Annotated in this window: 42 protein-coding genes; 9 read left to right on the top strand and 33 right to left on the bottom strand. The window is 63.2% G+C overall.

What is annotated here, in order from left to right; all coding sequences use genetic code 11:
- Positions 1–93: 93 nt before the first annotated feature.
- Together ACN6NG_RS28395 and ACN6NG_RS28400 are read right to left on the bottom strand one after the other, a co-directional pair.
- Positions 94–963, bottom strand: coding sequence for a LysR family transcriptional regulator (locus ACN6NG_RS28395; RefSeq protein ID WP_063423274.1), 870 nt, complete (start codon positions 961–963; stop codon positions 94–96).
- Between the two features lie 9 nt (positions 964–972).
- Positions 973–3,225, bottom strand: coding sequence for a heavy metal translocating P-type ATPase (locus ACN6NG_RS28400; RefSeq protein WP_353456606.1), 2,253 nt, complete (start codon positions 3,223–3,225; stop codon positions 973–975).
- A gap of 83 nt (positions 3,226–3,308) precedes the next feature.
- Here ACN6NG_RS28400 and cadR point away from each other — a divergent pair, with 83 nt between their 5' ends.
- Positions 3,309–3,752, top strand: coding sequence for a cadmium resistance transcriptional regulator CadR (cadR, locus tag ACN6NG_RS28405; protein WP_474317355.1), 444 nt, complete (start codon positions 3,309–3,311; stop codon positions 3,750–3,752).
- A gap of 123 nt (positions 3,753–3,875) precedes the next feature.
- On the opposite strand, the gene ACN6NG_RS28410 is transcribed toward cadR, so the two are convergent.
- Genes ACN6NG_RS28410 through ACN6NG_RS28420 form a run of 3 tightly spaced genes read right to left on the bottom strand, consistent with a single transcriptional unit; the run spans position 3,876 to position 6,504 of the window.
- Positions 3,876–4,847, bottom strand: coding sequence for a thymidylate synthase (locus ACN6NG_RS28410; RefSeq protein WP_353456604.1), 972 nt, complete (start codon positions 4,845–4,847; stop codon positions 3,876–3,878).
- Positions 4,848–4,895: 48 nt separating this feature from the next.
- Positions 4,896–5,705 carry a prolipoprotein diacylglyceryl transferase gene (gene lgt / locus ACN6NG_RS28415; protein WP_016502103.1) on the bottom strand — a complete coding sequence of 270 codons (810 nt, stop codon included), beginning with the start codon at positions 5,703–5,705 and terminating at the stop codon, positions 4,896–4,898.
- A 16-nt stretch (positions 5,706–5,721) separates the two neighbouring features.
- Positions 5,722–6,504, bottom strand: coding sequence for a sulfite exporter TauE/SafE family protein (locus ACN6NG_RS28420; RefSeq protein ID WP_016502104.1), 783 nt, complete (start codon positions 6,502–6,504; stop codon positions 5,722–5,724).
- A gap of 129 nt (positions 6,505–6,633) precedes the next feature.
- On the opposite strand from ACN6NG_RS28420, the gene ACN6NG_RS28425 reads away from it, so the two are divergent.
- The gene (locus ACN6NG_RS28425; RefSeq protein WP_353456603.1) at positions 6,634–7,380 is read left to right on the top strand and encodes an NRDE family protein; all 747 of its coding nucleotides are present in this window, start codon (positions 6,634–6,636) and stop codon (positions 7,378–7,380) included.
- Between the two features lie 115 nt (positions 7,381–7,495).
- Here the strand turns inward: ACN6NG_RS28425 and ptsP are convergent, their stop codons facing one another.
- Both ptsP and ACN6NG_RS28435 read right to left on the bottom strand, forming a co-directional pair.
- Positions 7,496–9,775, bottom strand: coding sequence for a phosphoenolpyruvate--protein phosphotransferase (ptsP, locus tag ACN6NG_RS28430; RefSeq protein WP_063423271.1), 2,280 nt, complete (start codon positions 9,773–9,775; stop codon positions 7,496–7,498).
- 22 nt (positions 9,776–9,797) lie between these two features.
- Positions 9,798–10,277 carry an RNA pyrophosphohydrolase gene (locus tag ACN6NG_RS28435; protein ID WP_003249017.1) on the bottom strand — a complete coding sequence of 160 codons (480 nt, stop codon included), beginning with the start codon at positions 10,275–10,277 and terminating at the stop codon, positions 9,798–9,800.
- Between the two features lie 140 nt (positions 10,278–10,417).
- Between ACN6NG_RS28435 and ACN6NG_RS28440 the strand changes: the two genes are divergently transcribed.
- Positions 10,418–11,074, top strand: a complete 657-nt coding sequence (locus ACN6NG_RS28440) for a histidinol-phosphatase (RefSeq protein WP_353456602.1) — start codon at positions 10,418–10,420, stop codon at positions 11,072–11,074.
- Between the two features lie 129 nt (positions 11,075–11,203).
- Here ACN6NG_RS28440 and ACN6NG_RS28445 read toward each other — a convergent pair whose 3' ends face one another.
- Both ACN6NG_RS28445 and ilvA read right to left on the bottom strand, forming a co-directional pair.
- Positions 11,204–11,629, bottom strand: coding sequence for a DUF2269 domain-containing protein (locus ACN6NG_RS28445; protein ID WP_063423269.1), 426 nt, complete (start codon positions 11,627–11,629; stop codon positions 11,204–11,206).
- A gap of 149 nt (positions 11,630–11,778) precedes the next feature.
- Positions 11,779–13,293 (bottom strand): threonine ammonia-lyase, biosynthetic, encoded by a 1,515-nt coding sequence (gene ilvA / locus ACN6NG_RS28450; RefSeq protein ID WP_474317360.1) that lies wholly within the window; start codon positions 13,291–13,293, stop codon positions 11,779–11,781.
- A gap of 135 nt (positions 13,294–13,428) precedes the next feature.
- Here ilvA and rpiA point away from each other — a divergent pair, with 135 nt between their 5' ends.
- The gene (gene rpiA / locus ACN6NG_RS28455) at positions 13,429–14,103 is read left to right on the top strand and encodes a ribose-5-phosphate isomerase RpiA (protein ID WP_353456601.1); all 675 of its coding nucleotides are present in this window, start codon (positions 13,429–13,431) and stop codon (positions 14,101–14,103) included.
- A 104-nt stretch (positions 14,104–14,207) separates the two neighbouring features.
- Here the strand turns inward: rpiA and ACN6NG_RS28460 are convergent, their stop codons facing one another.
- The 4 genes from ACN6NG_RS28460 to ACN6NG_RS28475 form a co-directional block, all read right to left on the bottom strand.
- On the bottom strand, positions 14,208–15,110 hold the full coding sequence (locus ACN6NG_RS28460; RefSeq protein WP_474317363.1) for an SdiA-regulated domain-containing protein: 903 nt from the start codon (positions 15,108–15,110) through the stop codon (positions 14,208–14,210).
- 89 nt (positions 15,111–15,199) lie between these two features.
- A complete protein-coding gene (locus tag ACN6NG_RS28465) occupies positions 15,200–16,120 on the bottom strand; it encodes an SdiA-regulated domain-containing protein (protein WP_063423265.1) in 921 nt (306 codons plus the stop codon).
- Positions 16,121–16,301: 181 nt separating this feature from the next.
- Positions 16,302–16,967: a fumarylacetoacetate hydrolase family protein gene (locus ACN6NG_RS28470; RefSeq protein WP_063423264.1), complete on the bottom strand. Its 666-nt coding sequence runs from the start codon at positions 16,965–16,967 to the stop codon at positions 16,302–16,304.
- 25 nt (positions 16,968–16,992) lie between these two features.
- Complete coding sequence (locus ACN6NG_RS28475; protein WP_063423263.1) at positions 16,993–18,390, bottom strand: FAD-binding oxidoreductase; 1,398 nt, start codon at positions 18,388–18,390, stop codon at positions 16,993–16,995.
- 171 nt (positions 18,391–18,561) lie between these two features.
- Between ACN6NG_RS28475 and serA the strand changes: the two genes are divergently transcribed.
- Positions 18,562–19,791, top strand: coding sequence for a phosphoglycerate dehydrogenase (gene serA / locus ACN6NG_RS28480; protein WP_016489694.1), 1,230 nt, complete (start codon positions 18,562–18,564; stop codon positions 19,789–19,791).
- Between the two features lie 47 nt (positions 19,792–19,838).
- On the opposite strand, the gene ACN6NG_RS28485 is transcribed toward serA, so the two are convergent.
- The gene (locus ACN6NG_RS28485) at positions 19,839–20,315 is read right to left on the bottom strand and encodes a DUF4399 domain-containing protein (RefSeq protein WP_063423262.1); all 477 of its coding nucleotides are present in this window, start codon (positions 20,313–20,315) and stop codon (positions 19,839–19,841) included.
- 223 nt (positions 20,316–20,538) lie between these two features.
- Here ACN6NG_RS28485 and ACN6NG_RS28490 point away from each other — a divergent pair, with 223 nt between their 5' ends.
- Positions 20,539–21,027, top strand: a complete 489-nt coding sequence (locus ACN6NG_RS28490; protein ID WP_016502117.1) for a transporter substrate-binding domain-containing protein — start codon at positions 20,539–20,541, stop codon at positions 21,025–21,027.
- 105 nt (positions 21,028–21,132) lie between these two features.
- Here ACN6NG_RS28490 and ACN6NG_RS28495 read toward each other — a convergent pair whose 3' ends face one another.
- Both ACN6NG_RS28495 and ACN6NG_RS28500 read right to left on the bottom strand, forming a co-directional pair.
- Positions 21,133–21,624 (bottom strand): 2-thiouracil desulfurase family protein, encoded by a 492-nt coding sequence (locus ACN6NG_RS28495; protein WP_197864822.1) that lies wholly within the window; start codon positions 21,622–21,624, stop codon positions 21,133–21,135.
- Positions 21,611–22,246: a 2OG-Fe(II) oxygenase gene (locus tag ACN6NG_RS28500; protein ID WP_080889153.1), complete on the bottom strand. Its 636-nt coding sequence runs from the start codon at positions 22,244–22,246 to the stop codon at positions 21,611–21,613. The genes ACN6NG_RS28495 and ACN6NG_RS28500 overlap by 14 nt, the downstream gene beginning before the upstream one ends.
- 110 nt (positions 22,247–22,356) lie before the next feature.
- Here ACN6NG_RS28500 and ACN6NG_RS28505 point away from each other — a divergent pair, with 110 nt between their 5' ends.
- Entirely contained in the window at positions 22,357–23,109 is a 753-nt protein-coding gene (locus ACN6NG_RS28505) for a DUF2059 domain-containing protein (protein ID WP_016502120.1), read from the top strand.
- Here the strand turns inward: ACN6NG_RS28505 and bipL are convergent, their stop codons facing one another.
- Complete coding sequence (gene bipL / locus ACN6NG_RS28510; protein ID WP_197864821.1) at positions 23,110–24,036, bottom strand: phospholipase BipL; 927 nt, start codon at positions 24,034–24,036, stop codon at positions 23,110–23,112.
- A gap of 98 nt (positions 24,037–24,134) precedes the next feature.
- Between bipL and ACN6NG_RS28515 the strand changes: the two genes are divergently transcribed.
- Positions 24,135–24,704 carry a DUF6436 domain-containing protein gene (locus ACN6NG_RS28515; protein ID WP_063423259.1) on the top strand — a complete coding sequence of 190 codons (570 nt, stop codon included), beginning with the start codon at positions 24,135–24,137 and terminating at the stop codon, positions 24,702–24,704.
- On the opposite strand, the gene ACN6NG_RS28520 is transcribed toward ACN6NG_RS28515, so the two are convergent.
- Entirely contained in the window at positions 24,683–25,249 is a 567-nt protein-coding gene (locus tag ACN6NG_RS28520) for a sugar O-acetyltransferase (protein WP_016502123.1), read from the bottom strand. The genes ACN6NG_RS28515 and ACN6NG_RS28520 overlap by 22 nt on opposite strands.
- A gap of 86 nt (positions 25,250–25,335) precedes the next feature.
- On the opposite strand from ACN6NG_RS28520, the gene ACN6NG_RS28525 reads away from it, so the two are divergent.
- The gene (locus ACN6NG_RS28525) at positions 25,336–27,699 is read left to right on the top strand and encodes a penicillin acylase family protein (RefSeq protein WP_353456599.1); all 2,364 of its coding nucleotides are present in this window, start codon (positions 25,336–25,338) and stop codon (positions 27,697–27,699) included.
- Between the two features lie 133 nt (positions 27,700–27,832).
- On the opposite strand, the gene ACN6NG_RS28530 is transcribed toward ACN6NG_RS28525, so the two are convergent.
- From ACN6NG_RS28530 to oscA, 15 genes are all read right to left on the bottom strand, one after another.
- Complete coding sequence (locus ACN6NG_RS28530; RefSeq protein ID WP_049278324.1) at positions 27,833–28,705, bottom strand: transporter substrate-binding domain-containing protein; 873 nt, start codon at positions 28,703–28,705, stop codon at positions 27,833–27,835.
- Positions 28,702–29,475, bottom strand: coding sequence for an amino acid ABC transporter ATP-binding protein (locus tag ACN6NG_RS28535; RefSeq protein ID WP_474317369.1), 774 nt, complete (start codon positions 29,473–29,475; stop codon positions 28,702–28,704). The genes ACN6NG_RS28530 and ACN6NG_RS28535 overlap by 4 nt, the downstream gene beginning before the upstream one ends.
- On the bottom strand, positions 29,472–30,131 hold the full coding sequence (locus tag ACN6NG_RS28540; protein WP_027609997.1) for an amino acid ABC transporter permease: 660 nt from the start codon (positions 30,129–30,131) through the stop codon (positions 29,472–29,474). The genes ACN6NG_RS28535 and ACN6NG_RS28540 overlap by 4 nt, the downstream gene beginning before the upstream one ends.
- On the bottom strand, positions 30,112–30,777 hold the full coding sequence (locus tag ACN6NG_RS28545) for an amino acid ABC transporter permease (protein ID WP_063423255.1): 666 nt from the start codon (positions 30,775–30,777) through the stop codon (positions 30,112–30,114). Before ACN6NG_RS28545 ends, ACN6NG_RS28540 begins: the two co-directional genes overlap by 20 nt.
- Positions 30,778–31,082: 305 nt before the next feature.
- Complete coding sequence (locus ACN6NG_RS28550; protein WP_063423254.1) at positions 31,083–31,868, bottom strand: MetQ/NlpA family ABC transporter substrate-binding protein; 786 nt, start codon at positions 31,866–31,868, stop codon at positions 31,083–31,085.
- 175 nt (positions 31,869–32,043) lie between these two features.
- Positions 32,044–32,874, bottom strand: a complete 831-nt coding sequence (locus ACN6NG_RS28555; RefSeq protein ID WP_016502130.1) for a sigma 54-interacting transcriptional regulator — start codon at positions 32,872–32,874, stop codon at positions 32,044–32,046.
- 64 nt (positions 32,875–32,938) lie between these two features.
- Positions 32,939–33,520 carry an alpha/beta hydrolase gene (locus ACN6NG_RS28560; protein WP_043198880.1) on the bottom strand — a complete coding sequence of 194 codons (582 nt, stop codon included), beginning with the start codon at positions 33,518–33,520 and terminating at the stop codon, positions 32,939–32,941.
- Positions 33,521–33,817: 297 nt separating this feature from the next.
- Positions 33,818–34,219 (bottom strand): ExbD/TolR family protein, encoded by a 402-nt coding sequence (locus tag ACN6NG_RS28565; protein WP_012274719.1) that lies wholly within the window; start codon positions 34,217–34,219, stop codon positions 33,818–33,820.
- A gap of 1 nt (position 34,220) precedes the next feature.
- Positions 34,221–34,940: a MotA/TolQ/ExbB proton channel family protein gene (locus tag ACN6NG_RS28570; RefSeq protein WP_353456597.1), complete on the bottom strand. Its 720-nt coding sequence runs from the start codon at positions 34,938–34,940 to the stop codon at positions 34,221–34,223.
- 30 nt (positions 34,941–34,970) lie between these two features.
- On the bottom strand, positions 34,971–35,771 hold the full coding sequence (locus ACN6NG_RS28575) for an energy transducer TonB (protein WP_028614098.1): 801 nt from the start codon (positions 35,769–35,771) through the stop codon (positions 34,971–34,973).
- Positions 35,772–36,116: 345 nt separating this feature from the next.
- Complete coding sequence (locus ACN6NG_RS28580; RefSeq protein ID WP_016502134.1) at positions 36,117–37,106, bottom strand: sulfate/molybdate ABC transporter ATP-binding protein; 990 nt, start codon at positions 37,104–37,106, stop codon at positions 36,117–36,119.
- A gap of 3 nt (positions 37,107–37,109) precedes the next feature.
- Positions 37,110–37,982 (bottom strand): sulfate ABC transporter permease subunit CysW, encoded by an 873-nt coding sequence (cysW, locus tag ACN6NG_RS28585; RefSeq protein WP_016502135.1) that lies wholly within the window; start codon positions 37,980–37,982, stop codon positions 37,110–37,112.
- Between the two features lie 11 nt (positions 37,983–37,993).
- Positions 37,994–38,812 carry a sulfate ABC transporter permease subunit CysT gene (gene cysT, locus ACN6NG_RS28590; protein WP_012274724.1) on the bottom strand — a complete coding sequence of 273 codons (819 nt, stop codon included), beginning with the start codon at positions 38,810–38,812 and terminating at the stop codon, positions 37,994–37,996.
- A gap of 203 nt (positions 38,813–39,015) precedes the next feature.
- Positions 39,016–40,023, bottom strand: a complete 1,008-nt coding sequence (locus ACN6NG_RS28595; protein WP_016502136.1) for a sulfate ABC transporter substrate-binding protein — start codon at positions 40,021–40,023, stop codon at positions 39,016–39,018.
- Between the two features lie 48 nt (positions 40,024–40,071).
- Positions 40,072–40,254, bottom strand: coding sequence for a sulfur starvation response protein OscA (gene oscA / locus ACN6NG_RS28600; protein ID WP_016489716.1), 183 nt, complete (start codon positions 40,252–40,254; stop codon positions 40,072–40,074).
- Positions 40,255–40,465 lie beyond the last annotated feature (211 nt).

Below are 40,465 nucleotides of genomic sequence, written 5' to 3' on the forward strand. Positions count from 1 at the left end.
CTCCCACAGGTACACCTGCGCCCTTGAGAGCTATGCAGTCTCTGTGGGAGCTGGCTTGCCGGCGATAGGGCCAGTACAGCCATTAAAGAATTATCAGAAGTGCGAGCCGGCCACTTCCTGCGCCACCCCAAGAAAGGCAGCCGGCAACCTGGCCTGGCGCCGTTCCTTCAGGCAATACAGGTACTCATGCATCACCGGCGCATTCTCCAGCACGAGCACCCGCAGTTCGGGGTTGTGCGGCACCTCATGGCGGGCAATCACGCTGATGCCGATGTTGCGCAGCACCGCCTCGCGGATCGACTCGCGGCTGCCGATTTCCAGCAAGGCCCCGGCCGTCACCCCGGCCTCCTGCATCATCTGCTCGGTCAGCTGGCGCGTGGTCGAGCCCTTCTCCCGCATCAACAGGCAATGCCCGGCCACCACATCGATGGACACCGTCTGGCGGTGGGCCAATGGGTGGTTGCGGTGCACCGCCACCACCAGCGGATCGGTGCCCAGCACCCGCCGCACCAGCCGGGCGTCCTCCAGCAGCTGCGACGAAGCGGCGATATCCACCCGGTAGTCTTCGAGCATTTCCAGCACCTGCTGCGAGTTGCCGATCTCCACCGCCACATCCACTTGCGGCAAACGCTCGCGGTAGATCTTCACCAGGTCGAGAATGTAGTAAGGCGCTGTGGCGGCGATGCGCAAACTGCCTTGGGCCTGGCCGCTGTTGCGCAGCTCGAACTCGATGTCGGCCTCCTGCTGCAACAGCGCCTTGACCATCGGCAGCAGTCGCACGCCCTCTTCGCTCAACACCAGGCGCCGCCCGCCACGGTAGAACAGCTCGACCGTGTAGTGGCTTTCCAGGTTGCGGATCTGCGTGGTCACCGTGGGCTGGCTGAGCCCGAGCTTCTTTGCCGCCAGGGTGATGCTGCCCAGGCGGGCCACCATGTAAAAGGCTTTAAGCTCCGAACTCAGCATGCACGTCCTCTATTTGCGCAAAAGGCGCAAGCCGTTGAACACCACCAGCAAGCTCACGCCCATGTCGGCGAACACTGCCATCCACAGGGTGGCCATGCCGGCAAAGGTAATCGCCAGGAATATCGCCTTGACGCCCAACGCCAGAACGATGTTCTGCATGAGGATCGCCGCACTTTGGCGCGACAGCCTGACGAAGGCGGGGATTTTCCGCAAGTCGTCGTCCATCAGTGCCACATCGGCGGTTTCGATGGCGGTGTCGGTGCCGGCAGCGGCCATGGCAAAACCGATCTCGGCACGGGCCAGGGCCGGGGCGTCGTTGATGCCGTCACCGACCATGCCCACCCGATGGCCCTGTGCGTACAAGGCTTCGATGGTTTTCAGTTTGTCGGCAGGCAGCAGGTTGCCCTCCGCGCGGTCGATACCCACCACGGCGGCGATGGCCTGCGCGGTATGCGGATTATCACCGGTCAGCATGACAGTCTTGATGCCCAGCTCATGCAGCTCGGCAATGGCCTGGCGGCTGCTGTCCTTGACCGTATCGGCCACTGCAAAAAGGGCCAGCGGGCCACTGCGGTCAAGCAGCAGGACCACGGTCTTGCCCTGGCGCTCCAGCGCATCCAGCTGGGCTTCCAGCTCGGGTGAGCACAGCCCCAGTTCTTCCACCAGGCGGTGGTTGCCCAGGTGGTAGACCTCGCCAGCGATGGTGCCACGCACGCCGCGCCCGGCCAGGGCAGCGAAGTCATCGACCTCGCTCAAGGCCAGGCCTTGCTCCTTGCCGAACTGGGCAATGGCGCGGGAAACCGGGTGGTCCGAACGTTCGCCCAAGCTGGCAGCCAGGGCTTGCGCACGGCCTTCGAACACCGGCTCCAGTACTTTGGCGTCGGTCTGTACCGGCTTGCCGTGGGTGATGGTGCCGGTCTTGTCCAGGGCCAGGTAATCCAGGTGGCGGCCGCCTTCCAGGTACACACCGCCCTTGATCAGGATGCCTTTACGCGCAGCAGCGGCCAGCCCGCTGACGATGGTCACCGGGGTCGAGATAACCAGGGCGCACGGGCACGCGACCACCAGCAGCACCAGGGCGCGGTACACCCAGTCGAACCAGCTTGCGGCCATGAACAGCGGCGGGATCACCGCCACGGCCAGGGCGATAGCAAACACCACCGGGGTATAGATACGCGAAAACTGGTCGACGAAGCGCTGGGTAGGCGCCCGCGCGCCTTGCGCTTCCTCCACGGCCTTGATGATCCGCGCCAGGGTCGATTGCCCCGCGCCAGCGGTAACGCGAAACTCCAGCGCACCCGCCTGGTTGATGGTGCCGGCGAACAGTTTGTCGCCTACGGCCTTCTCCACAGGCAAGCTTTCGCCGGTGATCGGCGCCTGATCGACGCTGGATTGCCCACTGCTCACTTCGCCATCCAGGCCGATGCGCTCGCCGGGGCGCACCCGCACCAACGCGCCGATGGCCACTTCGCGCACATCCACTTCGCGCCATTGGCCATCTGCCTGCTGCACCGTGGCCATGTCCGGGGTCAGCTGCATCAGCCCGCTGATGGCATTGCGTGCGCGGTCCAGCGAGCGGGCTTCGATCAGCTCGGCAACGGTAAACAGCACCATCACCATGGCCGCTTCCGGCCACTGGCCGATCAGCACAGCACCGGTCACGGCGATGCTCATCAGCGCATTGATGTTGAGGTTGCGGTTTTTCAGGGCAATCCAGCCCTTCTTGTAGGTGCCCAGGCCGCAACCAAGAATGGCTGCCAGCGCCAATGCCGCCACCAGCCATTCCGGCGCCAGCGCGGCAAAGTGCACGATTTCGGCGGCGATGGCGGCAACACCCGACAATGCCAGCGGCCACCAGCGGGTCTTGGCCGGTTGGGGCGCGGCGGCGGTACTGTCGCCTTCGGCACCAAGCGGCTCGGCCTTCATCCCCAGGCTGTCGATGGCACGCTCGATGTCGGCAGTGCCGTCCAGGGTGTGGCGTACGCCAAGTACGCGGTTGATCAGGTTGAATTCCAGCTGCTCGATACCGGCCAGCTTGCCCAGCTTGTCCTGGATCAGGGTCTGCTCGGTCGGGCAGTCCATGGCGTCGATGCGGAAGCGGCTGAGCTGTGCCTGGGCACTGGCCGTTTCAGTCAGCTGCACCAGCGCCGGGGCGGCTTTGGCCCCGCAGCAGCTGTGGCCGTGGGCGGCGTGCCCATGGTCGTCATCGCCATGGGCGTGATCGTGCGGATGCTTGTGTTCGTGGCTGACAGGCTGGTTCATGGGGTCGTCCTTAAAGTGAGCCTGTTGCCAAGTGAACACCCTGTAGCCACTATAGGGTCAAGCCACTTGCTGGAGATTTCGTGATGAAGATCGGAGAACTGGCCAAAGCCACCGACTGCGCGGTGGAAACCATCCGCTACTACGAGCGTGAACACCTGCTGCCCGAGCCTGCCCGTACAGAAGGCAACTACCGGCTGTATACCCAGGCCCACGTGGAACGGCTGACCTTCATCCGCAACTGCCGCACCCTGGACATGACCCTGGAAGAAATCCGCAGCCTGCTACGCCTGCGCGACAGCCCTGACGACTCGTGCGGCAGCGTCAATGCGCTGATCGACGAACATATCGAGCATGTGCAAGCGCGGATCGATGGCTTGGTGGCGTTGCAAGAGCAGCTGGTGGAGCTGCGACGGCGCTGCAGCGCGCAGGGGAGTGAATGCGCGATCTTGCAGCAACTGGAGACGAACGGGGCGGTATCGGTGCCGGAAACCGAGCATTCGCATGTGGGGCGCAGTCACGGGCATTGAGCCAAAAACTTCGCGGGCACGCCCGCTCCCACAGGGACCGCACAGGGCCTGGCCTTGAGTAGTACTTGTGGGAGCCGGCTTGCCGGCGAAAGGGGCGCAAAGCGCCCCCGGTAATCTAGAAAATTACACAGCCATCGGCGCTGTCATCGGCGCATGGTGCTCATAGCCTTCCAGCCAGAAATCACTCGGCTCGATCTTCTCCAGCCACTCCGGCTCGTACTTGCCCGTCTCGGCAAACGCCGGCACGCGGTCGCTGATCACCAGCTTCGGCGCTTTCAGCGGCTCGCGCTTGAGCTGCTCGTTCAGCATGTCCAGGTGGTTTTCATACACATGGGCATCGCCTATGAAGTAGGTGAACCAGCGCGGGGTGTAACCGGTCAGGCGGCCGAACAGCGACAGCAGCGCCGCGCCTTCGGTGAGGTTGAACGGTGTGCCCAGGCCCAGGTCGTTGGAGCGGATGTAAAGGGTCAGGGAAATTTCCTTGGTCTCTACATTCGGGTGGAACTGGTACAGCAGGTGACACGGCGGCAGGGCCATCTCGTCCAGCTGCGCGCAGTTCCAGCCGTGGAACAGGATGCGGCGGCTGCCCGGGTCGTTGGCGATGGTGTCCAGGCACTGGCGCACCTGGTCGATGGCCTTGTACAGGACCACGAACGCCTGGCCGTCTTCTTCGTCCTGGGCAATACGGCGGAAGCCGGCCTTCTCGGCCATTTCGACAGCGGCCGGGTTGCTAAGCGGGATGCGCTTGTAGCCCGGCCACTGGCGCCATTGCACGCCGTAGATCTCGCCCAGGTCGTCATGGCCCTGGCGGAACGGGTTGGCCAGCCACTGGGCGTTTTCGTTGGCGTTCTGGTCCCAGACCTTGCAGCCCAGCTCACGGAATTCACCGGCGTTTTTCACGCCCCGCAGGAAGCCGACCATCTCGCCGATCGCCGACTTGAACGCCAGCTTGCGCGTGGTGATCGCCGGGAAGCCCTTCTGCAGGTCGAAGCGCAGCATGGCGCCCGGCATGCTGATGGTACGGATGCCGGTGCGGTTGCCTTGCAACGTACCGTTTTCGATGACTTCACGGACCAGATCTAGATACTGTTTCATGACTTTCCTGTAACAAGAACGGCAGGGGGATCGCCCCTGCCGTGAAAATCATACGGCTGGTTTTGCCGTAGGTTTGCGGTTGTAGGCCAACCAGATCAGGAAGATGCCGCCGACGATCATCGGCAAGCAAAGCAACTGACCCATGGTCAACCAGCCGAAGGCAATGTAGCCAAGCTGGGCATCCGGCACCCGCACAAACTCCACGATAAAGCGGAAAATGCCGTAGAACAGCGCGAACATGCCGGAAACGGCCATGGTCGGGCGCGGTTTGCGCGAGTACAACCAGAGAATCACGAATAATGCCACACCTTCCAGGGCAAACTGGTACAGCTGCGACGGATGACGGGGCAACTGGGCAGGGTCGCTGAACGGCGGGAACACCATCGCCCACGGCACGTCGGTCGCCTTGCCCCACAGCTCGGCGTTGATAAAGTTGCCAATACGCCCGGCACCCAGGCCGATCGGCACCAGCGGGGCAACGAAGTCCATCAGCTCGAAGAACGACTTGTTGTTGCGCTTGCCGAACCACAAGGCCGCCAGCATCACGCCGATGAAGCCGCCGTGGAACGACATGCCGCCCTTCCACACCTCGAAGATCAGCGTCGGGTTGGCCAGGTAGGCATGCAGGTCGTAGAACAGCACGTAACCCAGGCGGCCACCGACGATCACCCCCATCGACAACCAGAACACCAGGTCGGAAAGCTTCTCGCGGCTCCAGGTGGGGTCAAAGCGGTTCAACCGGCGCGAAGCCAGCAGCCAGGCACCGCCGATGCCGATCAGGTACATCAGCCCGTACCAATGGATTTTCAGCGGCCCGATGGCCAAGGCCACGGGGTCTATCTGCGGGTAAGGCAGCATGGAACTTCCTCTCGATTCAAATCAAAAAGCTGAGGCCGACACAGAACAGCAGCGCTGCGAACAGGCGTTTCAACAAACGGGGCGACAGCTTGTGCGCCAGACGCGCGCCAAAGCGGGCGAAAAACATGCTGGTCACGGCAATGCCGACCATCGCCGGCAGGTAGACGTAACCCAGGCTGTGGGCCGGCAGGTGCTCCTCGTGCCAGCCCAGCAGCATGAAGCTCAGGGCACTGGCCACGGCAATCGGCAGGCCACAGGCCGAGGACGTGGCCACCGCCTGCTGCATGGGCAGGCTGCGCCAGGTCAGGAACGGCACAGTCAGCGAACCACCGCCGATGCCGAAAATGGCCGAGGCCCAGCCAATCACCCCACCGGCCCCGATCAAGGCGGGTTTGCCCGGGATGCCGCGACTTGCCTTGGGTTTGAGGTCCAGGGCCATCTGCGCGGCGATGACCAGGGCGAACACGCCGATGATCTTCTGCAGCAGCGGGCCCTGGATCAGCGAGGCGGTCTTGGCACCGACACCGGCCCCCAGCAGGATGCCGAGGGTCATCCAGGCGAAGATCGGCCATTGCACCGCGCCCTTGCGGTGGTGCTCAAGCACGGCGTTGATCGACGTGAACACGATGGTTGCCAGCGATGTGCCGACCGCCAGGTGGGTCAGCACTGAGGCGTCGAAGCCCTGCAAGGTGAAGCTGAACACCAGCACCGGCACGATGATGATGCCACCGCCCACGCCGAACAGCCCGGCCAGCACACCGGCACAGGCGCCCAACAGCAGATAGAGCACGAATTCCATTCGGCTTCCCCGAAAAATCAATCCGGCATGGTAACGGAAGCCGGCCTCGGGGCTCTAGTGAACTCTGTGTCAGGATGGATCGGCCACGCCGCTGTGGGTACAGTGGCAGAAAACACAGAGGCCAAACCGATGTGCCTGATCGTATTTGCCTGGCGGCCGGGGCATGCCCTGCCGCTGATCGTCGCGGCCAACCGAGACGAGTTCTATGCCCGTCCCACTCAACCCTTGGCGGCCTGGGAAGATGCGCCCGGGGTGCATGCCGGGCGCGACCTGGAGGCCGGTGGCACATGGCTGGGCGTGGGGCCGCAGGGGCGGTTTGCGGCGCTGACCAATATCCGCGACCCGGGCCAGGCACTGGGGCCGCGCTCGCGAGGTGAACTGGTGGCGGCGTACCTGCAGGGTGAACTTGGTGTCGAGGCTTACCTGGACCAGGTGGCCAGCCGCAGCGGGCAGTATTCGGGGTTCAACCTGCTGGTGGGTGATGGGCGACAGCTGGGTTACCTGCACGCCCGTGACGCCACGCCGTGCCTGCTGGACGCTGGGGTGTACGGGTTATCCAACGCAGGGCTGGATACGCCGTGGCCAAAGCTGGTGAAGGCACGTAGCGGGCTGGAGGGCCTGCTGGAAACACCGGAGCCGGATCGGCTGCTGGCTTTGCTGGCGGATAACGAGCCGGCGGCGGATGGCGACCTGCCCGAGACAGGCGTGGGGGTGGCGACCGAGAAATTGCTGTCGAGCGTATTCATCGCCAGTCAGAATTACGGGACCCGGGCGAGTACGGTGTTGATCGCGGATGATCAGGGACGAAGGCGGCTGATCGAGCGCAGTTTCGGGCCCTTTGGTGGGCACCTCGGGGAAGTTGAGCTAGTGGTTTGAGGGCCATGGGGCTGCTGCGCAGCCCATCGCGACGCAAGGCCGCTCCTACAGGACATCGCGTACGCCTGTAGGAGCGGCCTTGCGTCGCGATGGGCCGCGAAGCGGCCCCAGAATTTCACAGGGTTTTGTTGGCCCCTGGCCCGATCATCCGCGCCAACCCAAGGTTCTTCAGGGCCAGCTGCAACGAGCTGTGGATAACTTGCGGGTTGTCATGGCTCAAGGCCTCAGCCAGCAGTTCCTTGGCCTTGCTCATGTTCACCTGGCGCAGCATCCACTTCACCTTCGGCAGGTTGGTGGCGTTCATCGACAGGCTGTCGAAGCCCATGGCCATCAACAGGATGGCCGCCGCCGGGTCACCGGCCATCTCACCGCAGATGCTCACCGGCTTGCCTTCGCCATGGGCGTCGCGCACTACAGTGCTCAGCGCTTGCAGCACCGCCGGGTGCAGGTAGTCGTACAGGTCGGCAACCCGCGGGTTGTTGCGGTCCACCGCCAGCAGGTACTGGGTCAGGTCGTTGGAACCGACCGACAGGAAGTCCACCTGCCGCGCCAGTTCCTTGGTCTGGTACACCGCCGCAGGGATTTCCACCATCACGCCCACCGGCGGCATCGGCACGTCGGTGCCTTCGTCACGCACCTCGCCCCAGGCGCGGTGGATCAGGTGCAGCGCTTCTTCCAGCTCGTGGATGCCGGAAATCATCGGCAGCAGGATGCGCAGGTTGTTCAGGCCCTCGCTGGCCTTGAGCATGGCGCGGGTCTGCACCAGGAAGATTTCCGGGTGGTCGAGGGTGACACGGATGCCGCGCCAGCCCAGGAAGGGGTTTTCTTCCTTGATCGGGAAGTACGAAAGCGCCTTGTCACCGCCGATGTCGAGGGTGCGCATGGTCACCGGCAGCGGGTGGAAGGCCGCCAGCTGCTCACGGTAGATGGCCAGCTGCTCTTTCTCGCTGGGGAAGCGCTGGTTGATCATGAACGGCACTTCGGTGCGGTACAGGCCTACCCCTTCGGCGCCGCGCTGCTGGGCACGAGCCACATCGGCGAGCAAGCCGGTGTTGACCCACAGCGGCATGCGGTGGCCGTCGGGGGTGATGCATGGCAGTTCGCGCAGGGCATCCAGGCCCTGGGCCAGCTGGCGCTCTTCCTCGACCACTTCGCTGTACTGCTTGCGAAGCACTTCGCTGGGGTTGGTGAACACCTCGCCCTTGTAGCCGTCGACAATCAGTTCGATACCGTCGACCTTGGAGTACGGCAGGTCGACCAGGCCCATCACCGTGGGGATGCCCATGGCGCGAGCGAGGATGGCGACGTGGGAGTTGCCCGAACCCAGTACCGAGACCAGGCCCACCAGCTTGCCTTCCGGCACTTCACCGAGCATGGCCGGTGTCAGCTCTTCACTGACCAGGATGGTGTTGTCTGCATACACCAGCGACTGCGAGCGGGCTTCCTGCAGGTAGGCCAGCAGGCGCCGGCCAAGGTCCTTGACGTCGGAGGCGCGCTCGCGCAGGTAGTCATCGTCCATCAGCTCGAAGCGGCTGACGTGCTCGCCAACCACCTGGCGCAGGGCGCCCTGCGCCCACTGGCCGGTCTTGATGACTTCGGTCACCTCGCCGCCCAGGGCTGCATCTTCGAGCATCATCAGGTACACATCGAACAACGCGCGCTCTTCAGGGCGCAGCTGGGTGGCCAGCTTGGCCGACAGCTTGCGCATGTCGTCGCGCACGCCTTCAAGGGCGTTCTGGAACAGCTTGAGTTCCGCGTCGATGTCATCGACGGCCTTGTCCGGCACCACTTCCAGGTCGGCCGGCGGCAGCATCACCACCGCGCGGCCCACGGCAGCGCCAGGCGAGCCAGGCACACCGACGAAGCGCGCTTCCTGGATACCCTTGCCCTGGCGGCCCAGGCCACGGATCGAGCCAGTGGCTTCGGCGTGGGCAATTACCCCGGCAAGCTGGGCGCTCATGGTGACCAGGAAGGCTTCTTCACCCTCGTCGAACTGGCGGCGCTCCTTTTGCTGAATGACCAACACCCCGACCACGCGGCGGTGGTGAATGATCGGTGCACCCAGGAAGGAGGCGAATTTTTCTTCACCGGTTTCGGCAAAGTAGCGGTAACGCGGGTGGTCGGCGGCGTTTTCCAGGTTCAGCGGCTCTTCCCGGGTACCGACCAGGCCAACCAGGCCTTCGTTGGGGGCCATGCTGACCTTGCCGATGGAGCGCTTGTTCAGGCCTTCGGAAGCCATCAGCACGAAGCGGTTGGTTTCCGGGTCGAGCAGGTAGACCGAGCAGACCTGGCTGCCCATGGCCTCCTTGACGCGCAAGACAATGATCCCCAACGCCGACTTGAGATCTTTGGCGGAGTTTACTTCCTGGACGATCTTGCGCAGCGTATTGAGCATGGCTCGGGGTCGAACTCCGTCGTCAGTCGCGCGTCAGCAGACGCGGTGCTAGCTCTTTCAGGGCGCGTCGGTACACCTCGCGCTTGAATGTCACAACCTGGCCCAGCGGATACCAATAGCTCACCCAGCGCCAGCCGTCGAATTCCGGCTTGCCGGTCAGGTCCATCCGCACCCGCTGTTCATTGCTGACCAGCCGTAGCAGGAACCACTTCTGCTTCTGGCCGATGCACAGCGGCTGGCTGTGGGTACGTACCAGTCGCTGGGGTAAACGATAACGCAACCAACCGCGGGTGCAGGCAAGAATTTCCACATCATCGCGTTCAAGGCCAACTTCTTCGTTCAGCTCGCGGTACAGGGCATCTTCCGGCGTCTCGTCAGGGTTGATACCCCCCTGGGGAAACTGCCAGGCATCCTGGTTGATCCGGCGAGCCCATAGCACCTGCCCGGCATCATTCGTGAGAATGATCCCGACATTGGGGCGAAAACCATCCGGGTCGATCACGGCAGCAACCTCGCAAACGCATGTCACCGCATTGTTCCACAAAGCTTGCGAGCGCAGCAACGCGCCCGCCAAGCTTATGTGCAGCCGGGTGAAAACTCCGTATTCTGCGGGCCTACCTGTAGCTGATGCGAGTGACCGCAATGCGCCTGGCTTTATTCGACCTGGACAATACCCTCCTCGGTGGCGACAGCGACCATGCCTGGGGTGATTACCTTTGCGAGCGCGGCATTCTCGACCCGGTCGCCTACAAGCAACGCAACGATGGCTTCTACCAGGACTACCTCAACGGCACCCTGGACCTGCAGGCCTACCTGGCCTTTTCCATGGAGATCCTGGCGGCAACGCCTGTGACACAGCTCGACGAATGGCACCGCGACTTCATGCGCGACTGCATCGAGCCGATCATCCTGCCCAAGGCCCTGGCCTTGCTGCAGCAGCACCGCGAGGCGGGCGACCAGTTGGTGATCATCACCGCCACCAACCGTTTCGTGACCGCCCCGATTGCCCGGCGCCTCGGGGTTCGGGTACTGCTGGCAACCGAATGCGAGATGCACGACGGCCGCTATACCGGCCGCAGTACCGATATACCGTGTTTCCGTGAAGGCAAGGTGACACGGCTGGAACGCTGGATGCTGGAAAACGGCTTCGACCTGGAAGACAGCTACTTCTATAGCGACTCGATGAACGACCTGCCGCTGCTGCAACGGGTGACGCATGCGGTGGCGGTGGACCCGGACCCGAACCTGCGGGCCGAGGCCGAGAAGCGCGGGTGGCCGGTGGTTTCGCTGCGGGATTGAGGTTTTCCTGGGCCGGCCCTTTCGCGGGTGAACCCGCTCCCACAGGTACTGCGCTGCCCTCAGGCCTTGTGCAGTCCCTGTGGGAGCGGGTTTACCCGCGAAGAGGCCGGCACGGGCAACCCAGGGCTGTCAGACTGGCTTGGCGCCCATCAGCCCGGCAATGGACAGGAAGCAGACCCCGCTGAACACCGCCAGCGCCAGGGTAAACCGCAGCCCCACCACTTCGGCCTTGCGCAGCCGGTTCAGCCGTACCAGCAGCCACCACACGGCAAAGGCGCCGAAGATATAGATGACGCTGGACGCCAGCACCCAGGTCTGCCCCAGTGGCCAGCCCACCAGGTGCACCAGCCACCAGCCGGTGAACGGCATGCTTACCAGGCACAGGCCCATCACCAGCCAGATGAATACCAGCGGCCGGCGCAACAGCTTGGCGTATGCTTCGGCATCGCCTTGGCGGCGAGCGCGCACCGTCCACACCGCCAGGCCCAAGGCGCCCAGAAACAGCAGTGCGGTGGCGATGATGTGCAGGGTCTTGAGGGTGGTCAGGTGTTCCATGTCTCGGTTGTCCTTGAACAGGCCATTATTGCGGTGGCTTCTTCGCGGGCTCGCCCGCTCCCACAGAGTTATCACAGGCCTTGAGGCCTGCGCAGCACTTGTGGGAGCTGGCTTGCCGGCGATAGGGCCATCAGCCCTAGCTTAGCCGCTCAGCCCAGGAACAGCTTGTACGCCGGGTTCTCGGTCTCGTCCCAGTAGGGGTAGCCGATCTTGGCCAGCGCGGCCGGCACCAGGTGGCGCTCGTCCTCCGGCACCTGCAAGCCCGCCACCACGCGCCCGTCAGCCGCGCCATGGTTGCGGTAGTGGAACATCGAGATGTTCCAGCGCCCGCCCAGCTTATTGAGGAAGTTGAACAACGCTCCTGGCCGCTCCGGGAATTCGAAGCGCAACACCATTTCATCGCTGGCACCGGCCGAATGGCCGCCAACCATGTGACGAATGTGCAGCTTGGCCAGCTCGTTGTCGGTCAGATCGGTAACCGGGAAGCCCTGCTCGGTCAGATGCTGCACCAGCGCCGCACGTGGGTCGTTTTCCGGGTGGGTCTGCACGCCAACGAAGATGTGCGCCTCGTCGGAGGTGTGCTTGCGGTAGTTGAATTCGGTGATCTGCCGCTTGCCGATAGCCTCGCAGAAGGCCTTGAAGCTGCCTGGGCGCTCCGGGATGGTCACGGCGATGATCGCTTCGCGCTTCTCACCCAGCTCGGCACGCTCGGCCACGTGGCGCAGGCGGTCGAAGTTGACGTTGGCGCCGGAGTCGATCGCCACCAGGGTTTGCCCGGTCACGCCGTACAGGTCGACGAACTTCTTGATGCCGGCCACGCCCAAGGCGCCGGCAGGCTCGGTGATCGAGCGGGTATCGTCGTAGATATCCTTGATAGCTGCACAGATCTCGTCGGTGCTGACCGTCACCACTTCATCCACATGGTGGCGGCAGATATCGAAGGTGTGCTGGCCGATCTGCGCCACCGCCACGCCGTCGGCGAACAACCCGACCTGTGGCAGCACCACGCGCTCACCGGCCGCCATGGCCGCCTGCAGGCAGTTGGAGTCGTCGGGCTCGACACCAATCACCTTGATTTCCGGGCGCAGGTACTTCACATAGGCGGCAATGCCGGCGATCAGGCCACCACCGCCCACAGGCACGAAGATCGCGTCCAGCTGGCCAGGGTGCTGGCGCAGGATTTCCATGGCAACGGTGCCCTGCCCGGCAATGGTGTGCGGGTCGTCATAAGGGTGGACATAAACAAAGCCCTTCTCGTCGACCAGTTTCAGCGAATAAGCCAGCGCTTCTGGGAACGAGTCGCCATGCAGCACGACCTTGCCACCGCGCGAGCGCACGCCTTCGATCTTGATCTCCGGGGTGGTCTTGGGCATCACGATAGTGGCCTTGATGCCCATCTCGCGCGCAGCCAGGGCCAGGCCCTGGGCGTGGTTGCCGGCCGAGGCGGTGACCACGCCACGGGCCAGCTCTTCCGGGGTCAGCTGGGCCAGTTTGTTGTACGCCCCTCGAATCTTGAACGAGAACACCGGCTGCAGGTCTTCACGCTTGAGCAAAATCTGGTTGCCCAGGCGCTTGCTCAGCTGCCCGGCGCTCTGCAGCGGGGTTTCGACGGCAACGTCATAGACGCGCGAGGTGAGGATCTTCTTGACGTACTGTTCGAGCATCGGGAAAGCATCACTGGGCCGCGGGACGAGGGCTGCGAGTCTACCCCAGCGCTACGTCGGGCGACCACAGCAAAGCCGCCCAAGCCGTTATACTAGGCAACTTTGAAAACCGCCCTGCCCCTTTTCGGAGCCCGCATGACCCAGGACCAACTCAAACAGGCCGTCGCCCTGGCCGCTGTCGACTTCATTCTGCCCAAGCTGGATGAAAAGAGCGTCGTCGGCGTCGGTACCGGCTCGACTGCCAACTTCTTCATCGACGCCCTGGCTCAGCACAAGACTGCCTTCGACGGCGCAGTCGCCAGCTCCGAAGCCACCGCCCAGCGTCTGAAGGGCCATGGCATCCCGGTCTACGAGCTGAACAGTGTCAGCGAGCTGGAGTTCTACGTGGACGGCGCCGACGAGAGCGACGCACACCTGAACCTGATCAAGGGCGGCGGTGCGGCCCTGACCCGCGAGAAGATCGTCGCCGCTGTGGCCAAGACCTTCATCTGCATCGCCGACGGCAGCAAGCTGGTGCCGGTACTGGGCGCTTTCCCGCTGCCGGTCGAAGTGATCCCGATGGCGCGCAGCCATGTGGCCCGTCAGCTGGTCAAGCTGGGCGGCGACCCGGTGTACCGCGAAGGCGTGGTCACCGACAACGGCAACGTGATCCTCGATGTGCATAACCTGCAGATCACCAACCCGGTGGAGCTGGAGGCGCAAATCAACGCCATCGTCGGCGTGGTGACCAATGGCCTATTCGCCGCGCGGCCGGCGGACCTGCTGCTGCTGGGTACCTCTGAAGGTGTGAAAACCCTCAAGGCCGAGTGATGGCAATCGCCGGCAAGCCAGCTCCCACAGGTACTGCACAGGTTTCAGGCTCAGCGCAGTACCTGTGGGAGCTGGCTTGCCGGCGATAGGGCCCTCACAGGCAATCAATCTGCCGGCTGCTTGAACACATAGAACAGGTTCGGCTCACTGACCAGGTAGATGGTCCCCGCCTCGTCCATCGCAATCCCCTCCGCCTGCGGCACCGTTGCCCGCAACCCCTGGAAGCCCTTGCGCAACGACAAGGTGCTCAGCGGCCGACCTTCAACATCCAGCTCCAGCACCAGGCGCGACTCGTCCGACAGCGCCAGCAAATGCCCACTGCGCTCATCGAACTGCAGACTCGACAGGTCCCGCACAAACAGCCGTGAATCACGCTTGCGGTCCTGCACCACATGCACGGCGTAGGGCTTTTCCGGGTTGTCATGCGGGAAGCCATGCACCTCGTAGATCAGCATCGGGTCACGCTCCTTCGCCACGAACAGGCGCTTGCCCGCCGAATCGTAGGCCAGGCCCTCGAAGCCCTTGTTGCCGTTCAGGCCAATGCCCAAGCTGAGCTGTTCGGCATCACCGGCATCGAGGAACATCGTGTCGTCTTCCAGCCGTACACGAATCAGCCGTTGTTGACGCTCGTCGGTGATCACGTAGCTGTTGGGCCCTACATACTCCACCGCTTCCGGGTCGCCGAAGCCAGTCAGCGGTATGCGGCGCAGAATACGGCCATCCAGCGACAACTCGATCAGTTCCGAGCGGGCGTTGGTGACGGTGAACAGGGTCTTGCGGTCAGGGTCGTAGGTCAGCGCGGAGATATCGTCATCCAGCCCTTCGACCGGCTGCGCCTCCACCACCACCCGGTAGCGGTCCAGGCCGATGCTCTGCCCGGCGGGCTGCCACCAGGTCTTCAGGTTGAACCAGCCCCGCTCGAACAGGCGAAACTCCTGCCCGGCCCAGCCGAGCAGGAGCAGACCGATAACGGCCAGGGCAAGAAACAGGCGAACAAGAAGACGCATGGGGCAGACTCGACGTGGGGGTGGCGAATCTAACCATGTACAACTGAAATAAAGCTTAATGCCAGCATCAGAAACGTCGGATGTTGGGGTCAGTTCTTTCTGAAGCGATAAAACAGGGCCGGCTCGCTGACCATGTACAGGTTGCCCTTGTCGTCCATGGCTACACCTTCAGCGCGCGGAATGGTGTCTTCAAGCCCGTTGAAGCCGCCCAGCAAGGTCATGAAGCTGACTTGCTGGCCCTGCTCGTCCAGCTCCAGCAGCATGTTGGAGTCGGCCGAGAGCACCAGCAGGTGGCCCGTACGCGGGTCGACACCCAGTGCAGACAGGTTGCGCAGGTCGAGCTCTTCGCTAGGCAACGGCTGCTTCTGGCCCTTGAGAGGGCTGCGGCCATCGGTGTTCCAGGTGTAGAGCTTGGGCGGGCGCTCCTCGCCGATGACCAGGCGCTGACGCAGCGGGTCCCAGGCGATGGCCTCGAAGCCCTTGTTGCTCTTCACTGACGGGCCCAGGTCGTGGCTCTGGAAATCGGCGTGGTTCAACGCGGTGGTCTGCGCATCCACCTTGACCACGGTCAGGTCATGCAGGCGCTCGTCGGTGATAGCCAGGTAGCCATCCTCCAGCACGGCGACGCCTTCCGGGTTGTTCCAGCCGTTGAGCGGGATCTTGCGCAGTACATCGCCCTCCAGGCTCAGCTCGACCAGGATCGGGTTCTTGCCCATGACCGCGAACAGAGTGCGGGTATGCGGGTTGAAGGCCAGGTCCGAGGCTTCGTCATCGTCCATACCCGGTAGCGGCTTGGCATCGATATCGACCTGATAGTCCGGCAGCCACACGCTTTCGCTGCGCTCGGCGGTGCTTTCAAAGCTTTCCTTCAGCCACAGCGCGCCGCGGTCATCCCAGTGCATGGCCACCGCGACGCCATAACCAATCACCGCCGCCACGGCCAGGCCGAAGGGCCAGCGCAGGTAGAAGCGACGCTTGGGAGTTGCAGGGGCGCTGGAGGGTGATGGCATGCGGGTGTCCTGGGGAATGGGCGTAGGTCCGCGCATTATCCGGATAGGGTGTGAAAAAAGGGTAAACAGGGCCGGCCTCTTCGCGGGCTCGCCCGCTCCCACAGAAACTGCGCAACGCTCAAAGGCCGCGCCGTACCTGTGGGAGCGGGCAAGCCCGCGAAGAAGCCTGCCCGGTCTTGGCTCAGAGCACCCGGCTTTCGAAGCGGCTCACGCCCGGCAGCTCCAGCACCAGTTCGTCACCGACATTGAACGGCCCCACACCTGCCGGGGTGCCGGTGAGGATCACATCCCCGGCCTGCAGCGAGAAATGCGCCGCCATGTACTGGATCATCGGCACGATCGGGTTCAGCATCATCGCGCTGTTGCCGTCCTGGCGCACTTCGCCGTTGACGGTGAGGCGCACCGGGATGTCGGCCACGTCCTCGAAGCTGGCAGCGGAGACGAACGGCGGCAGCACGCAAGCGCCATCAAAACACTTGGCCAGTTCCCACGGCAGGCCCTTCTCTTTCAGCTTGGCCTGCACGTCGCGCAGGGTCAGGTCCAGGGCCGGGGCATAACCGGAAATGGCGTCCAGCACCTCTTCCTCGCTCGGATGGGTCGACAGCGGCTTGCCCAGCAGCACGGCAATTTCGGCCTCGTAGTGCACCGAACCACGCTCGGCCGGGATCTTGAAGCCGCCCTCGGCAGGCACCACGCAGCTGCCCGGCTTGATGAACAGCAGCGGCTCGGTGGGGATCGGGTTGTCCAGTTCCTTGGCATGCTCGGCATAGTTACGGCCAATACACACCACCTTGCCCAGCGGGAAGTGAATGCGCGTGCCGTCTACGTACTGGTGCTGGTAACTCATGGCCGACTCCTCTGGATACTGCTTTTTATTCAGGTGAAAAGATCTTACCCGGATTCATGATGCCGTTAGGGTCGAAGACGGCCTTTATTGCCTTCATGCAGGCGATTTCTTCCGGCGAGCGGCTGTAGCCTAAATAGTCGCGCTTGGTCATGCCTACACCGTGCTCGGCCGAGATCGAGCCGTTGTAGTGCTTGACGATATCGAACACCCACTTGTTGACCTTGGTGCACGAGTCAAAGAAGTCGTCCTTGCTCATGTGTTCGGGCTTGAGGATGTTCAAGTGCAGGTTGCCATCGCCGATGTGGCCGTACCACACGACTTCGTAATCCGGGTAATGCTCCGCGACGATGGCGTCGATATCACGCAAAAACGCGGGCACTTTCGACACGGTGACGGAAATGTCGTTCTTGTAGGGCGTCCAGTGCGAGATGGTTTCCGACAGGTACTCACGCAGCTTCCACAGGTTTTTAAGCTGGGTGTCGCTCTGGCTCATCACCCCGTCCAGCACCCAGCCCTGCTCCACGCAATGCTCGAAGGTGGCCAACGCTTCGTTGGCGACTTCATCAGTGCTGGCCTCGAACTCCAGCAGTGCATAGAACGGGCAGTCGGTCGCGAACGGGGCGGGTACATCGCCGCGCGCGAGGATCTTGGCCAGGCCCTTGTCGGAGAAGAACTCGAAGGCTGTAAGGTCCAGCTTGCCCTGGAAGGCGTGCAGCACTGGCATGATCGAGTCGAAGTCCGGTGTGCCAAGCACCATGGCAGTGAGGTTGCGCGGGGCGCGGTCCAGGCGCATGGTGGCCTCGACCACGAAGCCCAGCGTGCCTTCGGCGCCAATGAACAGCTGGCGCAGGTCATAGCCGGTGGCGTTCTTGATCAGGTCTTTGTTCAGTTCCAGCAACTCGCCCTTGCCGGTGACCACTTTCAGCCCGGCCACCCAGTTGCGGGTCATGCCGTAGCGAATCACCTTGATGCCGCCCGCGTTGGTGCCGATGTTGCCGCCAATCTGGCTGGAGCCGCTGGAAGCGAAGTCCACCGGGTAATACAGGCCCTGCTCTTCGGCGTAGGTTTGCAGCTGCCGGGTGATTACCCCGGGCTGGCAGACCACGGTGCGGTCGAAGGCATTGAAGCCGAGAATCTGGTTCATGTAGTCGAAGGAAACGACAACCTCGCCATTGGCCGCCACGGCGCCGGCAGAAAGCCCGGTGCGCCCACCCGATGGCACCAGGGCCACCTTGTGCGCATTGGCCCAGCGCACAATGGCCTGCACCTGTTCTACTGTCTTGGGGAAGACGATGGCGCTGGGCGCCGGGGGGTAATGCTTGGTCCAGTCCTTGCCATACGCTTCGAGGGAAGCCGCGTCGGTCAGGACCTTGCCAGGGTCGACAAGGGTCATCAGTTCTTCAATAACAGCGGGGTGGGTCATCGCTGGAACTCTCGACTTATTCATAGTCACCCTGAGCACTCTTCACCTGTCGGGATAAGCTCAGATTGTGTCGCGTATGCTAGCATAGCCCTCCCGCTGTTCATGCTAAGGCTGCCCTCGCGCCTGGCATCACCCCTCGCCATTTTTTCTCCGGGATACAGGTTTACGCAGATGAGCAAGACTTCTCTCGACAAGAGCAAGATCCGGTTCCTTCTTCTTGAAGGTGTGCACCAGAACGCGGTCGATACCCTCAAGGCCGCCGGCTACACCAACATCGAATACCTCACTGGTTCGTTGCCGGAAGCCGAGCTGAAGGAAAAGATCGCCGATGCCCACTTCATCGGCATCCGTTCGCGCACCCAGCTCACCGAAGAGATCTTCGACTGCGCCAAGAAACTGGTAGCCGTTGGCTGCTTCTGCATCGGCACCAACCAGGTCGACCTGGAAGCTGCCCGCGAGCGCGGTATCGCCGTGTTCAACGCGCCATACTCCAACACCCGTTCGGTAGCCGAGCTGGTGCTGGCCGAGGCCATCCTGCTCCTGCGCGGCATCCCTGAGAAGAACGCCTCCTGCCACCGTGGCGGCTGGATCAAGAGCGCGGCCAACTCGTTCGAAATCCGCGGTAAAAAACTGGGCATCGTCGGCTACGGCTCGATCGGCACCCAGCTGTCGGTCCTGGCCGAGAACCTGGGCATGCAGGTGTACTTCTACGACCCGCTGACCAAGCTGCCACTGGGCAACGCCGTGCAGGTCACCAGCCTGAACGAGCTGCTGGGCCTGGCCGACATCGTCTCGCTGCACGTGCCTGAGCTGCCATCCACCCAGTGGATGATCGGCGAGAAGGAAATCCGCGCGATGAAGAAGGGCGCGATCCTGATCAACGCCGCCCGTGGCACCGTGGTCGAGCTGGACCACCTGGCCGCCGCCATCAAGGACAAGCACCTGATCGGCGCCGCCATCGACGTGTTCCCGGTCGAGCCACGCTCCAACGACGAAGAGTTCGAGAGCCCGCTGCGCGGCCTGGACAACGTGATCCTGACCCCGCACATCGGTGGTTCTACTGCCGAAGCCCAGGCCAACATCGGCCTGGAAGTGGCCGAGAAGCTGGTCAAGTACAGCGACAACGGTACCTCGGTGTCCTCGGTCAACTTCCCGGAAGTAGCCCTGCCGGCCCACCCAGGCAAGCACCGCCTGCTGCACATCCACGAAAACATCCCAGGCGTGCTCAGCGAGATCAACAAGGTCTTCGCCGAGAACGGCATCAACATCTCCGGTCAGTTCCTGCAGACCAACGAGAAGGTCGGTTACGTGGTGATCGACGTCGACGCCGAGTACTCGGACCTGGCGCAAGAGAAGCTGCAACAGGTCAAGGGCACCATCCGTTCCCGCGTCCTGTTCTAAGTTTGCTTGCAGCATGAAAAAGGGAGGCCATGGTGGCCTCCCTTTTTTTATTTCACGTCAACAGTGATCTTCTTCGACTCTACGCTTGGCTTGAACGGCACGTGATACTGGTCACCCAGGATCAGTTGCAGGGTGTGCTTGCCCGGCGTCAGGGTGATGCTGGTTTCGGTCTGTGCCTTGCCGAAGTGCAGCACTTGCGGGCCCGCCGGCAGTGCGGTGCCAGCTTCTGGCATCAGGCTGGTCGGCAGCGGCATATCGGCGACGGGTTCTTTATCCACGTCCACCAGCAGGTGGTGGTGGCCGGTGTGCGGGGTCTGGTCACCCGCTGGCTTGAGTGCCATACCCTCGATGCCGAACTTGACGGTGAAGGTCTTATCGACCGTTGCGCCATCGGCGGGGGAAACGATGAAGACCTTGGCATCCTTGGGCGGCTCCTGGCTCTTCAGGGCGTCCGCAGCAACGGCGAAAACCGACGCTCCCATCAGCAGACCGGCAACGGCAGCGCGCGAAAATAGGCTGTTCATTCACTTCTCCTGTGATTCACTTATTGACCGCCGCCCTTTATCCGGCGGCGACGGTAGTTCACCTTAGTTGAAATAATCGCCAAGGTGTTCACATTGCCTGACAGAAATATTTCGGTCAGGGTTAAACAATGCCGAGGCTTCAAGGTCATAGGCTGCGCTCGATCACGGCGAGGAAGAAAGCCGTGGCGAAAGTTATTCATCTGCTAAAAGAAAAGGGGCAATCATGCGTTCGACCATAGGGGTACTGCTGGCAGTACTGATCAGTCCATTGGCCCAGGCGGAGCTGATCGACGAAATCGCCGACCGGGGCGAACTGCGCATTGCCGTACAGGCTGACAATTCGCCGTACGCGTTCAAACAAGACGACCACCTGACGGGTTTCGACATCGAATTTGGCCAGGACCTGGCCAGGGAACTGGACTTGCGCGCCGAGTTCGTCGAAGCCCCGGCTGCCGAAGTATTGAGCGGTGTCGAGAGTGGCAAGTACGACGTCGCACTCACGCCATCGAGTGAGGCGCCCAAGGGCGACGGCCCGCTCGATGTGAGCCTGCCGTTTGGCGAGAAGAAGCTGGTGATCCCGTTCCAGAAGGACAACCCGGCGTTCGAAAGTGCGGTGAACAATGCGCTGCAACGCTTGAAAGACAGTGGCCGCACGGCCGAGCTTGAGCAGAAGTGGTTCAAGGGTGTGCAGGAGACTGCAGCCGGGCAGTAAGATTTTTATCGCCTGTGCCGGCCTCTTCGCAGCACAAGGCTGCTCCTACAAGGGTACGCGATCCCTGTAGGAGCAGCCTTGTGCTGCGAAGAGGTCGGTACAGGTTTACCCCAAAGCCCGCTGCGCCTGTTCCAGCTCCAGCTCGCTGAACACCTGCACCCCAGCCCGCCGCAACAGCGCCGTGGTCACCCCTTCCCCCGCCACCTTCACCCCACTGAACGTGCCGTCGTAGGTCAGCCAGTTGCCACACGAGGGGCTGCCAGACTTGAGCACTGCCACACGGATGCCATGCCGACGCACCAGCTCCAGCGCCAGCTGCGCCCCGGCCAGAAATTCGGCACTGACATCTTCGCCCGTCACCGTCAGCACCTGTGCAGTGCCATCAAGCACCTCGCCGCCCTGCCCGCCCGGTATCTCCGCTGGCGGGCGCGGGGTGGGCAAGCCACCGGCCACCTCGGGGCACAACGGCACCACGCGCCCTTCGGCCTGCCATAGCTGCAACAGGTCAGGGTGCCCGCTGGCCCGGCCGTCATAGCGCACCGGCTGCCCCAGCAGGCAGGCGCTGACCAGCACCTTGGGCAAATCAGAACGGGTCATTGCCACGTCGCCTGAACCAACCCGTCAACGACAACCGTTCACGGCCGGCCGGGAGCACTTCGTGGGGCACTTCACCCGACAGAAACACCACCAGGCAACCCGCCACAGGCTCGACGTCGAGCGCCACGTCGTCTGCCAGGAACATGCGCAACTGGCCACCGTCCTGCGGCTGCCAGCCTTCATTCAGGTACAGCACGGCCGAGACCATGCGCCGGTCATCGTCGCGAAAGCGGTCCAGGTGCCGGCGATAAAACGCCCCCGGTGGGTACAGGGCAAAATGGCATTCGAAGTCTTCCAGGCCCAGGAACAGGCCCTGGTTGATGGCCAGGCGCAGTTGGTCCATGGCCGACAGATACTGGTCGCAGGCCTCGGCCTGCCCCGGATCGATCCACTGGATCTGGTCGCCGCGAATGGCTTCGCGCACCTCCTGGGTAACACCGCGCCCAACTCCCGCAGGGTTGAGCTCGCCTTCGGCATCACGCCGCCGGCATTCGGCCGCCAGCGCGCGCACCAGTTCGCCAGGCAGAAAGAGTGCCTGCCGGGACCAGCCATGGGTGGCCAGATCGTCGACGACGGCCGCAAGCATCGGGTGTTCAGGGGAGATGTGCATGGCGCGCATCATATCCATTAGCCATGCCGGCGCACAGCGCCACTTGGCCGAGAAACACGCGGATATCTCGACAAACCGGCGCCGGGGCAAGGACAATAGCCACCTGCCGACAGGAGTCCTGAATGCGCCGTCTGTTTTCCCTGATTCTGCTGATGATCTGCACCATGCCTGTCTGGGCAGACAACCTGGATCAACTGTACAAGGCCGCCGGCTGGCCCGACCAGCGCGCCCACTTCAACGATGCCCTGAGCGCTGCCCAGGAACGCTACCGCAACAGTTTGCCACCCGCCGTTTACCAGGCGCTGGTCAACAACAGCAACCAGCGCTTCCAGGCCCAGGCGGTGGACCGTCGCGCCCAGGCAAAGCTGCGCGCCACCCTGGCCAACCCGGCCCCAGCCCTGGCGTTCTTCCAGTCACCGCTGGGGCGCAAGGTGGTGGCGGCGGAACTCAAGGCCACCCGCAAGGATGAGCTGGCCAAGAACGCCAAGGGGCTGCCGAAGATCCAGGCCAGCGACGACCGCCTGCTGGTCATTGGCCACCTGGCCCAGGCCCTGCCGGCGCGTGAAGCCGGTGCCGAAGTGAGCCTGGCCATCGCCGGCGTGGCAGCCGATAGCCTCAGTTCGATGATCCCCGGCCTGTTCGGCGGCGGCCAGGCCCAGGGCCTGCTCGACGGTCAGCGCCAGCGGTTGATGGGGCAGATTGGCGAAGACCTCAACAACACGCTGCTGTACGTCTACCGCGATCTGTCCGACGCCGAGCTGGAAGAATTTGCCACCTTCGCCGAGTCCCCCGACGGCAAGGCTTACTACCAGGCGGCCCTGGCCGCTGTCCGCGCGGGCCTGGCGGTTGGCCAGAGCACCAACGACCTGAAGTGATCAGCCCAGGCGCTGGTCGATGAAGTCGAAGTAGCGCTGGCGAATGCCCGGCAGCTCGTTGGCCAGGTGGTGACGGGCTTCGGGCAGCATCAGGATCTGCGGCTCGGCAAACTTGGCCTTGAGCACTTCAAGGTTGTAGGGCCAATCCACCGTGCCATCGGCCTCCCCCTGCACGATCAACGGCCGCCGCGAACTGCGCGGCGCGGCCTCGATGCGTTTGACCCAGGCGATCAGTGCGCCCACCCAGGCAGTTGGCAGGCGACGGGGTTGCAGCGGGTCGGCCTCCAGAAACGGCAGGAAGGCCGGGTCGTTGGTGTTCTCGCTGAAGCGCCGTTCGATCCCGTTGACGAAATGCCGCAGCACCCGGTAGCTGAACTTCGACCAACGCCAGGAACACGGCCGCACCAGCGGTGCCAACAGGATGACCTGGCCATCGATGGGGCTGCGCGCGCCTTGGTGCAGCAAGTGATCCACCGCGATGGCGCCGCCCGTGCTCTGCCCGCACAGGTGCCACGGGCGCGGCAGTTGCAGCGTGGGCACCTGTTCGAACAGCGCCTCCAGCACCTGCTGGTACACCGCGAAATCGCTGATGCTGGCCCGCTCGCCGCTGGACAGGCCGTGGCCGGGCAGGTCGCAGCTGATTACGGCGAAACCCTGCTTGAGTGCCCACTCGATCACATGCCGGTAGAGGCCCATGTGGTCGTAGTAGCCGTGCAGCAGGAACAGCGTCGCGGTTGGCTGGTCAGGCAACCAGGCCTGCCCGACCAGGTCGAAGCCCGCCGCCTGGAAACCGCCCAGCCAGCTGTGTACCGACAGGTTCAGGCCATAGAAGCGCTGGTAGTCCTGTGCCTCGACCGACAACGGCTGGCGAGCAGTTAACGGCAAAAGGCTGAGGCGCAGGTAGTCGGGGTGAAAAGCAGCGGGCATCGAGCACATCCACATTGATGCAATGTATTGACCTGGAATCTTCAGCTCTGGCCGGCGATAGGGCCAGTGAACCCACCACAAGATATCCGCAGACATCCATGCAGACGCGACTCGTCAAACCAATCTTGATTGCCCTTGCCCTGCCACTCTGCACCGCTCTGGCCTGGCAGGCCTATACCACCTTCCAGGCCCGCTACCTGCGCCCGTTCGACAACCAGACCACGCTGTTCGACGGCAGCCAGCTGCAACTGCCTGCCGAGCTGGCCGGCCCCGGCCCGGTTCGTGTGGTGCATTTCTGGGACCCGGCGTGCCCGTGCAATGTCGGCAACCAGCAACACCTGGGCGACCTGGTCAGCCAGTTCGCAGGCCACGGCGTTACCTTCCACGTGCTGCAAAAGCCCGGCAGCCACGGCCAACTGCCCGCCAACCTCACCGCCCTCAAGCCCATCGTCAACCTGCCCGGCAGCGAGCACCTGCCCGCCTCCCCGGCCGTGGCCATCTGGGACCGGCAAGGCCGCCTGGCCTACTTTGGCCCCTACAGCGAAGGCGCGGTGTGCAACGCCAGCAACAGCTTCGTCGAGCCCATCCTCAAGGCCCTGCTCGACGGCCGCCAGGTCAGCGCCTCCAATACCCTGGCAGTGGGCTGCTACTGCCCTTGGGCGGGCTGACGCACCCGCGCCGGGTTACCCACCACCGTCGCACCCGCCGGCACATCCCGCGTCACCACACTGCCGGCGCCCACCACGGCGTTGTCGCCAATGGTCACCCCCGGCAGGATGATCGCCGCACCGCCAATCCACACGTTGTTGCCAATAGTCACCGGCCGCCCACTCTCCAGCCCGCTGCGTCGCACCTCGGGGTCGAGCGGATGGTCGGCGGTGTAGATCTGCACATTGGGCCCAATCTGGCAATCGTCGCCAATATGCACCTGCACCACGTCAAGGATCACGCAGTTGAAGTTCATGAAGGTATTGCGACCGACGCTGATGTTGTAGCCGTAGTCGCAATAGAACGGCGGGCGGATCACCGCGCCTTCGCCAACTTCATTGAAGTGTTCGGCCAACAGCCCGTGACGGGCATCGTTGAGCAGTTCTACGCTGCTGTTGTAACGGTGCATCCAGTGCTTGTTGGCGATTTGCTCGGCCTGTAGCTCGGGGCAGCCAGCGTGGTAGAGCTGGCCGGCGAGCATTTTCTGTTTTTCGCTGAGGGACATGGAAACTCCTTCCTGGGGCTATGCTCTGTTCGCGAATCCGCCGATGATCGGACCACATTTTCCGCTTGAACGCACAAGGAGTCTGCATGAAGCGCAGCCTGACCCTGTTGGCCGTGGTTGTGGCCGTGGCCGCTGGCGCCGGTTACTGGTACGTGCAGGGCAAACTGCCACAACGCGAGGGCGAGGTGGCCATGGCCGGCCTGCAAGCGCAGGTCACTGTGCGCTACGACGGCCGCGGCGTGCCGCACCTGCAGGCGCAGAGCGAACCAGACCTGTATCGCGCCCTGGGCTATGTGCATGCCCAGGACCGGCTGTTCCAGATGGAGATCCTGCGCCGGCTGGCCCGTGGTGAACTGGCCGAGGTGCTGGGCGACAAGCTGCTGCCCACCGACACCCTGTTCCGCAGCCTGCGCATTCGCGATCAGGCCGCACTGATGGCCAAGCGTCAGGACCCGCAATCCCCTGCCTGGCAGGCCCTGCAAGCCTACCTCGACGGGGTCAACAGCTGGCAGGCCAGCCATGCCAAGCCCATGGAGTTCGACCTGCTCGGCATCACCCCGCGCCCGTTCACCGCCGAAGACACCCTGAGTATCGCCGGTTACCTGGCCTACAGCTTCGCGGCCGCGTTTCGCACCGAGCCCGCGCTTACCTACATCCGCGACCAGCTAGGGCCTGAATACCTGAACATCTTCGACCTCGGCTGGCAGCCCGAAGGCGCCTTGGGCACGCCACTGGCGGCTGCCGACTGGCAAAGCCTGGAGGCCCTTGCCCGGCTCAGCCATGAAGCACTGGGCGACGCCGGTATCCCGCAGTTCGAAGGCAGTAACGCCTGGGCGGTGGCCGGCAGCCATACCCGCAGCGGCAAGCCGCTGCTGGCCGGCGACCCGCATATCGGCTTCGCGGTGCCGGCGGTGTGGTACGAGGCCGAACTGTCGGCGCCCGGCTTCAACCTGTATGGCTACTTCCAGGCGCTCAACCCGTTCGCCTTGCTGGGCCATAACCGCGACTTCGGCTGGAGCCTGACCATGTTCCAGAACGACGACGTCGACCTGATCGCCGAGCGCACCAACCCTGCCGACGCCAACCAGGTCATGGTCGACGGCAAATGGCAGGCGCTGGAAAAGACCGAACAGCAGATTGCGGTGAAAGGCGAAGCGCCGGTCACTCTCAGCCTGCGCCGCTCGCCCCATGGCCCGATCGTCAACGACGTGCTGGGCGCCACGGCCGGGCCCACGCCAATCGCCATGTGGTGGGGATTTCTGGAAACCGAAAACCCTATCCTCGAAGGGTTCTACCAGCTCAACCGTGCCGATACGCTGGGCAAGATGCGCGAAGCCGCTGCCAAGGTTCACGCGCCGGGGCTGAACTTTGTCTGGGCCAATGCCCGTGGCGATATCGGCTGGTGGGCGGCGGCAAAGCTGCCAATCCGCCCAGACGGCGTCGACCCGGCGTTCATCCTCGACGGTGCCAGCACGCAGGCCGAGAAGCTCGGGTTCTACCCCTTCAACGCCAACCCACAACAGGAAAACCCGGCGCGCGGCTACATCGTCTCTGCCAACTACCAACCGCCGGCAGCGGTGCCGATACCGGGTTACTACAACCTGCCCGACCGTGGCCGCCAGCTCGACCGCCAGCTGGCCAACCCTGAGGTGAAATGGGACACGCACAACAGCCAGTCGCTGCAGCTGGACACCGCCAGCGACCATGGCCCGCGCACCCTTGCACCACTGCTGGCAACGCTGCGCGCGGTGGCCGAAGGTGACGAAGAGAAGGAACTGGTCGAGCAGCTGGCTGCCTGGCGCGGCGACTACCCGCTGAACTCGACCAGCGCCACCCTGTTCAACCAGTTCCTCTACGAACTGGCATTTGCTGCCCTGCATGACGAACTGGGTGACACGTGGTTCCCGGTACTGATCAGCACCCGCGCCATCGATGCCGCCTTGCCGCGCCTGGCGGCGGATGCCGATTCACCCTGGTGGAACACCCGCGGAGGCAACCTGCGCACCGACCGTACCGCAGTCGTGCGTACGGCTTGGCAGAGCAGTTTGAAGCACCTGCGTGACACCCTGGGCAGTGACCCGGCCAGCTGGCAATGGGGCAAGGCGCATACCCTGACCCACAACCACCCGCTGGGGGTGAAAAAACCGCTGAACCTGCTGTTCAACGTCGGGCCGTTCGCCGCACCCGGTACCCACGAAGTGCCGAACAACCTCTCGGCGAAGATCGGCCCGGCGCCGTGGCCGGTCACCTATGGGCCGTCGACCCGGCGGCTGATCGACTTTGCCGATGCCGGGCAGGCACTGACCATCAACCCTGTCGGGCAGAGTGGCGTGCCGTTCGACAGGTATTATGCGGACCAGGCCGAGGGGTATGTGCAGGGGGAGTATCAGCGGGCGCAGATGGGGGTGATTCCGGCGCAGAGTACCTTACGGTTAGTACCAGGCCAATGAGCCAGAGGGCTGCTGCGCAGCCCATCGCCGGCAAGCCAGCTCCCACAGGTTCGGCGTAGGCCTGACGACTTGTGAAGTACCTGTGGGAGCTGGCTTGCCGGCGATGGGCCGCGAAGCGGCCCCATTCAAACTTTTATCCCTGCCACTTGCCGCCTTCGACGATCACGCTTTCCGGCTTGGTGTCATCGCTCAGTTCCTTGCGCACATACTGGTCATACAGCTTCAGCAGAAACTTTTCTTCCCCCAGCTTGGCCAGCTCGGCATTCACCCAGTCACGCAGCTCGGTGTTGCCCTTCTTCACCGCTGGCGCAATCGGTGCTTCGTCACCCAGCAGCTGCGGCAGCACGCGGTAGCCCGGGTTCTGCTTGGCCCAGCTGAACAGGATCAGGTTGTCCTGGGCATAGGCATCGCCACGGCCGGTGGCCAGGGCCTGCAGCGACTCGCTGTTCTTTTCGAACTTGAGCAGTTTCCAGTCAGGGTGATTTTTGGTCAGCCAGATATCTGCCGTGGTGCCGGTGGTGACGATGATGGTCTTGTCGGCCAGGTCGTCGAGCTTTTGTACCGAGCTGCCATCAGCCACGATGGCCTGCACGGCAACGCGCAGGTTGGGGTTGGTGAAGTCCACCGCTTCCTTGCGCTCCGGGGTCACGGTCATGTTGGCAAGGATCAGGTCGACCTTGTCGCTCTGCAGGAACGGAATACGGCTGGCCGGTTCCACGGCAACGAACTCGACCTTGTTTTCATCACCCAGCAGGTCCTTGGCCAGGCGCCGGCCAATGTCGGTGTCAAAGCCCACATAGCGGCCTTTTTCATCGACGAAGCCGAACGGCGGCTTATCGGTGAACACCCCGACAATCAGCTTGTCGCGGGCCTTGATGGTTTCCAGGTAGCTGGTGGCTGGCGATGCCGCTGCCGGCTTGGGCGGTTCTTCGGCCTTGTTGCAGCCGGCCAGCAGGGCCAGGCCAAACAACGGCGCCAGCAGTTTGGTGAGGTTGGCAGTTTTCATGACAGTTCCTTGTGCAGTGTCTTTGGCAGGCTTTCTACGAAGGAGAATTTCTCCAGGAACTGCTGCGCGCGTGCGGTCTGCGGTTTGGTGAAGAAGCTCTCGGGGTCGCCCTGTTCAAGGATCCTGCCGGCCTCCATGAACACGATGCGGTCGGCCACCGCGCGAGCGAAGGCCATTTCGTGGGTAACGATGAGCAAGGTCATGCCGTCGCGGGCAAGGCCCTGGATCACCTGCAGCACCTCCTTGACCATTTCCGGGTCGAGTGCGGCGGTAACCTCGTCGAACAGCATCACCTCGGAGTTCATGCACAGTGAGCGCACGATGGCGATGCGCTGTTGCTGGCCCCCGGACAATTGCCGGGGGAAGGCGTCGCGTTTGTCCAGCAGGCCGACCCGCGCCAGCAGCGCCTCGGCCTGGGCCTGCGCTTCGGCTCGTTCGCGTTTTTGCACCTTGAGCGGGCCGAGCAGCAGGTTGTCGATCACGCTCATGTGGCCGAACAGGTGGTAGCTCTGGAACACCATGCCAACCCGCTGGCGAACGTCGCGCCAGTCGGTGCGCGGGTCAAGCAGCTCTTGCCCGGCCAGGCGCAGGTGGCCGCCATGGGCCTGCTCCAGGCCGTTGAGGCAGCGCAGCAGCGTGCTTTTGCCGCAACCGCTGGGGCCGAGGATGACCACCACTTCGCCGGCCGCCACCTTGAGGTCGACGTCCTTGAGCACCTGTTGCTCGCCAAAAAACTTGTTGAAACCCTGGAATTCGATCAATGCGCTCATGAGTGTGCCCAACGGCGTTCCAGCACGCGTGAAGCGGCGGACAGCGGATAACAGACGATGAAGAAGAACAGGAACAAGGCGCCATAGATCAGCACCGATTCGTAGGTGCGTTCGATGATCTGCTGGCCGGCCTTGATCACCTCGACCACGCCGATCAGCACCGCCAGCGAGCTGGTCTTGATGATCCGCGTGTAGATGTTGATGGTCGGCGGGGTCATGCGTTTGAGTGCCTGCGGCAGCAACACGTAGCCATACAGCTGCCAGCCGGCCAGGCCGATCGACAACCCGGCCTCGCGCTGGCCCCGCGGCAGCGAGGCCAGTGCACCGCGCACCACCTCGCCTACCTCGCTGGCGCCCCACAGGGCCAGTACCAGCACGGCGCACCAGAAGCTGGGGATGCTCAGGGCAAAGAAGATCGGCAGGCCGAAGAACACCAGGTACAGCCAGACCAGCACCGGGATGGCGCGGAACAGCTCCAGGTACACCTGCAAGGCGATGTTCAGGGCACGGTTGCCCAGGGTTGCCAGCACGCCGTACAGCACGCCACCCAGCGTTGCGAACAGAATACCCAGCGCCGAGATGGCCAAGGTCTGCGCGGCGCCGCCGGCCAGCTGCGGCAACGCCTGCAGCAACAGGTCAAATCCCGAACTGGCCATGTTGCAGCCTCCTTTCCACATAGCGCAGCAGTAACGACAGCGGCAGGAACAGCAGCACGCAGAGCAAGGTCAGCACGGTGAGCATTTCGTAGGTCTTGTAGTACAGCGCGATGTAGTTCTTGGTGGTGTAGAGGATTTCCGGCACGGCCACCGCCGACACCACAGTGGTTTCCTTGAGCAGGAAGATGAAATTGGCGAACAGTGCTGGCAGGCTGAGGATACCGGCCTGAGGCAGCACCACATGGCGCAGCAGCTGGCCCTCGGACAGGCCGATGGAGCGCCCGGACTCAAGCTGGGCACGCGGCACGGCTTCGATGCCTGCCCGCAACACTTCGGTGAGGTAGGCACCGCCCATGAAGGTCATGGTGATGATCGCAGCGGAAAAACCGGAAATCTTCAGGCCCAGGCTCGGCAGTGCGAAGTAGACGAAGAACAGCTGGATCAGCAGCGGCGTGTTGCGGGCCAGCTCCACGTAGGCTTTGACCAGGCGCCACAGGTAGGGGGTGCGGAGTACCAGCAGGGTGGCATTGACCAGGGCGACCAGTAGCGAGGTGGCAATGGCGATCAGGCCTACCTGCAAGGTCACGCCCACGGCCTTGAGGAAGGCGGGTAGCGTGCTGAGGATGAATGCGGTGTCGAGGGTCATGGGTAAAGCAAGTCTGCGGGGTGCTCGGGGGCACGATTGCTAGACTGTAATGATCTAAAAACTTTTTAATAAATATCTTTATTGCATATTCATATCACCAAGCATTTTTCACCGGGGCATACATCCTAGGGCTGCTTTGCAGCCCAATCGCGACGCAAGGCCGCTCCCACAATGGCCCGCGTACGCCGAACCCATGTGGGAGCGGCCTTGCGTCGCGATTGGGCCGCAAAGCGGCCCCAGATACAGAAACAAAAACGCCGACACAGGGGTGTCGGCGTTGGGTTATGCAGGGTATCGCAAGCGAATCAGAACGCCGGCAGCACAGCGCCCTGATACTTCTTGGCGATGAATTCCTTCACCTCCGGGCTGGTCAGGGCCTTGGCCAGTTTCTGGATGGCTTCGCTGTCCTTGTTGTCCGGGCGGGCAACCAGGAAGTTCACGTACGGCGAGTCGGCACCTTCGATCACCAGCGCATCCTTGGCCGGGTTCAGGCCGGCTTCCAGGGCGTAGTTGGTGTTGATCATGTCCAGGTCGACCTGGTCCAGCACACGCGGCAGCATGGCCGACTCAAGCTCGCGGAACTTCAGCTTTTTTGGGTTCTCGGCGATGTCCTTGGGGGTGGCCAGGGCATTCTTCGGGTCTTTCAGGGTGATCAGGCCAGCCTTCTGCAGCAGGATCAGGGCGCGGCCGCTGTTGCTGCCTTCGTTAGGGATGGCAACGGTAGCGCCTTCCTTCAGCTCGGACAGGTTCTTGATCTTCTTCGAGTAGCCACCGAAGGGTTCGACGTGTACGCCAATGACCGTTTCCAGGTGGGTGCCTTTACCTTCGTTGAAGCTCTTCAGGTAGGGCAGGGTCTGGAAGTAGTTGGCGTCCAGACGCTTCTGGTCCACCTGCACGTTCGGCTGCACGTAGTCGGTGAAGACCTTGATCTGCAGGTCCACGCCTTCCTTGGCCAGAGCAGGCTTGATCAGCTCGAGGATTTCGGCGTGGGGTACCGGAGTAGCGGCAACCACCAGTTTCTCGGCGGCGGCGGCCAGGCCGGAGAACGACAGGGCAGCGGCCAGGGCGGTGGTCAGCAGGGTCTTCTTCATGGTGGTCCTTGTTCTGAATCTGGGCCATCGGCGATGGCGAATCGGTTGCCCAACCGGTTCACCAGCGGGCGTGAAGCGGACAATACCTAGATTTTTTATTCCGTAACAATATCTTTTACTTAGCTGCTTATTCCAAAAACAAACTGCCATCAGCCACTTTGCTTATGAGCGATGTCTAGCGTGCGGTGTTGGGCAAGTCGAGGTCCTCTGGCTGGATCTCTTCGCTGTCATTCACCAGCAAGGCAAAGTGGATGACGTTCTCCAGTTCGCGGGTATTGCCAGGCCAGAAATGCGCCTCCAGCACCTGCTGCGCCGCCTCGCTTACCAACGGCACCGGCCGCTGCAGGCGTACGCTGTAGATGCCCACGAAGTACTCGGCCAGCGGCAGGATATCGCCCGGCCGCTCGCGCAGTGGCGGCAGTTCCAGCGCGCCCTCGCGCAGGTACTGGTACAGGCGCTCGTTGAAGCGCCCCGCACGTACCACCCGTGCCAGGTCGATGCTGGTGGCGGCGACCAGGCGCACATCCACCGGCTGTGGCTGCTGCGCGCCCACCCGGGTGACCTCGCGGTTTTCCAGGGCCGCCAGCAGCTTGCCCTGGATGGCCAGCGGCAAGTCGGCAATTTCGTCCAGGTACAGCGTGCCGCCGTTGGCCGAACCGAACCAGCCAGCGCGGCTGCTGGCCGTACCGCCATGGCTGCCGGCGCTGTAGCCGAACAGCTCGGCATCGGCGTAAGTGGGGCTGATCGCCGCGCAGTTGACCGACACGAACAGCCCGCCACGGTCGCTGGCACGGTGGATCTGCCGGGCCAGCAACTCCTTGCCGGTGCCGGTTTCGCCACGGATCAGCACAGGCAACGGTTGCGGCGCCAAGCGCTCGAGGTCTTCGCGCAACTGCTGCGAACGCGGGTCGATGAACACCAGGGCCTTGGCACGGATGCTCAGCGGGCTCTTGTCCAGCTCGGGGAAGGTCAGCAGTGGCTGGCCAAACGGGTTTTGAAACGTCATGACGAACTCCCGCCCCAGGCCTTCATTGGCCGGGCGTCAGGTAAACGGAAAACGCTAAGGCCTATCAGGCGCGACGCAGTGCGCGCTGCTCGACCCGGCTCTGCAAGCGATACAAGTAGGCGAAGCCTTGTTCCCAACGCTCATGGCCGGACTTGACGTTGATGTGCCCGGCATTGCTCAGCAACCCCGCTTCGGCGCCCCACGCCTGGGCCAGGTAAAGCGCCCGCGGCACGCTTACGGCAGGGTCGTTGTCCGAGCTGACGACCTGGCTGGGGAATGGCAAGGCTTCGGTCGGGATCGGCGCAAAGTTGCGCAGCGCTGGCGCACAGGTGGGCCGTTCGACGTCTGCCGGCGCCACCAGCAGTGCACCACGCACCCGCCGCCGCAAGGCCGGGCTGGCCTGCGCAGCCCAATGGGCGACAGTGACGCAGCCAAGGCTGTGGGCAATCAGGATCACCGGCGAGCGCTCGGCGGCAATCGCCTGCTCCAGCGCCTGCACCCAGTCCTGTCGTTGCGGGGTGAGCCAGTCGTGCTGCTCGACCCGCGCACTGTTGGGCAGGGTGCGCTGCCAGTGACTTTGCCAATGGTTGTCTGGCGATCCTTGCCAGCCCGGCACAATCAGGTAACGAATCGACTCATTGCGCATGGGGACGCCTCCAGTAAGTTTGCGTGCTTGGAGACAAGTATAGGGAGGGAGTTATATTCGTAAAGGAATAAGAAGCTATTTATTAATAACCATATGTAATTTATGGCCGATGGCCCTATCGCCGGCAAGCCAGCTCCCACAGGGACAGCACAAAGCCTGAGGGCAAGCGCAATACCTGTGGGAGCTGGCTTGCCGGCGATAGGGCCCTCACAGGCAAAAAAAAGGGCCAACCCCTGCCAAGAGATATGGCCCCAACGCACTTGCGAGAGTCACTTGCCTGAAGAGGTCTTGCAGGTATCAGCGCGCGGTTATCACCGCCAGTTTGCTGATCCCCGCACGTTCGATGGCTGCCATGGCCCGCGCCACTTCGCCGTAGTTCACGCCGTCATCGGCCTGCAGCTGCACGCGCACGTCCGCGTCCTTGTCCTTGGCAGCCTTGAGGTTGGTTTCCAGCAAATCGGGCTGGATCTGGTCCTTGTTGATGAACAGCTTGCCTTCTCCGTCGATGCTGACCACCAGTGGGTCCTTCTGCTCCACCGGGGCCACAGCCTCGGTCTTGGGCAAGTTGATGGGGATGGCGTTAGTCAGCAGCGGCGCGGTGACGATGAACACCACCAGCAGCACCAGCATGACGTCTACCAAAGGCGTGACGTTGATTTCACTGAGGACTTCGTCGCTGTCCTGGGTCGAAAAGGCCATATCAGGACGCCTCCTTCACGGGTTGGGTGAAACCAGGCTGGGCTTTTTGCACAGCAGGGTGCACCAGCACACGGAAGGCACTCTTCTGCGCCAGGCTGTAGAAGTCGTGGGCGAAGTCATCCAGGTCGGCAGCGGTCAGCTTGAGGCGACGCAGGAAGTAGTTGTACACCAGCACTGCCGGCACCGCGACGGCGATACCCACACCGGTAGCCACCAGTGCCGCACCGATGGGCCCAGCAACAGTTTCCAGGCTGGCGGAGCCGGCCGCACTGATGCCCTTGAGCGCTTCCATGATGCCCCACACGGTACCGAACAGGCCGATGAAGGGCGAGGTGCTGCCGATACTGGCGACCACCGCCAGGCCGGTTTCCAGCGAGCGGCGCTCACGCACGATCTGCTGACGCAAGGCGCGCTCCAGGCGGTCCTGGTGGTTGATGGCGTGGCTCAGGTCATTGGCCTGGGTCTCGCCAACGGCAATCGCGGCGTACCCGGATTGAGCAACACGGGCAGCCGGGCCGGGCAGCTCATGGCTGAGTTCGGCGGCAGAATCCAGGCTGGAGGCCGCCCAGAACTGCTTGTGGAAGCGCTTGTCCTGGTTTTTCAGCCGCACGAACTGCGCAACCTTGACCAGGGCCAGGCCCCAGGTGACGACAGAGAAACCGACCAGCAGCCAGATGACTGCGCTTTCAACGGATTCGAGGGGGGATGCCAGCAGGCTCATGATGGTGTCTTCCTGTGTTCTGCGAAATGGTTAGCGAAGCTTGAAATCGATCGGCACGCTGACCCAGCCGGTCTGGGCCACATCGCCCTGCTTGGCGGGCACGAAGCTCCAGCGCTTGACCGCGGCCAGCGCGGCAGCGTCGAGGGCGTCACGGCCACTGCTTTTCTGTACCTGGATCTGCCCGGGCTTGCCGCTTGGCAGCACCTCTACGCGCAACAGCACGGTGCCTTCCCAACCACGGCGCTGGGCCATTTGCGGGTACTCCGGTGCCGGGTTCTTCAGGTACGCGGCGTTGGCCGATGCCGGGGTTATCGGGGCCGGCGCGGGTGGCGCTGGCGCAGGCGGTGCGGGGGCGGCCACCGGCGCTGGCGGTGGTGCCTCGACCGGCTTGGGCTGTGGCTTGGGCGCTTGCTTGACCACAGGCTTGGGCACGGGCTTTGGCTTGGGTTTGGGCTTGGCGGCCAGTTCGTCGACTACCGGTGGTGGCGGTGGCGGCTCGACCACAGGCGGTGCGGGCGCTGGCGGCGGTGGTTCGACCACGGGCGGCGCTGGCGCTGCGAACTCGATGGTCATGGGCGGCACCTGTGGCGGCACCACTGGCAGCTCGGGTGTTGGCGCCTGGCTGACCCAGTACGCTGCAGCGCCATGCAGCACCAGCACCAGCAGGCCCAACACCAGCTTGTCGCGGCGCTTGAGCCCGCTGACGGGCGTGCGTTGCAGGCGCAGCTGGCCAAGCGGGAGGCGAAGCGTGCGTCCAAGCTCGACCAGGTCACCCGGGGCCGGGCGCCATGGCTGGTCGTAGGCCCTGACGGCCGACTGGACATTACCCATTGATCAAACTCCTGGGGTCTCGATTCAGGTGTGTGGCTGAATCATCGGGGCCAGAGGCTTATCTCTTAAAGTAATGTTTAAAATTATGGTTAGAACTGAATTGAATATTGTTTTTTAGGGGGAGCGTGAAACCCACGAATTGCGCGGCCTGCGGCTTTCAGGGGTAAGTGCGATGCATTGTCGGCATGCAAAATATTCGCGCAAGGCATGAGAATGCCGCGAGGGCTGCGCCCTCGATCGCCGGCAAGCCAGCTCCCACATCGGCCGCGGCACACAGGCCCGGCAATCTGTCAGGCGAAAAAAAGCCCGGAACCAAGCCCGGGCTTTTTCATCTTCAAGGGCGGCTCAGATATCCGCCACCTTCTGCCAAACCTTCGGCCGGAAGAACAACGTCTCGCCCCGCGCCAGCCCGGTCAGGCTGTCATGGTCCTTGACCACCTCGGCCTCGATCAACTCGCTCTGCCCTTCCACCTTCAAGGTCACCCGCGTGGTAGCGCCCAGCGGCCGGATATCCCGCACCTCGGCAGCATGGTGCCCTTCGGTCTCATGCCGCGACAGCGACACCTCGTGCGGGCGGAACAGCACATGGTGCCCTTCGCTCACCGCCAGGCGGTTGGAATCGCCCAGGAAGTGGTAGACGAAATCGTTGGCGGGCTTTTCGTACACCTCGCCCGGCGAGCCGATCTGCTCGATCACGCCCTTGTTCATGACCACGATGCGGTCAGCCACTTCCATGGCCTCTTCCTGGTCGTGGGTGACGAACACCGAGGTCAGGTTGATGTCTTCGTGCAACCGCGCCAGCCAACGGCGCAGCTCCTTGCGCACCTTGGCGTCCAGCGCACCGAACGGCTCGTCCAGCAGCAGCACCTTGGGCTCCACGGCCAGGGCGCGGGCCAGGGCGATACGCTGGCGCTGGCCGCCAGACAGCTGCTCCGGGTAGCGGTCGGACAACCAGTCCAGCTGCACCATGTTCAGCAGCTCGTGCACTTTCTCGGCAATCTTGCTCTCGCTCGGGCGCTCGCCCTTGGGCTTCATGCGCAGGCCGAAGGCGACGTTGTCGAACACGCTCATGTGGCGGAACAGCGCGTAATGCTGGAACACGAACCCGACGTTGCGGTCACGCACGTCGTGGCCGGACACATCCTCGCCATGGAACACGATGTTGCCCTGGTCCGGGGTTTCCAGGCCGGCGATGATGCGCAACAGGGTGGTCTTGCCACAGCCGGACGGGCCCAGCAGCGCCACCAGCTCGCCGCTGTTGATGTCCAGGTTGATGTTGTTCAGGGCCTGGAAGCTGTTGAAGCGCTTGCTGACATTACGAACTTCGATCGACATGAATCATTCCTCCGCGGCGCTGTGGCGCAGGCGGTTAATACGGTTCTCGCTCCACTGCTTGAGCAGCAGGATGAAGAGCGCCAGGATCAGCAACAGGCTGGCCACGCTGAAGGCTGCGACGTGGTTGTACTCGTTGTAGAGGATCTCTACGTGCAGCGGCAAGGTGTTGGTCACGCCACGAATGTGGCCCGACACCACCGACACCGCGCCAAACTCGCCCATGGCCCGTGCAGTACACAGCACCACGCCGTAGATCAGGCCCCATTTGATGTTGGGCAAGGTCACGTGCCAGAACATCTGCCAGCCATTGGCGCCGAGCAGGCGCGCGGCCTCCTCTTCTTGCGTGCCCTGCTCCTGCATCAGCGGGATCAGCTCACGGGCCACGAATGGCACGGTGACGAAGATGGTCGCCAGGACGATGCCCGGCAGGGCGAAGACGATCTGGATGTCATGGTCCTGCAGCCAGGGCCCGAACAGGCCCTGCGCGCCGAACATCAGCACGTAGACCAGGCCGGCGATTACCGGCGACACCGAGAACGGCAGGTCGATCAGGGTGACCAGGATACTTTTGCCACGGAAGGTGTACTTGCTCACGCACCAGGCGGCGCTGACACCAAACACCAGGTTCAGCGGTACCGAAATGGCTACGGCGAGCAGGGTCAGCTTCAGCGCCGACAAGGCATCAGGCTCGAAGATCGCCTCGAAGAAGGTGCCAAAACCGTTCTTCAGCGCTTGCGACACCACGATCACCAGCGGCAGCAGCAGGAACAGGGCGAACACCAGCCAGCCAAGGCCGATGAGAATACGCCGCGAGGTAGCACTGCCACGGCGGGCGGCGTTGGCGGCGGCGCTTGCACTCAGGGATGAACTGGACATGCCGGCCTCCTTCAAGGGGTTTCGATGCGGCGCTGCAGCAGGTTGATCAGCAGCAGCAGGATGAAGGAAACCACCAGCATCAGCACGCCGATGGCGGTCGCGCCGGTGTAGTCGTACTGGTCAAGCTTGACCATGATCAGCAGCGGCAGGATCTCGGTCTTCATCGGCATGTTGCCGGCAATGAAGATCACCGAACCATACTCGCCCACGCCGCGGGCGAAGGCCAGGGCAAAGCCGGTGAGCCAGGCCGGCAGCAGGGCTGGCGCCAGTATGTGGCGGAACACCTGCAGCGGCTTGGCCCCCAGGCAGGCAGCGGCCTCTTCCACTTCACGCGGGATGTCGGCCAGTACCGGCTGCACCGTGCGCACCACGAACGGCAAGGTGACGAAGGTCAGCGCCAGGGTGATGCCCAGCGGGGTGTAGGCGATCTTGAAGCCCAGGTCGGTGGCGAACTGGCCAACCCAGCCCGCAGGTGCGTACAGGGCGGTCAGGGCGATACCGGCGACGGCGGTGGGCAAGGCGAACGGCAGGTCGATCATCGCGTCGATGATCTTGCGCCCTGGGAAGGTGTAGCGCACCAGCACCCAGGCCAGCAGGGTGCCGATCACCCCGTTGATGATGGCGGCGAACAGGGCGGTGCCGAAACTCAGCTTGAGCGCGGCGATCACCCGCGGCGCACTGATGATGTTCCAGAACTGCTCCCAGGTCAGCTGCGAGGCATGAATGAACATGGCTGCCAGCGGTATCAGCACGATCAGGCTGAGGTACACCAAGGTGTAGCCCAGCGTCAGCCCGAAGCCGGGTATGACGGGGGAAATACGACGCGACATAAGTGTCCCTGGTTGAATGCACTTGGCCCAGTATCGATCCGGGGCCGGTGCAGGCTTCTGAATCCTGGGGCTGCTTTGCAGCCCATTCGCGACACAAGGCCGCTCCCACAGGGATCGCGGTTCCACAGGGGATCGCGGCTCTTTGTGGGAGCGGCCTTGTGCCGCGAATGGGCCGCAAGGCGGCCCCCGCTTTTCCCTGGCGTTTACTGTGCCTGATAGATCTGGTCGAACACACCGCCATCATTGAAGAATTTGGGTTGTGCAGTTTTCCAGCCACCGAAGTCCTTGTCGATGGTTACCAGGTCCAGTTTCGGGAATTGCTTGCCGAATTCGGCGGCGACCTTCTCGTCACGCGGGCGGTAGAAGTTCTCGGCGGCAATCTTCTGCCCGGCCGGGCTGTACAAGTGCTTGAGGTATTCGGTGGCAATGTCGGTATTGCCCTTCTTCTCGGCGTTCTTGTCCACCACCGCCACGGGCGGTTCGGCCAGGATCGACAGCGACGGTACGACGATGTCGAACTTGTCGGCGCCACCGTCTTCCTTCAGCGCCAGGAACGCTTCGTTTTCCCAGGCCAGCAACACGTCGCCCTGGCCGTTGTTGACGAAGGTGATGGTCGAGCCACGGGCGCCGGTATCCAGCACCGGTACGTGCTTGAACAGCTCCTGCACGTAGGCCTTGGCCTTGTCTTCGCTACCACCGGCCTTCAGGCCATAGGCCCAGGCCGCCAGGAAGTTCCAGCGCGCACCGCCGGAGGTTTTCGGGTTGGGGGTAATGACCGAAACGTCCTTCTTGATCAGGTCGCCCCAGTCCTTGATGCCTTTCGGGTTGCCCTTGCGCACCAGGAACACGATGGTCGAGGTGTACGGGGTGCTGGCGTCCGGCAGGCGGGTCTGCCAGTTGTCCGGCAGGGTCTTGCCAAGCTTGGCCACTTCGTCGATGTCGCCGGCCAGGGCCAGGGTCACCACGTCGGCGCGCAGGCCGTCGATCACCGCACGGGCCTGCTTGCCCGAGCCACCATGGGATTGCTGGATCTTCACCTTGTCGCCCGGGTGGGCCTGCTGCCAGTGCTTGATGAACTCGGCGTTGTACTGCTGGTACAGCTCGCGGGTCGGGTCGTAGGACACGTTCAGCAGTTCGTAGTCCTTGGCGATGGCGGAACCGGCAAAAACAGCACTGGCCAGAGCGGCAAGCGCATAACGGCGAATGGACATGGTGAAGCTCCCGATTGGCATTTTTCTAATTTTGGAGGTGAGGCGCGATCAGCCGGACTTGTTGCCGGGCTGTTGCAGGCGGAACTTCTCCTTGCGCTCGATCTGTACGACCTGAGCGTTGTGCACAGTGATCTCCACCGCACCAAACCGCAGGTCGCGCAAGGCGCTCTGGATTTCACGCAGAATGGTGGCTTCGTCCTGACCGTCGATGCTACGCAGAGATGCACTCATGCTCGTTCTCCTTGGAGTGAGGGTGCCGGGCAGAGGTTTGAAGGGGATTTGCGCCTGGCTTGAGGGCAATAGTAGTGAGGCGGAGTTATTCTTAAAAATACTGTTTAAGAATGTTTATATAACCAAATTAAAATCGCGATTCTGCAGCCGACGCAAAGCCCTGTGGGAGCGGGTTCACCCGCGAATGCGATGGTGGAGCTACCGTCGCAGT

Source organism: Pseudomonas sp. TSO6, from assembly GCF_056098905.1.

Coding starts and splice junctions, on each gene's coding strand:
- ACN6NG_RS28395 (WP_063423274.1), bottom strand. CDS start 963: ATGCTGAGTTCGGAGCTTAAAGCCTTTTACATGGTGGCCCGCCTGGGC.
- ACN6NG_RS28400 (WP_353456606.1), bottom strand. CDS start 3,225: ATGAACCAGCCTGTCAGCCACGAACACAAGCATCCGCACGATCACGCC.
- cadR (WP_474317355.1), top strand. CDS start 3,309: ATGAAGATCGGAGAACTGGCCAAAGCCACCGACTGCGCGGTGGAAACC.
- ACN6NG_RS28410 (WP_353456604.1), bottom strand. CDS start 4,847: ATGAAACAGTATCTAGATCTGGTCCGTGAAGTCATCGAAAACGGTACG.
- lgt (WP_016502103.1), bottom strand. CDS start 5,705: ATGCTGCCTTACCCGCAGATAGACCCCGTGGCCTTGGCCATCGGGCCG.
- ACN6NG_RS28420 (WP_016502104.1), bottom strand. CDS start 6,504: ATGGAATTCGTGCTCTATCTGCTGTTGGGCGCCTGTGCCGGTGTGCTG.
- ACN6NG_RS28425 (WP_353456603.1), top strand. CDS start 6,634: ATGTGCCTGATCGTATTTGCCTGGCGGCCGGGGCATGCCCTGCCGCTG.
- ptsP (WP_063423271.1), bottom strand. CDS start 9,775: ATGCTCAATACGCTGCGCAAGATCGTCCAGGAAGTAAACTCCGCCAAA.
- ACN6NG_RS28440 (WP_353456602.1), top strand. CDS start 10,418: ATGCGCCTGGCTTTATTCGACCTGGACAATACCCTCCTCGGTGGCGAC.
- ACN6NG_RS28445 (WP_063423269.1), bottom strand. CDS start 11,629: ATGGAACACCTGACCACCCTCAAGACCCTGCACATCATCGCCACCGCA.
- ilvA (WP_474317360.1), bottom strand. CDS start 13,293: ATGCTCGAACAGTACGTCAAGAAGATCCTCACCTCGCGCGTCTATGAC.
- rpiA (WP_353456601.1), top strand. CDS start 13,429: ATGACCCAGGACCAACTCAAACAGGCCGTCGCCCTGGCCGCTGTCGAC.
- ACN6NG_RS28460 (WP_474317363.1), bottom strand. CDS start 15,110: ATGCGTCTTCTTGTTCGCCTGTTTCTTGCCCTGGCCGTTATCGGTCTG.
- ACN6NG_RS28465 (WP_063423265.1), bottom strand. CDS start 16,120: ATGCCATCACCCTCCAGCGCCCCTGCAACTCCCAAGCGTCGCTTCTAC.
- ACN6NG_RS28470 (WP_063423264.1), bottom strand. CDS start 16,967: ATGAGTTACCAGCACCAGTACGTAGACGGCACGCGCATTCACTTCCCG.
- ACN6NG_RS28475 (WP_063423263.1), bottom strand. CDS start 18,390: ATGACCCACCCCGCTGTTATTGAAGAACTGATGACCCTTGTCGACCCT.
- serA (WP_016489694.1), top strand. CDS start 18,562: ATGAGCAAGACTTCTCTCGACAAGAGCAAGATCCGGTTCCTTCTTCTT.
- ACN6NG_RS28485 (WP_063423262.1), bottom strand. CDS start 20,315: ATGAACAGCCTATTTTCGCGCGCTGCCGTTGCCGGTCTGCTGATGGGA.
- ACN6NG_RS28490 (WP_016502117.1), top strand. CDS start 20,539: ATGCGTTCGACCATAGGGGTACTGCTGGCAGTACTGATCAGTCCATTG.
- ACN6NG_RS28495 (WP_197864822.1), bottom strand. CDS start 21,624: ATGACCCGTTCTGATTTGCCCAAGGTGCTGGTCAGCGCCTGCCTGCTG.
- ACN6NG_RS28500 (WP_080889153.1), bottom strand. CDS start 22,246: ATGATGCGCGCCATGCACATCTCCCCTGAACACCCGATGCTTGCGGCC.
- ACN6NG_RS28505 (WP_016502120.1), top strand. CDS start 22,357: ATGCGCCGTCTGTTTTCCCTGATTCTGCTGATGATCTGCACCATGCCT.
- bipL (WP_197864821.1), bottom strand. CDS start 24,036: ATGCCCGCTGCTTTTCACCCCGACTACCTGCGCCTCAGCCTTTTGCCG.
- ACN6NG_RS28515 (WP_063423259.1), top strand. CDS start 24,135: ATGCAGACGCGACTCGTCAAACCAATCTTGATTGCCCTTGCCCTGCCA.
- ACN6NG_RS28520 (WP_016502123.1), bottom strand. CDS start 25,249: ATGTCCCTCAGCGAAAAACAGAAAATGCTCGCCGGCCAGCTCTACCAC.
- ACN6NG_RS28525 (WP_353456599.1), top strand. CDS start 25,336: ATGAAGCGCAGCCTGACCCTGTTGGCCGTGGTTGTGGCCGTGGCCGCT.
- ACN6NG_RS28530 (WP_049278324.1), bottom strand. CDS start 28,705: ATGAAAACTGCCAACCTCACCAAACTGCTGGCGCCGTTGTTTGGCCTG.
- ACN6NG_RS28535 (WP_474317369.1), bottom strand. CDS start 29,475: ATGAGCGCATTGATCGAATTCCAGGGTTTCAACAAGTTTTTTGGCGAG.
- ACN6NG_RS28540 (WP_027609997.1), bottom strand. CDS start 30,131: ATGGCCAGTTCGGGATTTGACCTGTTGCTGCAGGCGTTGCCGCAGCTG.
- ACN6NG_RS28545 (WP_063423255.1), bottom strand. CDS start 30,777: ATGACCCTCGACACCGCATTCATCCTCAGCACGCTACCCGCCTTCCTC.
- ACN6NG_RS28550 (WP_063423254.1), bottom strand. CDS start 31,868: ATGAAGAAGACCCTGCTGACCACCGCCCTGGCCGCTGCCCTGTCGTTC.
- ACN6NG_RS28555 (WP_016502130.1), bottom strand. CDS start 32,874: ATGACGTTTCAAAACCCGTTTGGCCAGCCACTGCTGACCTTCCCCGAG.
- ACN6NG_RS28560 (WP_043198880.1), bottom strand. CDS start 33,520: ATGCGCAATGAGTCGATTCGTTACCTGATTGTGCCGGGCTGGCAAGGA.
- ACN6NG_RS28565 (WP_012274719.1), bottom strand. CDS start 34,219: ATGGCCTTTTCGACCCAGGACAGCGACGAAGTCCTCAGTGAAATCAAC.
- ACN6NG_RS28570 (WP_353456597.1), bottom strand. CDS start 34,940: ATGAGCCTGCTGGCATCCCCCCTCGAATCCGTTGAAAGCGCAGTCATC.
- ACN6NG_RS28575 (WP_028614098.1), bottom strand. CDS start 35,771: ATGGGTAATGTCCAGTCGGCCGTCAGGGCCTACGACCAGCCATGGCGC.
- ACN6NG_RS28580 (WP_016502134.1), bottom strand. CDS start 37,106: ATGTCGATCGAAGTTCGTAATGTCAGCAAGCGCTTCAACAGCTTCCAG.
- cysW (WP_016502135.1), bottom strand. CDS start 37,982: ATGTCCAGTTCATCCCTGAGTGCAAGCGCCGCCGCCAACGCCGCCCGC.
- cysT (WP_012274724.1), bottom strand. CDS start 38,812: ATGTCGCGTCGTATTTCCCCCGTCATACCCGGCTTCGGGCTGACGCTG.
- ACN6NG_RS28595 (WP_016502136.1), bottom strand. CDS start 40,023: ATGTCCATTCGCCGTTATGCGCTTGCCGCTCTGGCCAGTGCTGTTTTT.
- oscA (WP_016489716.1), bottom strand. CDS start 40,254: ATGAGTGCATCTCTGCGTAGCATCGACGGTCAGGACGAAGCCACCATT.